Here is a 57,671-nt window from a genome sequence, read left to right on the forward strand (position 1 = left end):
ACCGTAGTAGCAACCTGGATTCTTTACAACTTTCTGGGAAAGTTTATTTTCTATGAAAAACTTCACAGAGGCGGCGTCGAAACGAACGCGGTTCTCCTGGATAAAGGCATCTTCCGGAACGGAAGGCTGTTTAAGACATCCGTTACCAGCGCTTCAAACGACCACAGGTTCGTAGTGGCCTTCGCTACCGAAGAAGGTGTTACCGGAAAATGCACCATCTCTGTATCCAAGCGAACATATGATGTGATCTCTAAGCGCGACGAGCTTTTAATTTCCTACCTGCCGGAAGACCCCGCGCAATGCACCATCCCTAACAGCTTTGAACTAAACCGCTACCTGGTTATTACCGTACTGGCCGTGGCTGTCTTCCTTCTCCTTCTGGCAGCCGGTTTCGTCTTGTATATCTACAAATCATTCAAAAAACCCTCCTCCCGGCATCTTGTCCCCCTCACAAATAACCTAGACCTTCCGGGCGACGGGCTTACCTGTCCCAAATGCGGCTCCGGGATGACCGAGGGCTACCTCCCCGCCGTGGGCGGCGTCTCCTGGAGAGACAGAGACGACCCTGTGGGCATTCCAACGATGCTTACCGGACTTCCGGGAACAACTTTTTGGTTAAAACGTCCGAAACTGCATGCGTATCACTGTGAGTCATGCCATATAATTACGTTTAGGTATGGCTCACAATAGACTGTAGTTATTATACTTAATGTCGCAATAGTAATTATCCTCCCTCTTGTGTTATTTGTGATTCCGCTATCCTTTAAAAAATACCGTAAAAAATACCGTAATTTTCTATTGTATTTCCCGCTTTATCCCTTATTCTTCATAAACGTACTTTAATTATTCAGGAGAGCCGATATATGTTCAGGAAATCGTACCTCTTTATACTGCTCCTATCTGTCACACTCGCAGGCGCTGCGAGCGTGCTTTCATGTACCAGGGGAGAAGAAAAGGAAAATAAACCGGAAAAGAGCGCTGAAGCAGCCCCCGAACCGACAGCGGGCCCGACCCGGACAAAAGAGAACAAAAAAAACGACGATGCGGAACTCAGCACTATCCTCACCCGTTATTACGACGCTATAGGGGGTCGTGAGAACTGGGAGCAGGTCGAAGCCATCAAATATACCGGCAACATGCAATCAATGGGGAAGCAGTTCAAAGCCGCCCTCGTTTACGAGCGCCCTGATAAATGCAGAATAGATTTCAGCGTCGGCAATATATATTTTATTCAGGCATACGACGGTGAAAGCGCATGGAAATTCAACCCGACAACAAAGGACAGTAAGCCTGAGTACCTCACAGGTGAAGACGCGGATGATCTGAAGGAAACCTGCGACTTCGACGGTCCACTAATCGATCACGAGAATAAAGGCTACACGATCGATTACATGGGCAGGGAAAATGTCGAAGGTAAAGACGCCTACAAGCTCAAAATTACATTCGATACCGGAAACATCGATTACTATTATCTCGCCTCCGAAACCTACCTCCCTTTCCTCGTAAAGGGAACAACAACTTTCGAGGGTAAAGAGACCGGCACGACGACCACGATCGACGAGTATATTGACACGGGCGGATTAATTCTTCCTTATTATGTCAAATTCGACATGGACGACGTTGAAGGAAGCGAGATATTCACAGTATCCACTATAGAGGTCAACCCGGAAATCGAGGAAAACGTATTTACTTTTCCCCGCCGCATCGAAGACTCTTACTAACGTAAAATCTGTGCTTATACCGATTTCTTCCTCTCTCCTTCGTTTGTTAAAAGAGGGCACTCGAGCCCGCTCGTCCTGAGTCCAATCGAAGGACGTCATCCTTTCGTAAGCAATACAACGTGGTCTTCTTAGGAAACACACTTGATCTTTTCAGAAGACACACAATGTGTGTGCTTCTTTTCATCAAGGAAAAGAAAATATTTTGCCTTCTCTGTACCATTGCTAGGACGAATTCGAGCGAGCAACAGTTCTGAGCGACCTTAGCTGAATGCAACGATGTACTTGAACTTTGGGCAAACTTTCTGAAAATAAAACATTCGGACGCCTTCTGTAAAAGGCATGGTAGTTATTGTGCTACGAGAAGCGGCACTTGAATAGTAAAGCGGCAAGGTAATCCCACTTTTCATACCTTCAGTTGTAAGAGCGGCTTCCAGCCGCGATTCCTTTAATTTTCTTCTTTAGAAAAAATAGCGTGATTCTACGAATTCTGCGAGAATCCTCTGCCAGCTCGACAATCCTTAATGGTCCCATTCCTTCCATATACGAGCAGATGCTATCTGCCGCTCATGCTGAGGCAGGTCGAAGCGCGTCATTTCAAGCCCTTTGATAAGCTCGGGATAAACTCCGCGCGGCAATACCGTCCTTGTCTTTAGTCCCTTCCTTAGAAAAAGGAAGGTTAGGATGGATTTATTTCTTCCTTTGTCATCCCCAAACGCCTTTATCGGAAATCCGATTCCTTAAAATTCCTTCCCCCTTTCGGTTGGGGAAGGCCAGGATGGGGGGCACACCTGTCTCTACAATTTCCCCTCGGAACATAATCAGCATATATCCCCGCCACCCCCGCTCCCCTCACCCGAACAATAGCGCATATCATCCGCCGTTGACATCCTACCGCCTTTATGAGAACATCTGTATTAGAGGCAATATAAATGCTGAAAACTCCCGAAGAATATGCCGAGAGTCTGAGAGCATTCTCACCTATCGTCTATATTAAAGGCAAAAAGATACAGAGCGTACCGGACGAGCCGCTTCTCCTGCCTGGGCTGAACGCAATCTCTCTCACTTATGAATACGCCCTTCTGCCCGAATACGCCGACACCATGACAGCCGTCTCTCACGTAACCGGAAGAAGGGTAAATCGGCTGCTTCACATAAATACCAGCCAGGACGATCTGCTCAAGAAGCTCGAGATGATCAGGCTTCTCTGCCGCGAGACAGGCTGCGCGCAGCGCTACCTCTGTCATGATGCTCTGAACGCGCTCTATGAGACAACACACAATGTCGATCTTGAATTCGGCACTGACTATCACCTGAAATTTCTCAATTACCTTGAATACGTCCAGGATGAGGACCTTACCACATGCGTCGCCATGACAGACGCGAAAGGCGACCGCTCTAAGCGTCCCCATGAACAGCACGACCCTGATCTTTATCTGAGGATAGTTGACCGGAACAAGAACGGGATAGTAGTAAGGGGAATAAAGGCGATTGTGACAGGTGCGCCCTACACTCACGAAATAATCGTGCTACCCACACGCAATATGACAGCTGAAGACGAGGACTATGCCGTTTCTTTCGCCGTTCCCATAGACACAGAAGGCGTGGAGATGGTCTCCCGCCAGGCGGGACGCCCCGGGGAGCCGGGAGCGCCGCTTACCTCACGCTACGGGCAAGCCACTGCGCAAATTCTATTCGATGATGTTTTTGTTCCCTGGGACAGGGTATTTCTCGCGGGCGAATGGCAGCTTGCCGGGTCTCTCACCGAGAGTTTCGCAACGCACCACAGGCTCAGCTGTATCGGCGCGCGCGCCGGACTCGGAGATATGCTTATCGGCGCCTCGGTATCTCTGGCCGAGGCTAACGGACTCGATGCTCATAAAACCGGGCACGTCAGGGACAAGATTGCCGACCTTATAAAATATGTGGAATCTTTCTACGCGTGCGGCGTTACTTCCACAGTTTTCGGGAATGAGACACGCGCCGGTAATTTCATACCCGACCCCGTCTATTCAAACATCGGCAAGCTCCTTCAGGGCACTCATATTTACGATATGTTCAGAATCGTCCACGATACTTCCGGAGGTATCCTGGTTGCGTCCCCTTACCCGGAGGACATGGAATCCCCCGATGTTGGCGAAAGATTAAACCGTTATTTACGGGGACGTGAAGACATACCCGCCGATTACAGAATTTCGGTCGCGAGGCTCCTCGAAGACATAACCGCGTCTTACCAGGGCGGGTGGTACTCGGTAATAAGCATTTCGGGAGGCGGATCCCCGGAAGCCACCAAGCTCGAAATCATGCGCAAGTACGACATAGAAGAGCGTAAATCACTCGCCGAAAAAATTTCGGGCGCATGACAACAGCACCCCAGCTGTGCAGGCCGCACATAACTTCTCTGCCTTCCCTACACCGTCACTGCAAGCAAAGTGCATCATGCGAGTACAACAATTCCACCTTTGTCTTTTTATCTTTCCCTTTAAATGAGAACGGGTGCAAATGAGTAAGCATTCGAACACTATTACCTCAAATTAAAGTAAGTTCTTTAGATTTCAGCACAAAAATTATGGAGTAAATTAAGGGGGTGTGACTAATTATCTAAGTACTCCCTCATGCTGAGCCCAGGCTTTAGTCGTCATCCTAAATTCATTTCGGGATCTGATCTTTTGTTTTTTTCCTTTCTCGATATTCACAAACGATTTCGAGCTAGTGAGGAATCGATCGCTCTCTCCTAAAAGCCAGCATGTAACTTTCTTGACTCCTATATTTCATATTATCTAATCGGCGTTGAGAAGATCGCTTGTTAATGCATAAAAAATGTTTTGGACTTCGGGAGGAATTAAAACATTTTAGCGTTCATAAGGGATTTTTAGCCACATTCTGTGCAGTCGGTCATTTTTACTTCTTTTTATCAAGAAAAGAAGAAATATTTTCTTTTTCTCTGTCTTTACAAGCAATGGTCCTGGACAACGATTGCGCACGAGTAAGATATCAATGCCACCGGCTCATTCAGGCTTCAGCGTTGCAACCGCGAAGTTAACTCCAAATCGTTTACACCAGATCACGACTGATTTATATTTTGACAGTTCCACATCAGGGCCCAAACCATAATTCTGATTTCCCACATTCCCTTTTATCGAGCCTAGTTCATATATATCGGACTCCTTAACTTCTTTACTGTCTTTAGGATCCTCAGCAGAAACAAGATAGACATGAACATCAGGGCCGTTTGAAACAGCGAAGTCTGTAAAACGAAGTACTCTGTGACCGTCTCCCATATCATAAATAGTTGCGAGACCCTCTCCCTCATGAGCTACGCCGTGAAATTCTCCCTGCGATATAATTTCGGGAGCACCCTTTTCCTCGCTACCGGTATTAGGGAAGTCTTCGTTGATTTTTGAGCTTATAAAAAGCTTCTCAGGACGGAAAAGATACCAGGCTATAATCAAAACAATCAAAACAATTAATATAATTATCGTCTTCATTCTAAATCGCCTCCGTAAGAGTTGATTAAGTCAATTGCAATATTATCACCTCTTAATCTCACTGCCAACACCCGAAAAAAAATATTAAATAACCAGAACCATTATAATCAAACAAAGCATATATACGGGCTTTTCAGATCATTTGTATTCGTCCCGCTAATTTTTACATTACAAGAAGAATAACCCGGTGATTTCGCTCTGAAAATTGGTTAGTACTCCCCTCGCATTCTGGATATACTTTCTTTTTAAAGACACGTGGCTGATTCTATGCTAATCTACATTTACGTGGAACCATGGGCGATAATAAGGAAAACACTGTAAAGAATGTCGAAGGAACGCACTGTCCGGAGCACTGCGTTATCGGGCTGGAGGAGTGCGCCGAGTGCGGAGCCTGTGATTTTTGTTCTGACGGAGTCGTGATAAAGGAGGAGGAATTACCCCTTCATTGGCAGCGTTTCATCGAAAAGAGCAAGATGCCCCCCTGAACGGACTGAAGCGAGACCACCTGTAGATCATATTTTTTATAAAAGTACTAAACTGAAGCCCCCTACCGTTGCTTCAATATCTCGAAGTTATGCTAAGAGGTTTGGAAAATTCGATCTTTTGTCGCTTTATGACCTCATCGATCTAATCCTTTGGACCAGACTTATTGACAAAACTTAAATTACCTAGCTTCCCGTCTTTAGGTCTTTCAGTATTTGCCTCTCAATACTCGCCCTAGCCTCCAGGTCCTGAACAGGAGTAACCTCCCATTCCAATACTCCCCAGGCCGGAAGTGCCCGTAGTATACGGTCAAGGTCGTCGTTCGACTCCGCTTCAGCGATAAATACGAACGAACGTTCACCTACCGGAACTCCCCCCACTATTGTTCCTTCATCCTCAAGTTCCTTTAGCTCATCGAAAGTAGGAATAACAACGTTTTCGAGAACATCCATCGCTTCCTCAGGTGAATAAAAACCCGGGCCTTCAGTTCCCATCACAAGATATTTCATTTATATCCCCTCCTGATATGGTCGACCTAATATTCAGAATATTAAATATTATTAAGTACGAATCCCTTCCTGTCCATTAATACTTTCATGTAAATACAACATTGCAATTTGCTATTGTCTATAATCGGGTCCGGAATCTGAGGAAAGTTTTTGAGACGGGTCTAACCGCAAGCTTTTTGAAAATAGCGATATTTAGGTAATGAGCAAAATAATCGGCCCGTGCAAAAAAAAGTGCTGCTTGAACCTGAAGGTCCAAGCAGCACAACTACGCCGCATATCGGGTTGCCCTTACCCATATCAAATATCAAGCGGCAAATTTTTATAAAAATATCGAACTAATCTTATCTACAATAATATCACAAATAATCCCAAATAACACCACCCTAATTCTAATCTACGAAAAGAGACAAGTACAAAATATGCATTGCTAATTATGTAAATTATTAAGTGTAGCAGAGCAGTTGCAATAAATTTCCTACATCCTATCCCGGAATCCAAGATGGCGGTAGGTGGAGAGAACGGACCCGGGATAGAAATGCAGGATTATACTATATTTACAACATAAACTTTAAGTCTTCTTCCCGAAAATCTCCCCTCAAAATAATAGATATCTTACGCCGAGGCCCCTGAAAAACTGAAATTAATTAATGGTTTCTGCATGCCGGAGGTCTCTCTATACGAGTTTACAAATCTAGCTGCTTTCAATTTCAGGTTTAGGGTGAATCATGATATCCGCAAACTTCCTCTTACTCTTTTTAACAAAAGATACGGGATTCGAGATTCAGTTACAAGCAAAATTTCAGGAGTGTTAATGATAATTTTAGAGAACATATCCACACCGGGGAGGGACATTAAACGCGTTTCATGCAGCTCCGGATAGACATCCTCTTTCTTTATGAACAACAACCGCTCGTCCACCATATATCTGTCAGGCCCTGCTTAATAATAAGGATACATGGAGGCCTAAACCGGCCTCAGCTTTTCACGAATGTTCTCCAAAGATATCCTATAATGCTCACCGTACTGCTTATAGCTATTGTCTTTGAACAGTTCGTGAGCCCTCAGCCTGATCTGCTCCTTAATGTCTTCAGAAAAAATATCCAGGTTCTGCTCTGACAGGAAGATTGCAGAATAGCAAGATATATTGTCCTTTCCCCTGATGAATATGTCGGCGAGCATACCGGCCGCCCCCTCTGTATGCGTTTCACCCAGCACGTAAACACACGCTTCCTGCCAGATATGAGTTCTGCTGCCAAAAATCTTTTTTAACGAGTGCCAGTCGAGGTCCGAAAATCTCATGAGTATATCCTCCCCTTCACGGTATTCCCGCTCGTACCAGTTTTCGCCGGGATGCATATTGCCGTTGGCGGTGTGTTCCTTTATGTGTCTGTCGAAAATTTCCATGTTATCTAATTTTTTCATTGATCGAATTCCCTTGATATTCCCATATATTGTTAATCCGTAGAAGAGATGGACAACATTATTTTACACAAAATAATTTCCCTGCCTAACATGGAGAATCTATTTTCTCCTATAACTAACCCCCGACATATATTCATATTAAATAATCCCGGACATCGTGAGTCCGGTCGAAGGGTATGATGATTTTAATCCCGCTCTCCGGGGCCGAGCCGATATAGAAGGTTAAGGTAATGACATTTTCCGAAGACCGATAATTCAATTAACTTACCAGACAATAAAAAACAATTAGAGTATGGGAAGCTTGCCGCATCGGAGGAGTGACAATCAAACGAGCAAGAGAATAAGGCTCCTTAAGACAAGGAAGATGATTATTTCTGGCAATATATGTAATCGGACTCTACGAACTAGAGGTTAAGTTTACTCTCATTCTAAAATGAACTTTTCAATACGGAAGGAGACCGGAGCAGACGATCATGTGCTCCTGTTGAACCGCTTGTTGACACAAATTATCCTGGCTCTCATTTCTCTTATTAGGCGCACTCTGCATCTGGTATACCCGTGCAGAAATTATATATACATCCCGTGGTGGTCGGCTCCTACTTGTATTTCACGCTGCAGCCGTACGGTTTTGTCTCAGGCTGGGAAACTTCATCTTCCCCCATGGACTCCGTAAGGGCGAGATCTATGTAGTTGGTCGCTTTTGGAATATCTTCTAAGTCCGTCGATTTAATACTGTCCGCCGCCCCTGCGTATATCAGCTTTCCCTGAGGATCAACAATAAACATGTGCGGCGTTGTTTTCGCTCCGTATGCCAAACCAATATCGCCCGTGGGGTCGAGCACTATATGGGTTGCAGCCGTGCCGTTCTCGGACGCGTCGTCTTTGGACTCCCCGGCAGCCCGGTAATCGCCGTGCTTATCAGAGGTCGAATTTATTGCAATCCATACTACGTCATTTGCGGTGTAGTGCTTTTGAAGTTTCTGCATCTTTTTGCTTTTATAGTGCTTCCTCACAAACGGGCATCCGTGATTGAACCATTCCAGCACTACGTACTTTCCGGAGAAATCGGACAGCTTTACGGTATTGCCCTCGATATCCGTAAATTCAAAATCCGGCGCGGGCTTTCCAATGGCAGGGCTTGCGGCGTTCGCAGCACCGTACGCCCATAAAATCAACAATCCTGTCCCCACAATAAATAAAGCAAACGATAACCCGCCTTTCGATCTCATTATAATTTACCCCTTATGATTATTGTATGAGAAAAAGTATTTAATTGTTTTTCTTTCCTTTGTTTTCCTTCTTCTTTCCTCGGAGTCCGGGAGGAATATCGTTCGTTTCTATGAGTATCCAGCCCGCGTCCAGATTCGAGCTCCTCTCCCACCTGTCGTTTCTCTCTCGGTAGTAATAATCGCTGTCCCAGTATATGTCGGGCACGTCAACTACCGCATAAACCCCCAATCCCGAATCGAAAACTATATCCACACCGTCGTCATTCTTGTCACGGTATCCGTGGGCGGGCGCCCAGGGCGGAGGGTCCGCATATACCCCCGCACCGAACCCGCTTATCAAAATTAATGAACTGAAAATTGTTAATACCGTTTTTTTCATGTCACTTCTCCATTTGTATGGGTTTGTGTTCTAACCCTCACCTAAAAGCCTAACGGATTAAAAGCCGATTTTCAGTAATTTTTTATGGCATACCATTTATTCGGCTAAAGTCAGGCAATAATTGCATTCGCTTCATCCAATTTGCCAAACCCGGATTCACCGGGAATTCTAAGAAATACAAGTCATATTGTATCAGAAATTAACCAGTTATCTTCAGCTTTTAATTTCTTATTTTAATTGATTGACACCAATATGGCATTTGTGTTATCGTACAAGTGTATATACATTATTCACATAGTCACGGTTTTTACTCAATCGGGAAGCTGTCTATCTAATGGCAAAAACGGGTTGCCCATACCTGACTCAACAAAGAGTATTGCAGTTCATGAAAGCTTGATCTTCACACTTGAGGAACAGTTGCGATGAGAAAGAGTGATTGGACGGCTTACTAACCTCATACAAATACCCTGTTAAACTGAAGACCAGTATTTATTTTGCCTCATGTTATTACCGCATAATAACACAAGTAATGAGATTCTAAGATTTCTGCACAGAATCTATGCTCATATTCAATTTCTCTGAAACTCCTGCGAAAATATTCAGCGGGCGATTCCCAGCCCACTCATGCTGAGCCCGGTCGAAGCATGCACACGTAATGTGTTTTTACGATTTCTCAGAATCTCCTCCGCCATCCTTGTCCCGTAAAATTGATTTCCTTCCCTCTGCAAGGGGGAAGGTCAGGATGGGGTGCGCATATAACGTGATTCTGCGATTTCTACTCGACATGTCTGCTGTACCGAAAATCCCCTCAAGCCGCTTCACTCCCTTATGTCAGCGGATACCATCCGCCCACTCATGCTGAGCCAGGTCGAAGCATGTTAGTTCGAATCCTTCGATAAACTCAGGATAAACGTTGTGAGAAACATTCCTTCCCAGTGGAAGGAAGAAGACCGGGATTGGGATGCGAGCGGAGCGTGAAGACACCGCTCTACCTACAGCACATGAAGACAGTTTGACACACGCAGCCGGGGCGCTTCATACACCCCCTAAGAAAACTAATAAGACTACTAATGAAAACTACGGGAAGGGTTGAAAACGGAATCCTTACAGCAGGCAAATAAAATAAGGATTGTTCAGGTATGGAGGGCGTTATAAACCGGAGGGTATCACTAAAAAAACAATATAGTTTAAAAAGACTTTATTATTAGACCCGGCGTATACTGATTTAGAAACCACCTGCAAAGATTTCCGATACTATCTTTAACCCCAGCTCAAATAGACCTGTGAGCTACCGGACCACCGACATAAATTCAGGGCTGGGGAACTTTCACTTCGAGATTGCCCGGAGCCTCCGGAGGTAATTTGGCTGAATCCACTAACGTAGTCGCGGAGGCCTGTGCGGAATGCTCCGATTCATTACCGGCGGCGTCATACGCCGTAACGGTATAAGAGTATTTAGTGGATTGCTTAAGACCGGTATCTGAATAGTATGTATCCGTGGTTGTAGTAGTCGCGGAACCATTCCGGTATATCCGGTAACCACTCACTCCGACATTATCCGTAGAAGATCCCCACGACAGATTGATTTGAGAACTGGATATTACGATCGCCGTGAGTACGGTAGGCGTCGCGGGAGGGGAATTATCGGCAAATTTGGCCGTGGTAAATGTGAAATCGTACGAGAGGTAGGTTTTACCTCTCTGATCTTTCGATATCAGCCTGAAGTGATACGTGGTTTCGGGACTCAGACCGGTTAGCAATACCTTGTGATCAAAAGCAAGGGAGGTGTCCAGTTCGCTAGTGCTTCCGTACGATTCTGTCGGTCCATATTCAACCTGGCTGTCTGCAGGCTCGCTTGTGCTCCACGATATTTCAACGGAATCATGGGTAATGGCATCTACACTGACTGAGAAAATTGAGATAGATGTTTGATTCATACACGTATCCAGCAGGTTATTCTGTTTATCCGTCATATTACTTGTGTCGGGATCACCGAAAACCGAGTTCGTATCCTGACCTGTAATCGATTTCCATCCGTTAAAGTCGTGTGTGCCGTTCGCTTTAAATACATTCGCGTTTTCGGCGTTATACCATATATTGTTATCGGAATTAATAGTATCAATGAAAATGTCCGCAGGGGATTCTTTAACGTCTATTAGCGTTTGACCCGAATTACTGCCTAAAATAACGTTGTTACTCATTGTCCAGTTTTTTGATCTCAAGTGCATTTCTTCCCCGGTCTCCCAATTACTAACGGCTCTACTCGATGTAACGCCTCTTAAAGCTATTTGAGTATCACCGTTTCCATATAGAACATTTCCTTCCAATTCGACGTTCTCGGCATTTGCTGCTAATACTCCTGGACCGTTTTTATTGTTGCAGATGGCGGTATTCCTTATTGTAAACGGACCCTGATTTGCTTCGATAAATATTCCGTCTTTGAGATTATCCGCCAGTATTGAATCTTCTATGACTACATTCTCGCAATCAAAATCACACCAGAACCCCCGCGTCATATTACCAAGAGAAATATGCTTTCTATATACCGCGTCGTGAATTCTAAGGTGTTTCATGCCGGCTACAGCAAAACCGGTAAAATTACCTCTAACCCCTCTCCAGTTGTTAAAGGAGGTTGTATTCTCTTCAAACAACAGGTTCTTGATCCTCCATGCCTCAATTCCTCTCCCGCCGTTATGATTAGCAATATTTCTACGAGCGGTAATATCCGTAGACCCGTTGAATCTGAGCCCTCCCCAGTTGTTCCAGATAAACGAACAGCCCTCTATTAAAATATTAGAAGAATTATTTATTTCCACCGCATTCCCATCAACTCCGGTATTATCGTGCTGAAAGATAAATCCTCTTATAGTCACGTTTTCTCTGTTGTTAACAATAAGTAGACCCGAGCGGACCGCAACTTCTACGGTGGAGTCATTTATATTCACATCCGCAGGCGGCCATACATAAACCTTGTTTTCATCCTCCGACACATAGAACGATTTCTCTTCAAGTTCTTCAATCGACAGCACCTGCTTGAGCAAATTACCGTCTATAAAAATCATCTCCCTCCTTCTTACTATTTTCTCCAGAGTTTCACTGGGCCAGGGATTCGGCACCGCGCCCCAGTTGTAGGTCCAGTTATGGGTATAGATATCGGTTCCTGCTTTTTTTGTCCATCCCGTCCAGACATCAGAACCCGAAACAATCACACTTCCCGCTGAATCCGCCTCGAGAACTATCTCGGCAGGGGTATTCGAATGATCGGAGATAAAAGGAAGAATTACGGATTCCCTGTAAGTGCCCGGATGCACTAGTACTGTCACCGGGGTATTACTCTTATTAATTTGATCGGCCAGATTCGCGGCTCCCGCTATTGTCTTGATGGGAAGATTGCTGGTCCCCGGGTTATCATCCGAAGCGGACGGGTTCTCGTTATCCACGTGTATTACGGTTTGGGACAATGCTTCACCGCAAACCGCCGCGGAAATAAAAAGTACAATTAAAATAGTCCTGAACGTAAATGTAAAATTATCAAACATCACAATCCTCCTGTTATAACCTCGGCCTGACCTCCAAATTATCGAAAAGCTTTGTCCCTTTTCCCGTACTCCACACACCTACCGCACCGGAAGTAATTCTTGATCTGCTGTCATCATAAGCGTCTATCTGAAATTCTTCGGGCTCACGCTCCCCCTCCTTCCAGACCTTGCCCCTTATATTAGTTTCCGTACCCGTATCCTCGACCTCTATCCGAAATTCATACCAATTGTTAACCTCAAGCAAGACTCCTGAATCTGTATCCCCCTTAATCCTGGTCCCGCGGGAGGCCAGGTGCAATTGGGGCCTTCGACCATAACTACCCAGACGGTAATAAGCATCACTTCCCTCGGGATACCTGCTAAAGAAAGTAACGCCCGCCCCGGCTTTTTTGTTTGTGATAAACATTCTCCCTGTATAGATATAGTTAGTCCATTCTGTAGCGTCTTCTCCTGTGTAGTGGGAATGAATATTTCTCGATCCTGAACTCGTGCCAAACGCGACCGTGTCTCTGACTTTTTTCGTCTTGAACAGGGACGCATCTTCGTTAAAACTATTCCTGCTGCCGGTATCCATCCAGTTTTCGGGATCGCCCTCTCCCTCGTACTCCTCAAAATCTTCCGAAAACAAAAGAGAGTGCGATTTTGCATCCACAACAATTTCAATAATTTCAGTATCGCTCAGTTGGCCGTCGTCCACAACCAGGAGAACTTCATACATGCCTGGCTCGGAAAATCCGTGACTCACCCCAGATCCTGTCGCTGTCGAACCGTCACCGAAATCCCAGGTGTAGTTAAGCGGATGACCGTCAGGGTCGAAACTCCCTCCTGCGTCGAAAAATAAGGTTCTCCCGGGTAGAGTAGAGCTACCGGGGTCAACCCTGATTACGGCCACAGGAACGGAATTCACGGTAAGATCAACCGCAATCTGAGATGTAATTGAATCTGACAATCCGGCGTCACTCACGGTCAATGTAACATCGTATGTTCCCGGATCGCTGTAGGTGTGATTAACTGTTTCCCCCGTTTCGGTAAAGCCGTCGCCAAAATCCCAGGCATAGCTCAAAGGCTCGCCATCCGGGTCGAAACTCCCTCCCGCGTCGAAAAACACACGCTCCCCGACTACAGCGGATTCAGGCGGGTCCATATCAAAAGCCGCGACAGGGGGATTATTTAAAGGCCGTGCCTGCACACCCGTATCAACAGATGAAACCGCAAGGTCGTCGAAAAGTTTTGTCCCTCTCCCCATAGTCCAAACCCCTATAGTGCCTGAGTTTATCCTTGTAACACTGTCGTCATAGGCCTCTATCTGAAACCTGTCAGGCTCTTTCTCTCCTTCCCGCCAGACCTTAGCCCTTATACTTGTCCGTGTCACCGTATCTTCTACCTCTATCCGGAACCTGTACCATCTGTTGGCAAAAGGTTTAACCCCTGAATCCGTATCCCCTTTTACAGAGGTCCCGTGCGCCGATATATGAAATTCAGGCCTCTGGGCATATCTTCTCAGGCGGTAGTAAATATCCCGTTTCTCGGGGTACCTGCTAAAGAATGTAACCCCTATTCCTCCGCCTCTATTAGTTATGTACATCCTTCCGGTGTATGTGTAATTCGTCCAGTTAAGGGCATCTTCGCCCGCGTAGTGGGAATGAATATTTGTATCTCTGGACTCCGTTCCGAAAGCAATTTCATTTCCAAGCGCTTTCGTTGTAAAAAGCCCGGGATCTTCTACAAAACTGTTATTCCTCCTGGTATCCTTCCAACTCGCGGGGTCTTTACCTGTCCCGTATCCCTCGAAATCATCAAAGATTAAAATTTCTTCCTGCCCCACGAATATGGTATTGGAATCGCCTCCCGTCCGGGGATGGATAGCGCAAACAGCCGCGCCCGATGAGCCGCCGTATGCATTAAAAGCCGTCACTCTGTAACAGTATTCGATATTGCGGGATATAGACGAATCATTGTAAGAAGTTGAATTCGGACCCAATCGCGCAATCCTCTGAAAGGGGCCGTTCTCGCTCAAGCTGCGCTCGATATCGAATCCGTCCTCGTTGTTTGAGTTGTCCTTCCAGGAAAGGATAAGTTCCGCAGCGTTTAAAAAATACGGACTGATAAAATTAAAGGAAAAAGCAATCAGGATTATTATTACAGCATTACATACCCTGCCTGATAAGAACATTCAGTTCCTCCTCAAGTCTTTAAATTGCAGACGTGAAGAGGTTCTGTCTATGCTGGCAACTCTGCTGCCGTATCCTTCATGGCACTCGAGTTACAAAGTGAGTACGAGGACTTAGGCCAGTAGCTTTGCGTCCCGTTATTTCTAACGGTTTGCCCTTTTCAGCCTGCAAACTAATTTATGTTATTTCAATAATACCCCATATTAATTATAGTCCTACTTTTTTTTTCGTAAACTATTTTATAAGGTACAAAAAATTGTCCCCGTGTTTAAGTATTCATTAAGAAACAGGGAATAAATTTTAATTAGAATGAATTAAAGGAATCAAGCCCAAGAAGTATTTTATTGCTAATTATCCAAGCCTGTTTTCTTTATACCACTCGATTGTTTTGGCCAGTCCTTCGCTGAAGGATGTACGGGATTCAAAACCGAACTCCTCTTTCGCTTTTGATACATCCAGTTTTCTTTTCGGCTGACCGTCGGGACGTGTGGCATCCCACTCAACCTCTCCCTCATAACCCACCATCTCTTTTATCATATATACGAGATCCCTAATTCTGATTTCCTCTCCGGAACCCAGATTCACGGGTTCACCTTTGTCATACCCCGCAGTAGCCATGACAATTCCACGCGCCGCGTCTTTTACGTAGAGGAATTCCCTTGACGGGCTGCCCGTCCCCCAGGCAAGAACCTTCTCCAGCCCCCTTTGCCTTGCGTCGAAGAACTTCAAAATAAGCGCCGGAATTACATGAGCGTCCTCCGGATCAAAATGATCGCCCGGGCCGTAGAGATTTACAGGTACCAGATATATGGCGTTAAAACCGTATTGCTTCCTGTAAGACTGTGCCTGAACCAGGAGGGCTTTTTTAGCCACTCCGTAAGGTGCGTTTGTCTCCTCGGGGTACCCGTCCCATAGATTCTCCTCTTTAAAAGGAACCGGCGTGAATTTCGGATAAGCGCAGACGGTACCGACAGCCACGAACTTATCCACCCCCTCTTGTCTGGAAGCTTCCATCAACTGTATGCCCATAATGGCATTATCATAAAAAAGCTCGCCGGGGAACTTCAAGTTAAAGCCTATGCCCCCTACCTTAGCCGCGAGATGTATCACCACGTCCGTATCTTTTACGGCGGCCAGGCAGTTCTCCCACTTTCTCAAATCAAGGTCTCCGCTGCGGGGTATCACTATATTCTCCCGCGGAACTCCTCTAGAAACAAGTTCATCCACGACGCAGGAACCGAGAAACCCACTGCCCCCTGTTAAAAGTATGCGTTTTGAGCTTAATTCTTTCATCATAATTAACCTTTATCACAATAATAAATAAATGAAGCTGAGTTCTCCCTATTCAATAAGATTCTCAATCCCTTTTCCACCATCTATTGGGGAATTTTTCTTTTAGTATTCTGTCGCCCTCTCCTACGGGTTCGAGACCCATTTCCCTCATATCAGCGTCAATCATTATTTTAACGAGGTCGCTGAATCCGATTTTTACGTCCCACCCCAGAACATCTCTCGCCTTGCCGGGATCCGATTTCAGGCTTTCTACCTCGGTCGGCCTGAAATAGTTCGGATCGGTTTTAACATATTTCTCCCAGTCAAGCCCGACGTAGGAGAAAGCCTCCTCTACGAACTCCTGTACCGAATGAGTTTCGCCAGTCCCGATTACAAAATCCTGAGGAGTATCCTGCTGAAGCATCTTCCACATGATTTCTACATACTCGGGGGCGTACCCCCAGTCACGCGTAGGCTCCAGATTTCCGAGAAAGAGGTACTGCTGCCGCTCCCTCAGTATGTTGGCTATGGCCCTTGTTATTTTTCTTGTTACGAATGTTTCTCCCCTTCTGGGAGACTCGTGGTTAAAGAGTATTCCGGTTACGGCGAATATATCATAACCGTCCCTGTAGTTCACTGCCGTCCAGTGAGCCATGAGCTTCCCGCACGCGTAAGGGCTTCTGGGCTGGAACACCGTAGATTCGTTCTGCGGCGGGGGTGAGGCACCGAACATCTCACTGCTCGACGCCTGGTAAAAACGGCATTTGATGCCGCTCCTTCTTATGGATTCGAGTATTCTTACGGTACCGAGCCCGGTAATGTTATTACTGTACTCCGGCATATCGAAACTCACTCTGACATGGCTTTGCGCCGCCAGGTGATATATCTCGTCAGGCTCAATCTTGTATATCATGTTCGTCATCTGGCTCGAATCGCTTAAATCTCCATAGTGAAGGTACAGTCGAGCTTCAGGTTCGTGCGGATCGACATAAATGTGGTCAATCCTTTCGGTATTAAAACTGCTTGATCTTCTTATCAGACCATGAGTTTCATATCCTTTGGACATCAGGAATTCAGCGAGGTACGAACCGTCCTGTCCCGTAATTCCAGTTATAAGTGCCTTTTTCATTCGCGACTCCGTTAGATCATGAATTTGAGGATTGATCCCAAATATTAAAACTAAAGGGGATCTATATGTAAATTGCAACTTCCAATAAGGGATTCAAATATTATACAGCCAATAGTTTACCGGATAAGCCCAGTTCATCCCGCACATATTTTTTAATTTCATTTAAGTAGATCGGGTTCATCACAACTATATAATCCGGTTTGTAATCTTTCAGTAATTTCGGGTTTACTATTTCCTGTCCCGTGCCGGCAATATATTTTCCCTGTTTTCGGGGATTAATATCCACCACATAACGAATCTGATCTTTAATATTCAATATGTTCAAGAAAGTAACCCCCTTAGAGCCTGCGCCCCATAAAACAACTTTCTTTTTATCTCGTATAGAATTCGTTAAAAAGTTTTTTGATTCGGCTATTTTGTTTTGAAATCTCTGTGTAAAATCACCTGTGTAATTGAGAAGCTCTCCGACGCAGTTATCGTCGAGTCTGAAATTTCCATTCTGATGCGCGGATTTAGAAGCCTCGATACAAAGAAACTGTTTCTCGTAAGTTTCGTATATCGCGTGAACGGAGAAACCGCATCCGGAAAAAAGCCGGCTTAGCGAATAGGAGCTGAAATAAGAGTAATGCTCGTATATGATATCCCAGATTGAAAAATCACGGAGAGTCCACAACAAACTTGGAACCTCGAAAAATAATTTTGTATTTTGATTATTGTCAACCGTCCGATTAATATGATCCAGAAAATTTCTGGGATCATAAATGTGCTCAAGTACATGCCTGCAAATAATAAAGTCTACTTGTGATTCGGATAATTGATCGGAATAAAATTCTTTAATGATCCTGACAGCATGGTTATTTCCCTCGGAGTCAAGCTCTCCCCTGTAACCCGGATCAAAACCGATTCCCTCATTCCCGCCCCTCTTGCAAACCAGTTTCAGGAAGTCTCCCTGCCCGCAGCCTATTTCAGCGATTTTCTTGTCATTAAGAGAATGACGCTCAATTAACTGTTCTGCCAGCCAATCGGTATACTCTCTGAACCTTTCGGAAAAATGCAAAGAATTCTCGTAACTTCCCGAATATCGCATAAGAGCGGGATTGAAAGCCGCATTAAACACATGGCCGCACTTCCTGCATAATGCCAAATCAATATCACCCCTGACAACATTTAAGGCCTCACCGTACTGGCAGCAAATCAGGTTACAGTGAACGGGCACCTCGCTGATTGAAAGGAATACGGAGTGATTCGACGACTCACATATAGGACAATTAATAGCCATGTTATTTTTTACCTGTATAAATTTGTTTTTCGGACTGCCCCTGCCACCGGACGTTAAATCCGTTTTCATATCCCACCGGATCACGGGGTCAGTTTAAATATGCCAAATCCGCAGTTGAAAAGTATTACCGTTTCAGGGTGTGCGGATTATAAAACACACTCACAATCTAAACAGTAAGCCCTTTCATTATCAATCATTATTTAATCATTGAAAACGCGAATTTTTATCCGGGAAAGACTTCTATATATCGTTGACCGTTATAATTTCGGGGCTTAATTTCATACTTGCGAGCTGCTCTCTTATTTCCGTCAAATAAATCGGATTCATAACAATCACAACATCGGGCCTGTAGTCCCGCAAAAACCCGGGAGAGACGATTTCCTGCCCGGTTCCCGCCATATAGCTCCCCTGCCTGTAGGGATTTATGTCCACTACATATTCCAGCTCACTATATGGAATCTTTAGTGTCGTGAGGAACGAAACACCTTTTGAGCTCGATCCCCACAGAACCGCTTTAAGATTTTTCTCCCTGATCTCATTTAGACGGCCCTTCCATGCATCCAGCTTTTGCCCGTAATTTTTTGAGAAGCAGTCTATTTTGTTCCTGAGATTTTCAATATCATTTTCAGGTGCGGGCCGATCGGCGTTTCCGTTTCCATTAATGCAGGCCTCAATCATCAGGTACTGATCGTCATAATCAGTCCATACGTCAGTTACTTCAAACCCGCGGCTACGGAAGAGACGTGCCAGCGGTCCGGGGGCAAAATACGAGCAATGCTCATAGTAAATATCCCAAAACGCAAGCTCATCCAGAATGCGTGTGAATTCGGGTATCTGAAAAAAGACTATGGTCTCACTTCCTTTCCCCAACGAATTCCTGACATCTTTTATAAAATTTGAAGTATCCTGTATATGCTCGAGGGTCATCTTGCAGCATAGAAAGTCAGTATCCTCCATTCGATATTTCTCTCCATAAAAATCACTTACAAAAGTTACGCATCCGTCACATGAATCCGGATGGTCTCTGTCCAGGGGTCCTTCATTGCTTGTGGAAATAATAGTTACGTTAGAGGGAGGTTCCGTGATGTTATAGCTTCTAGAGCCCTCGTAAGCCGGGTCGAAACCGATGCCGTGGTTACCTCCGAGCTGTGCCAGGAGACTGATAAATTCGCCCTGCCCGCAGCCTATTTCTACAATATTTTTTTTATGAAGCCCGTACCGCCCTATCAGAAGCTCCGCCAGTCGCCTGGAGAAAGTGTTAAAAGTAGGGGAAAAAGCCTGAGAGGACTCGTACTTCGACGAATATTCATGACGCTGTGAGTCAAACGCGTAATTCGAGACAAACCCGCATGAGCTGCAAAATCCGAGCGCAATATCCCCAGTTGGATAGTTTATTGCCTCGTCCCTTGTTTCAAGCAACAAAACGCTGTGAACCGGCACGCCTTTGACCCTGTAAAATACAGAGATCGATTCTCCGTAGCAACCTGGACATTTATATTCTCCAGCGGCACTTTGTTCGATTAATCCTGGCACTTCGGAACTCAAGTATATTCCTCCACTCATAATTCAAGACCGCAGAAATAAGAATGCCTAAGTATAAATTGTTCATTAACGCAAGTAACGGGTATTGAGACTTATCATGCAGATAATAAGCCAGCCGATATAATCGGTATCACTCAAATCCTGTTACGATCTCTCTATAAAAATAATTATATGGAATTGTGACGTTTCCTTTATCTTAAAGAAATTCAGTCTCTAAGATCTATTTACTAAAACAACGTATATATAAAAGGAGCCACGGCAGAGCCCTGTGCGAAAATGATAAGGAATCCGAAAAGGAGAAGTATAAGAAGCATCGGAGTGATCCACCACCACTTGTTCTGAAGAAAAAACTGAAGGAGCTCCCCGGCTATGCCCATTCTATTGGTTATACCTTTTAGGAATGACATACGACACATTCCTCCGGTACACACATAAAATTATAAAGGCTGGAATCCTGGAACTTTATATTATTCCGCCGGTTATGACAATTTCTCCTCTGCTTATCCACCTCTTTAAAATGTTCACTTATTGCTGCAAATCTTGACATAATATTTGAGACCTTATTCACCTAAATATTTTTATGTTTGAAAAAATAGCTCGGTGATATAATTTTTGACTAATATCGTTCATGAATCTACTCTTGCGTGAGACTGATGTCCGTCTCCTTATTGCACAAGCGGGGTTTTAGAAGTTCATATAACGCTGTTGCTGCTTGGAGATGACCTTTCTCATTCCAGTGTCCGTCGTTTTTCCAACGATAATTTGCCGGGTCTTCAGGGAAATACGGCAATATATTTAGGTACATTATTTTCAGTTTATCCGATATTCTTATCAAATCATCAATATATTCTTCATCACTTTTATCTGTTTTGGATGTAACAAGTAATTCGATACCGTCTTTTTTCATGCTTTTTAAAATAAGTTCCAGAACCTGGAAGTCTTCATGTCTAACTTCTTTCTCCATACGATTCTCTGGAGAAATTTTGAAGTATGTATAGATATTTCTTAAGGGATAATACAAAGCAAAATTGTTTTTGATAAACGTCCTTATCGACAGCTGCGTTTCATTAATGTATCCCTGCGTAATATCATAGCCATCATCTGTATATTTAATATAGGCGTAATAAGAAATCTCAAATTTTTTCGAAGGTCTGTTCACCAAAATAAGTTCTTCGTTACTGAATGCGAATGCTGGTTTTCCCCATAAAGTATTCGATATTTTAATACTTCTATTATCTACGAAGTCATCACTGCTAAACATATAAATAACGTACTTTGGTTTGACAATATTTAACAGTCTCTCTAAGAGCCACAATGATTGGTCCGTTCCATAGCCATTTACCCCAGCGTTATAAACTCGATAATTGCAACCATTTTCGAAAAATAGCCTTTCCAGAACAGCTGAATATGTTTCGTTGTTGTCAACTTCAAAACCGCCAGTTACAGAGCCACCAACCATTAATATCGCTTCACCCTCAGCATTAAAGTCATTATCGTTCACTCTAATTCCATTTTCATCGAATTTAACAAATCCGTTGAATCCTTCTTTTGGATCTGAGAGATATCCTTCAAAATTGGGAATATTAGTCCAGCCCAGTTCTTCGTCATAACGATTAAGCTTTATACGGCTAGAATTATTGTTCTTAACAATCGAAAATCGTCCATAATGATAAAATCTCAAGACAATTTCAGCAAAAAACAATGTAAAGATTAGCGTAATAATTATAAAGATTAAGGAAACCAGAACAGTCCTGGACAATGTATTCCTATTTTTCTGCATATTAATTAACTCCGGCCATTTTCATTCTAATAATTTCAATTAAAAGTCATTACTATCGAAGCCGAAAGTTCAGTCAATATTTACAAAGATTTCCGCTAAACATAGAAAAAGAGTGCAGAGCGAGAAAAAAGGAACTTCCCTTACGTAATATCGGTCAAAAGCTTTTTTCCCTTCTAACAAATTTCTATTGCAAAACTTGTTTACCAGAACAGAGTATAAATAAAGGAAACCACTGCAGAACGTAAGCTAAGCACCTATTGCTTGCATAAGTGGGGTTTTAGAAGTTCGTATAATCCTGTTGCCGCTGTAAATGACCTTATTCGTTCCAGTGCTTATCTTTCTTCCAATTCATCCTGTCCTCCAGAAGTTAGTGGAAACTGTCCTCTATAGCTACATCATAAGCCATTATAATGGAATAAGCGCTAGAATATCTGGTAATTAAACGCTCCCCTCTGAGGCCCTGAAGAAAGAACAATCAGAAGCACGGTGAGGACGACGAAAACTGCGAAGGCAGCTATAAGGTAGTTTTTGTATTTGGAGAAGAATTTACCCAGCACTAATTTGTCTCCTTTTTAGAAATAAATTCAACTAAGGATTCGGCAATAATACCATGGGCGAGCTTATTGGGGTGAGCGTCGTCGTAGCTAACCCAGAGTTCCATTTGATCCCCATAGTCTGAGAATAGCTTTGCCAGACTCATGTACTCTATTCCGCTCTGCTGTAGAAAAAGAGATACTTTATCATATACTTCTCTGAATATAAGGTTATCCGTATCATGGAGCTCGGGCAGGAGCACCACCTGGAACGCGATGCCGTTCTCAAGGCAATAGTCCCTGAGCTCAATCATGGCCTTTTTCGAATTTATCCACCCCTCCTGATCGTCCATGTAAAGGGCAGTATAATAATCCTTAAAGCTCTTTGAGGCGAAAATGTTGTTCATAAGAGAGTTGATCCTGGACCAGTAAAAGGATATAAGGTGCGAGTGGCCGAGGAACCAGAGACCCGATTTCTCGGATGTGGCTTCGGCGTCGTTAATGAAGTAAAAGAGCACCACCTTGTCGGGATTGTATTCAACCCCCTTTTCGAAAAACAGGTTTACTTCCTGCTCCGTGTTATAGTTCCCGGTGCCGAAGTTTATGATCTCGGTTGGCGCGGCTCTACCGATCTCCTCTTCAAGTACGTACTGGAACGTGCCTTCCTGCTCGACCCCCCAGCCGAACGTTAACGAGTCTCCGAGGAATATTATCCTGTAAGCATCCCTCCTCTCTTTTAGATATTCCCTGTCCCTGAGCCCGTCTGAATTTATTGACACGTTTACACCCATGAGCTCAATTTCGCTCCCGGGTTTGTGTACGTGCCCTATCTTTGGATTCTCCGAGTCCTCCTTTACGTTCATTGCGTAGCGGGTCATCTCTATATCATAAACTGTGTTGTAGTGGAGATAGACCCTGATGAGCCCTTCGCATATAGCGAACAGGACTACCAATATAATTAAAATGGCGAGTAAAGTTTTAAGTATCTTAGCGGATTTCATGCATATTCCACTCTTCACAATTCAAGATCACAACAAGAAAAAACCCTTGACATAACTTCCTGTTATCATTAATTATATCTGTAGAAGTGGACTCTATTGCATTAGTAGTATTCATATATTCTTAGTCACAAAATTTTCATTTTGATTTTTCTCGTCATCCACTACCTTTACCCGGACGAACGTTTTAAATAATCTTTCCGCTAAATATAAAAACGCGTTTACTATATGTCAATAACTTTTATTGACTGAACAAATCTGAGATTATTGGTATAATCTGAAGAATTTATTGTAGCGACTTATTCTCATAAATAATTACTTTCCGGTGCGTCCAGCCTATTGAGATAACATCGAGGTCCCCGTCGCCGTCAATATCGGCAAGCTGAGCGCCGTCGTGATGCTCATCGCCCATATGTATAATATGACTGCTCCATTTGGTCCCGCCGCCGTCCTTATTCTCAAAAAAGTAGAGCTTGGCTCTTGAAGGCTCGTCTATATTGTGCTCACCGGCCACCACGTCCGTATCCCCGTCTTTATCAACATCTCCCACATCGAGACTCATGGGCCCGGTTATAATCCCGATCAGGTGCTCCTCCCATTCAGGAGCTGAAGCATCGCCTTTTTGCTCATACCACGCGAGCTTTCCGGGTTTGCTGACCGCCTCGTACCCGACCACGGCGTCGAGCCTCCCATCCTGATTAATATCCACAAGAAGATTGCGGTCAGGGGGAGCGTCATCTGTTTCGATTATCGTCATCTCCTCCCATGACGAACCGTCATTCCGGAGCCATTTGGTACCCAGAAGCAAGTCCTGATCGTCATCCCGGTCTATATCTCCTGCACTCAAAGCCTCATTCTGTGAAAAACCGGGTACAGTCGAGATTCTCCACCGGCTATCGGCAGGATTATCAGGAACAGTCAAAAGCTGAATATCCTTTCCATCCTCGTGCCACGACAGGGCAATCTGGAGGCTTTCACCTTGAAAACGGTCAACGGCTGCGCCCTGAAGAAAATCACCATCCCCGGGGGGTATGTTTGTATGTATCTTAAAATTCCCAGAACCGTCGTTTTCAGCCCATAGCATATCGGAATTAGGACTGGAGCCTTCGCCTTCCGTCCCCAGTATGTCCATATCCCCGTCACCGTCAAAGTCATAAACCGAAGCCATATTATTGAACCTATCGCCGATCGGAATACGCTTCCACTTCCCATTAATCCTGCCGGGATTCCTGTACCAGAAACCTCCCGTGACAAGATCTTTCCTTCCGTCATTATTCAGATCAGCGGATGTGATAAATACGCCTATTGAAGGCTTGCCCGCGTCCACCACACGGCGTTTCCAGTCCCAGCTATTCAGCAAGACGTCTATACGCGGGGTGTCCCAATTGTAAGGTTTGACCAAAATATCGAGATCGCCGTCACCGTCCAGATCACTCACCCTGGACTCATGGCTGCCGAATCCGACGGAAATAGCCCGCTTTTTAAAATCTCCTTTACCGTTACCGTAGAAAATCCACATTCTAGCGTCTTCATTATTGCCGTCAGGCCTCATTTCCGCAGCGAAAATATCCAAATTGCCGTCGCCGTTCATATCCTCGATCTCAAGCGAGTGACCGTGATAGACGTCAAACTTCAGAAGATCATGACCTTTCCACCCGCCATTCTTCCACTCGTACCACTTCAACGGTCCCACGCCGTCTCCTATGACAAAAACCACTTCCGGCGGCCCTCCCTTAATTAATTGTCCCGCCTCTACCCGTGAAAACACCTGATTCTTATCTATAGTTTGAGGATCAAAATTATCTCCCCCCAGGTGCTTAAACCAGTGTCCACCTCCGACAATATCCTGTTTTCCGTCAAGGTCAATATCTGCTGAGAAAAGGCCCTCCGACTCGGACTCGCTTGTGAAAATTGCAGTATACGGCCAGGGTTCGGTATTTTCAGGCTCTGGGGGAACTTCAGCCAAAAAAAGCTTGTTGTCTCCCTGATTCCAGAAGACGAGTTCCACCTCCCCGTCGCCGTCGAAGTCTCCGAACACCTGGTCGTGATGTTTGTTTGCGCCGGAATTTTTTATTACATGCCTTTTCCATGAAAGCTCCGGATCAAAATCCGGATATGGGTTCTCCCACCACCACATTTTGTTATCCGACGCGTCCGCCCCGAAAACAATATCAGGATCTCCGTCCCGGTCGATGTCGTGAAATGCCCCTCCCGCCTCCACGGGAAGAGTGTCTTTCTCAATCATATATTTCTTCCACCCGACTGCTTCGCGTTTATACCAATAAACGGAAGACCCGTTTTCTCGGCTCCCTATTACAAAGTCATTCAGTCCGTCTTTATCCACATCCAGGACTAAACTGGCTGTCTGCTGAGTGGACGGACCGGGCTCGGGAAGGTCCCCGTGTTTGCTTGATAGATTAAGCCATCTGCTTATCTCGCCTTCCGGCTCCCCGCAATGCGCCCCGAATAAAGCTAAAATTGTAATTGTCAGGATAAGTTTAACAATTTTATTTAATTTCAATATTTCCTGCTCAATATTTCTGGAATTTTTATACGGTTTCTGGTTTTATAGAGGCGAGACAATATACCGGCTCTATGCTACAAAAAAAGAACACAAATTAGCGGGCGCATCTGAAACCGGTGTTTCCAAACCTTTCATTGGGAATATCCTTGGCCCGATGATATACCCTTACACGTGAAGGCGCATTTTTCCATGAACCGCCGCGGACACAGAGGGAATCCTCGCGGCTGTAGTCATTGCTCATAGCTTCCTCGCCCGTCGAAATAATACGGGAGATGAAATTTTTAATACGACCCTTAATACTGCGTTTTATCTCAAAATCACATATATCTCCCGTCCATTCCCAAACATTTCCCGCCAAGTCCAAAACACCGTAAGGGGAGGCCCCTTGTGGAAAAGAGCCCACGGGCGAGGTTGTGTAAAAACCGTCATTGTAACCTTTAACGGTATCCAGTTTGGGGTTATTACGTTTCGCCTCTTCATCCCCTAGATTTGCTAGAGCTTTCTTTCCGTTAAAATCATTATTTCCCCACGGATAAATTCTTCCGTCGGTTCCTCTTGCCGCCTTTTCCCACTCCGCCTCAGTCGGCAATCGCTTTCCGGCCCAATGACAATATGCTTCAGCCTGAGACAAATCCACGCAATTGATCGGATGACTCTCTTTTCCTTTCTTTCCCCAGTTACATTGAAATGACAGCTCCGGTCTTTCCGAACCTCTAAACTCGGGCAGATTGAGATTGTCGCTTTTGCAGCGACCGGCTTTGACGCACTCGCCGTACTGCGCTACTGTTACCTCCGTCTTGTCAATCGCGTAAGAATCTACATGGACAAGCCTAAGAGGATTCTCGTAATCCTGACAGTAAGAATATTCGTCCTTGTTACAACCCATCCGGAACTCACCCGCGGGAATCAAGACCATTTCCGTTCCCGTATCGTCTGTTATTACCGGAGGCGATAGTACGGTATCCATAACTTTATGAACATCGGTATTATCGATGTACGAGCCGCGCACAGGGTCTGACTTTGTCGCAAAAGTTGCGAACAGTTCGGAATTCAATCCTTTGGCATACAGTGGTACGAGGTTATTTGTGTGTGCCGAATTCCGGCACGTATTCCAGACCCAGAAAACGGTCTCGCCCGAGTCTATAGTATTGTTCTCATTTCCGTCTTCCCAGCTGGCGCGGCAGTCGCTGTTATCAACCTCTTTCTCAAGAGATATGGTTCTGTCGCTCACCTCACCAAGCAGCTGATCAGGAAACACGCCGGGCCCTGCGGTCAGGTAGCCTGATTCGTGGTCTCCCGTAACGATTACAAGAGTGTTTTCCCAGTCGCTTCCGTTAGAAGGGTTTTCAACCCAGTCAACCACGGCCTGAACCGCTTCATCGAAATCAATCTGTTCCCCTATCATAAGGTTCATGTCGTTATCGTGCCCCGCGTAATCGACAGCCCCGCCCTCTATAAGTAATACGAAACCGTGGGGGTTGCGGGCGAGAACTGTTAGAGCAGACGTGGTCATTTCAGCAAGCGTCGGATTGTCAAGATTACGTCCTGATCCATCGGCTAAACGGTAGCTGTGTCCGAACAAACCCACGAGTTTGGTTATATTTTCGTTTTCAGCCGTCCGGATTAAACGCGCTCCGTTATCTTTTCCGTCGACGCTCTCAATCAGTGTGTGTTTATCCGGCTCAGAGCTTTCATTCCGGAGCCTGCCGCGAATGTAATCGTTCAGGTAGCTCTCACCCGAGTGGCCAAGACCGTCAGCGCCTATTAAAACGTCTATAGGGTCTGACGGGCCGCGGTCTCCGGTATATAAATCCTTGAATACCTTCCGCGACCTCGGCACCCTTTTAAAAACCTTTTGACCAAGATACCTGGCCCTCTCATTCCAGTCCCATTCGTCGTACGTTGCATGTGGATCCCCGAACAAACCCTCCTCGGCAATCGCGTATGAATTAAATCTGTAATCATTATGCGCGTACCAGGCCCCGGGAGTTGCGTGTGATATTTGCACAGTGCTTACCGCTCCCACGGCCATATTGAACATTCTGGCTTTTTCCGCGATTGAATACAGGCGTTCACCGTCGAGCGATACGCCTAACATCGACGACTTAGTTTTTGTGCCGGTATACATTGCGGTTGCCGACGCTGCGCTGTCGGTCGGCCCTCTTTTGACATAATCGAAATCCGACCATGCGAGCTCGGGGTCGTAGCCGCCGCCCGCGGGATAGGTTGACATCCAGTATGGGTCCCAGAATTGATATGCCGGAGCGCGTCCGGTGTATTTACCAGTCGCCTCTATGTGTTTTATCCCCCAGCCGTCGCTGATCATTAAAATTACGTACTTGGCCCCCGAAGGCTGGAGAAATTCTTCTCCTTCGGAGAGGCTTCCAGTTAATAATAAGCAAATCACCGCCGCGGCAAAGATATAACGGCGGCAAGTCAGCCCTTCCGGACGTTTGAATTTTACAGGTTTATTAAGTTTCATAACCGGCTCACATTTTCGTATTTATAACGGAGAGACATCGAAATTATAGATTCTCACACCGCAATTATACGCGATTACTCCGACAGCACCCCCGGAAAGGATTTCAGGAGGTTTATCAGCGACCAGCTGCGGCGAGGGCTTCTTCTTTCGTTCTTCCCAGACAGTAAGCTCATACCTTTCAGGGTGAACAAGCATCCTGAACAGATAATTTCTTCCGGGAACGATTTGTGAAAAAGGGTTTAAGGCTGCCAGGGAGTCAGGTTTTATCAGTTTCAGCACTCCTCGGTAGGTTTTAAGCATTTTTCCTTTGAGATAATAGTAATGCGAAAGAGGTCTTTCCTTTAATATGTAATCTCCTTGCTTGGTACCGTTATTATCGAAGTGCACATTCTGACCGAGACGAATTCTGAGTCCCCGTGAAAGTGAATAATAGTAACCAAGCCCCGTGGACCACTGAGCCGGCAGGCAACTGCCGTCGCCCTGCAGATGTGAATTCCACTTAAAGAGCAATCCTACGTTGTGTGTAATATGAGTCCAGGAAGTAACACAAAGCCTCGCCGTAATTTCATAACCTGAAGTCCAGTCGCGGCGTCCGAAAAGAATTATTCTGTCCAGTCCAGCGTCTTTTTTCAGAATCTCAATACAGGGCTCCGAGCGTTCGTCCCTTCCGCAAAACCACCTGCCGTCAACTATCTGCCCGACCTCATGAGGATAACTCGCGTCGGACAAATCGAGTCTGTAACGAGGGATTGTCTCACTGCTCAAACGACTTGGAAAATTGAGGTGATACTCCTTTTCCTCCGAACCCAGGTCTAGTCTGAATCCCATACGGTTTTCCGGAAGAAGGTCCTCAAGCACCACGGTATCAATGTTAAAATCACCTGCCTTCATTAGCCTCTCGGAATTATTTTTCAGGTACTTAAAAAATACCGCTCTCTCGGGGCTGCCGTTGATAGAATACGTTATTTTTTTAATCTTCTCAGGGTGCTTTATCCTGCCCAGAATGTTAAATATATTTTGGGCTCCGGTTACCGCCGTACTGTCAGGGGCTAAATTCCAGAGCTCGAATTCATCGTTTTCATACATGATGTGTTATTAAATCCCTTTGGAATTTGCAGTAGTTGTACTGCGGTTAAACGCTATAAACCCCGGCTCAGTCTATTATAAGCCTCTACTGCTCTCAAGGCTGAATCTTCGATGTAGCCTTTGATGTCTATTTTCGTTTTGTCGGCTGAACCGGCAACCTGATTCGCCAAAAAGGCGCAATCTATCAGGCCGCGCTCCAGCTGACAGACCTCATACAGTCTTTGATGTTCTCCGGCAGAAAGGCTGCGATCGTTTTTTGAGAAAATTTCAAGCGCGGCTTCCTCAACCTCCGGTCTCGCCCTTTTAAGAAGAGAGGCCAGATCCTGATGCGGAAGCCCGATCCCCGCCCATTCCCAGTCGATAAACTTTATTGTGCCGTCATTTTGTTTATGTACGAGTATATTCGCGAGGTTAGAGTCACCGTGTATTATGGTGTTTAAACCGGAATATTCATATTTTTCGTCGTACAAGGAAGAAATCCCCTCCCAATTATCACAAAGGGTGGAAACAGCACTCGTTTTTGTCGCGCCAGTATACCGTTCAAGTCCCTCTATAATATAGGTTTTAAGCCTTGAAGATAAATCTCTATCATAAATAATAAATAAATTTTCACTCAAACTGTAATTGCATTCTCCGATTTTATCGTACAATTCGGCTAACTCTGAAGCTATGTACAGGATGTCTTTTTTATTACGGGCAGGTCTGTAATGCTTGTTCAAATCCTCCATTAAATACTTGTAATGCAGCCCGGAGATTACCTCACGGCACATGTAAATTTTAGGCAGATATTTTGTAATCCCTCCCTCTGCCCTGCTGTATATTCTATATTCAGGGGGTCCCGGATTTATCGGAAAACTATTCAGCGCGGGGATTATGTCCTGCCGGTAAAGGGCGTTTTTATAGATTATACTCCATTTATCTCCCGCCTCCGTTTGAAGCAGCAATCTAAAAGCGCCGGATTTTTTCCATCCCGAAAGAGCGCAGTAAGAGACAGATTGTAAGGGATTGCCAACGCCGGATTTACATAACTCGTCAAGCTCATCAAACCCAAGCCCCTCAGGGGTTCCTTTAATCAAATTCGCCCCCGAGATATAGCTCAATATTTTGGCCGACCCTCTTCTGAATAATCTACGAAATTCCGGTACATGCATATTACGTTTTCTTCCGTTAAGCGATAGACGGATAGGGGATAGGAATAATGAACTTCCCCCCTCTTTGCCTGTATGCTTCCTGCTGTCCCAGTATCTCTTCCGCAAAGTTCCAGGCCAGAAGCAATACGAAATCCGGCATCGCTTCCAGTAATTTTTGAGTAGGCAATATGGGCAAGTGGTTCCCGCCCATGTATCTGCCGTGTTTGAATGAATTCAGATCCACGATAAAATCCAGATAATTACCGTCTATGCCACAGTAACTGAGAAGCGTAGTCGCTTTGGCTGCCGCGCCGTAAGCGGCCAGGCTCGAACTCTTCGCTTTCAGCTCAGCCAGCATTTGGGAGAGTGACTCTTTGACCTCGCTTACACGGTCGGCAAAGCGTGAATAGTAGGCCAACCTGTCCATCCCCGCCACCCTCTCTTCACTCAAAAGTTGTGTAATACTTTCATCCGGCGACTGCCGCTTTTCCACAAAGAGCCTGAGAGACCCTCCATGTATTGAAAGCCTTCTGGCACTGTTAAGATAAAGCCCCCGGTTACTGAATAATTTGTCGAGCGCTGTCACGGAAAAGTAACAAAGATGCTGATGATAGATTGTATCGAACTCACATTTCTGAATCAGGTCCTCTATATACGGAACTTCGATCACAGCCACACCGTCATCTTTCAAGATTGTTCCCATCGCTTCCACAAATCCGTTCAGGTCGGCCACATGAGCGAGCACGTTGTTTGCGATCACGACATCTGCAAACATATTTTTTTTGGAAAAGGTATTTGCGAGATTTTTATCAAAAAATGTACAAAGCGTCGGGATACCCGCCTTTTCAGCTGAGCCTGCCGGGCCTTCCGCTGGATCAATTCCAATAACCGGGATTTCATTTTCCACAAAATTTCTGAGCATATAACCGTCATTGCTCGCGACCTCAATCACCAGGCTCTTCGAATCAAGGCTCCTGGATGAAATGAGCTCTAACGCGTTCTCCCTCGAATGACGCAGGAGCGAGTCCGACGTGGAGGAGAAATAAGGGTAATCCTGACAAAACAGAATTTCGGGTGAAACCGTCTCAGTAATCTGAACAAGTGAACAGTGTGGACAAAAAACAAGATCCAGAGGCACCTTCAGTTCCGGGTCTTCCAGTTGATCACCTGTAAGAAGACGATCGGCAAGAGGCGTCTCGCCGAAGGAGATCACAAGATCGAGTTCCTTATGACCGCATGAGCGGCATTGTTGAATTTCTTCGTACACCATCACTCTTACTCCGCCGCCACAGCTGTTTTTAGCGCCGAATTTTCCTCCCACCGTAAATCGGAATTCAATTTACCGCTAGATATGAGCTCTTTTATATGGTCAATCCGCCTGTATCTCCTACCCTCGAAATCCTCAAGCTTAAGACCGATTTCTTTATAGGCTTCGTACAATTGCCTGGCGCCCCGGCGGGCGTTCCACATTGGTTTGTATTGAGGTAGGGTACGCTGCAACTTCCCGCAATCCACCCTGTAGCACCGCTTGTCGGGACCCGCACCTTCCGCGAATTCAATCCGCGAGCCCGGAACGGTCTCCTTCACAATGTCCGCCAGTTCCCGTATCTGATAATTTTCCTCGGTAATCCCTACATTAAAGGATTCGTTGTGAACTAAATCGAGCTGCGCGTTTAATACGGCCAAAAAGGCGAGCGATATATCCTCGATATGGACGATCGGACGCCACGGAGTCCCGTCGCTCTTCAGATGAACCTGCCCTGTGGTAAAAGCCCAAGCGACAAGATTATTCAACACAAGATCGAAACGAAGGCGCGGCGATAAACCGTAAGCGGTCGCGTTTCTCAGGAATGTCGGGCTGAAGCCCGAGTCCGCAAGGAGGGAAACGTCCCTTTCTACGAATACTTTGGAACAGCCGTACGGAGTAACCGGATTAAATTCAGCTTGCTCGTCTATCATATTGTCACCCGAGGCCCCGTAATTACTACAGGACGATGAAAAGACGAAACGCCTGACTCCGGCTGTTTTCGCTAATCGCGCCAGATTAAGAGACGCCATATAATTTATCTCATACGTCAACCGGGGATTCAAATCTCCGAGCGGATCATTTGACAGACCGGCCAGGTGAACTACAGCGTCGTATCCTTCAAGATCGGAAAGCTCAATATCCCTTACGTCTTTTCTGATAGATGGAACATCAGAATTGAAATCGCCGAAGTTGCATCTCTCATACAGATCGCTGTCCAGGCCGACGACCTCATGTCCGTCCTGTAAAAGCATCGGCACCAAAACGGCGCCTATATATCCTCTGTGTCCTGTGACTAATACCCGCATATAATTACCTCCATATTTTCCACGGCGGATTTCCGCTCTGCCACATCTTTTCAAGCAGATGTTTCTCCCGCAAAGTATCCATACACTGCCAAAAGGAAGTGTGCTTGTACGCCATTAACTGACCGTCCCGCGAGAGCCGCTCAAGCGGTTCCTGCTCCCATACGGTCTCATCCCCGTCTATGTAATCGAAGACCTCGGGCTCAAGCACAAAAAACGCCCCGTTAATCCATCCTTCCCCGGCTTGCGGTTTTTCTGAAAAGACCAGAACCCGGCTTCCGTTCAGCTCGAGGTGGCCGTAACGGGCGGGGGGCCGCACGGCCGTCATAGTGGCGAGCTTTCCGTGCGAACGGTGAAATTCCAGAAGATCGTGCAGATTCACATCGGATACTCCGTCACCCCAGGTCAGCATGAATGTTTCATTGCCTATGAAAGGCGCGAGACGCTTGATCCTGCCGCCCGTCTGAGTGGGCACACCCGTATCCACAAGCTCTACTGTCCAGTCGGGCTTGTAGCCCCCGTTTGCTTCAATCTCCCCTGTTCTGAGCTTGACCTTGAGGTTGCTGTTGAGAGAACAGTAATCGACCATATATTTCTTTATCACTTCACCCTTGTATCCGAGGGCGATAACGAATTCGTCATATCCGTAATGCGCGTAATGCATCATTATGTGCCAGAGTATAGGATGTCCGCCAATCTCCACCATAGGTTTTGGCTTGACCTCGGTCTCTTCGGCCAGACGCGATCCGTGGCCTCCGGCGAGAATAGCCACCTTCATAGCCTGTCCCTCCTTGAATCTTGCTCTCTAAAATTTATTACCGCCTTATCGGCGCTAAGACTGCGGGTTGCGGGACATTAAATCATCTTTCTTATCCATGACCGCTTTTTTTCTCTTTCTTGAGAGTTTCTTTTTAACCCCGTAAGCAAACTTCCAGGATCTCGGCTCTACCGCTATAGCGAGGTCCATCAACATTAACACCGCGTTGAAACTCAATGTGAGCCACCTTGCAAGACACATGTAACATGCTGCCCGCTCTCCCGGCATTAACCGGGCATTATTAACAATCCTGAGAAGCTCGTAATAGAGTTTCCAGTGCGGAAACACTTTACTGCCGGCATTTCTCGTGTCCCACCAGCTTGCGCGTGTGTGCACAGTGCCTGTCCTGGTCGACCTTTCGGGATGGTCCCTCGAATAGAACAGGTACTCCGGAATTTCATAAAATCGCCCTTCCAAGCTCAGCTCCGCCATAAACGTCCTGTCCGATCCGGGAAAACTGGCAAGAAGCGCAGTAGAATCCAGAGCACTCTTTCTGAATAGTCCGAAAATCTCGATTCCCCAGTGACTGGTTAGTATGAGGTCTCGGAATCTGAGCTCCGGTCTGGCGGAAGAAATATTTTTCATACTTACTTCGTATTTACCCACTTTATCTCCGCGGTGATCCACCAGAATAGTTTTTGGGAAGCAAAGTATCAGAGACTCGTCCTGTTCCAGCACCTGAAGACATCTCTCCAGATACTCCGGGGCGAGCGTATCGTCATGTGCCGCCCACTTGAAAAAATCACCTTTCGCGAGTTCCACGGTACGGTTAAAGTTCCTCGCGGCGCCAACATTTGAATCATTACGGTAATATCGAATCCGACTGTCTTTTCCCGCGTAGTCACGGCATATCTCCTCCGTGCGGTCTCCTGATGCATTGTCGGAAATAACAAGCTCGAAATCGGAATAAGTTTGATCCAGGATCGAGCGTATAGCAGGCTCTATGTAATTTTCTCCGTTAAAAACGGGCATACCCAGACTAATTTTTGGATGAATCTGACTCATTTCCCTAATAGTGAATTTATTCTCACGGACAATCAACCGACATGTTTAATCGGCGTTGAATCCCGTGGGCCTCGGCCGATTAAACCGTCAAGACGCGCCTGACGCGGATTTCTTTAGCGGCATATCGTTCAATTTCTTTTTTTTCCATTTCCCTTGCGCTTGTTTTCCTTTTGTAAGGACAAGACTCTTTCCTTTACCCGAACGGAGAAACTCATCGAAATACTCGATTGTTTTTCTGAGCCCCGTTTCGAGATCGACCTCGGGAGCCCAATCGAGCTTTTTATTCGCCAGCTTAATATCCGGTTTTCTCCTCACCGGGTCGTCGGTAGGAAGGGGTTTAAATACGAGCTTTGAGCGGGAACCGGTGAGATCGATAATAGTTTTTGCGAGTTCGATTATGGTTTTTTCAACCGGGTTTCCGAGATTCACTGGTCCCGTAAACCTGCCGGGCAGGTTCATCAAACCGATTATACCGTTTACTAGATCATCGACGTAACAGAAGGATCTCGTCTGAAGCCCGTCCCCGTAGATTGTTATTGGGTCCCCGATGAGTGCCTGCACGATGAAATTGCTAACGACCCTGCCGTCCCTGGGATGCATTCTGGGGCCGTATGTATTGAAAATCCTTGCCACTCTTATGTCTATCCTGTGCTGGCGGTTGTAATCGAAAAAGAGGGTTTCGGCGCATCTTTTTCCCTCATCGTAACACGACCTGGGGCCTACTGGGTTTACATTTCCCCAGTATTGTTCATTCTGCGGATGCACTGCCGGGTCGCCGTAGACCTCACTTGTCGAGGCCTGAAAAATCTTTACTTTCAGTCTCTTGGCAAGACCGAGCATATTTATGGCTCCCTGGACATTGACCTTTGTCGTTTGAACGGGGTCGAACTGATAGTGCACTGGAGACGCCGGACAGGCGAGGTTATATATTTCGTCCACTTCCATATACAGGGGAAAACATATATCATGCCGAACAACTTCGAAAAACGGATTTCCCAGCATATGCATAATGTTATATTTCGTTCCTGTAAAAAAATTATCGACGCATATTACTTCGTTCCCCTCTCCCAATAACCTTTCGCATAAGTGGGAGCCGATGAAGCCGCTCCCGCCTGTAACCAGTATTCTTTTTTGCATATTTGTTTCCTCCTCAAGTGCAGCCAATCGAGGTGACGTAGATTTTAAAATTTTAATATTTTTATTTTCTCGAGAGTTACCAAGCCTATAAAAAGCGGTCCGTAGAGAAGGTATCTGCGCCACAGGCGCCGGGGCTCACTCACTAAACGCCACAGCCATTCAAAACCGTTTTCCCTGAACAGCGAAGGGGCCTGGGATTTCACCCCAGCAAGGAAATCAAAAGCCGCCCCCACGCCGACCATAACCGGCACACGAAGCTCGTTTCTGTGGTCGTGCATCCATTTTTCCTGCTTCGGCGCTCCCAATCCGACCCAGATAACGTCCGGCTCATGAGCGTTTATCATCTCGACTATTTCCCTGTCCTCATCCTCCGTCAACTGCCGGAAAGGAGGCGAATAACCGCCAACGAACTGTGCCCCCGGACAGCTTCCCGATAGATTTTCCATAAGTCTCTCCGGTATGCCCGGCTTGCCTCCGTAAATGAAGTGCCTGTGCTTCCGCCCCGTCTCCTTAAAAAAGGTTGCCATCAATTCCGGACCGTAAACACGGCGCTTGAGCGGATACCCGCCCAACCTAGCCAACCAGACCAGAGGCATCCCGTCAGGGACGACAAAATCGGCCGCATTGAGAACCTTCTTATATTCCGGGTCGAACCAGGACTCGGTTACGACATGCGTATTCGTCACCGCTATATAATGTCCGAAGCTCCTCTCCTCTATCCATTCGTCCATCTGACGAATCACATCATTTATCTGGACAGCCGCTACATTGACGCCCAGTATCTTGCAGCTTTCCCACTTACTTACGCTCATCGAATAGTTTCCTCATATACACTTTTTTCTACTCCGGCCACACGAATGATTGTTTTTAAAATATTTTCTTTAGTAACTCATAAGATCCACGAGAACCGGGATTCGCAATTCCCTGATTCTTTCTGCGAATATACATGCGAATTTTCAGCTTTGAAAAGCCCGGCCCGGTGATAAGTTCAGATTTGTAATTTTGCCGGAAAATCCCGGCCCGGTGCCCTTAATCACCGGATCATTTCTTACTCAGCGCCCTTTCATATATATCGAGCAGCATTTTGTAATTTTTCTCAGCCGTATAACGCGTTTCATATTCCTTCCGGGCCGTTCTTCCCATTTGGGTCATTTTGTCGGGATTGCTCCATGCCCAGTTCACTTTAGCGGATAAATCTTCAGCGTCTCCGGGAGTGAAATGAAGCCCCGTATGACCGTCTTTGACATTCTCGGCCAGGGTGCCGATTCTCGAAGCTATAACCGGCACGCCGCAGGCAAACGCCTCTATGGCCACCAGTCCGAACGTTTCATAATAACCTTCCGATGGCCAGATCAAAAAACGTGCATTTTTCATAAATTCAAATACTTTTCGTTTACCTAATTGACCTATTATCTCAATCGGTATTGAAGGATTTTTGCTTAGATAATTTTTAATATCTCCACCTAGATCTCCACGCCCAACAATTTTTAAGGGAATATTCTTTGTATGTTTCCATGCATTAAGCAAAGTATAAATGCCTTTCACCTCATCAAAGCGTCCCACGAAAAGAGCGTAATCTCCGGGGCCGTGAGCACGACAACCAGGGTCAGGGTCCAAAAAATGCGGCTTGATGGCTATCTTGTCACCAGGGAGACCGCCTTCTATAAACTTTCTTTTGTAAAATTCTGTGAAGACTATGTACGTGTCTACTTTTTTTTCCCAAGTTTTAAGCCAGCGGTGAAGTGTCAGCATACTTGCAACGATTGCCGTTTGGACCCTTGAATTATGGTAACAGGCATGCAAAATTCCAGGCCATGGAGGGTTCTTGCCTAAACAATCATCACATGGTGCGCCGCTACGGTAAAAACTGGCGGCAGGGCAAAGAAGCCTTGGGTTATGGAGTGATTGAATTACAGGCACATTAGCCTCTTTACAGGCATAGTAAGCTGATGGAGAAATGAGTAAAAATGTATTGTGGAAATGCGCTATATCCGGTTTGGTTCTTTCGATAAGCTCGGAGATTTTCCGTTTCGAATTCTTAGACCATAATGTACTGGCTGCGGAGTAAATAGGGTTCATATTATCGATTCGCTTATTTTTATCCGTATATTCGACAACATCATTCCCACATTGCCGGAGGAGTTTTGCTTCGGCCGCAAATACATTGTCCTCACCACCTGGTTGCTTATAGTAGTTGTGAACGATAAGTACTTTCATGATTTCCTGACTAAATAATGAAGCTCACCATCTATGTGAAAAGTCTTCAGTGTATATTGCAAGATACTGCGAAGCGGATTTTCACTATATTGTATAAACCACTTAAGCCTTTCATATTTTTTGTATCCCGAAAGACCCAATACTGTTTCAAGGCAAGAGGGCGTAAAAAGCAATAGATGACCAGCTCTTACAGCTTCCCGCCATTTCTCGCCGTAAATTTTTGCGCTGAGGGAACTGGCATTAGGGGTTGCGACATAAATGAATCCATTCTCCACAAGTAAATCTTTAAATTTCTGTATTTCCACCCATGGAGTTCTAAGATGCTCTATAACATCCCTTGTATAAATTCCATCAAAAGTTAAGTTTTCGGGAATCTCGTCTAATGTACGAAAAACCTGGAAACCCTGGTTCTTAAGATTGTCATACCCGAACGGCTCCACACCGTACATATCCGCTCCCAATTCGGATAGCGCTGTCATGGTATCGCCCCTTCCGGCTCCGAAATCAAGAAGCCTGAGCCCGCTAAAGTCCTTCAGCTCCAGCGTGTCCGCTAGTTTCCTCACGTATGTGCGCGCGAGCGCGAGCGACGTTCCGCCCGTCTCGCTTCTATTCTCGGACGGAGAAGTCCAGCTCTTCTCATACAGATCGACGACACTGTTTTCGTCAGGAAGCGGATAACGGAATATTAAACTGCAGGACGAACATCTCCAGAAATTTAAGCTTTTCCAATGCGTCGTTGTACTACCCTTGCAATAAGGGCACCCTATTTTTACATCCAGAGCATTACCATTCGATGTATTTACCATACCCATGTTTTCCAATGTTTTACCTCCTTTAAAGCACTGATATTTTTAATGATTAATTTGCAAACGTTTGTGAATAGTGTGGCATACAGATAACCTGTCAAGTCTTAACAAAGGCTCTTGCAGGTATTTGTTTTTTGTACCTTGTCCACCTGTAGTGCCTGTATAAATATTCCGTGTACCCCATTACCAGAAAGAACAACAAAGGCGGATGCCAGAAGATATTCGTCGTAAACATGGAGCGCACGGATATAAGAGCCAGGATTCCGATAGCTTCCACGGCCAGGCAGTGGAGCAGCGTACCGTTCTTACTGGATAATGTAATATTAAGCAGATTGATCCAGGTCCTTACAAAAGCCGCCGCTACGAAAAGCAAACCGATAAACCCGACGCTGATAAGGATCTCAAGCCATGTATTCAAGATGGAAGACCACTCACCAGTGCTCATGTTCTTGCCAAGCTCGGTAAGAACCGCGAATCTGCCTCCTGCGTAAGCACCGAAACCAGTCAAGGGGTTAAGCTTAAAGAGTTCCCACCCTAAAATCCAGCCATAAGTTCTGCCGGATAGCGAAGAAAATTCCTCACGACTCTGTCCCCGCAGGAAAAACTCCCAGAATGTGTCCATTATCCCCGTAAAACTAAGCAGCATAAACATCAGCGCAACCGTAAGAGCAAAAGGACCTATTCTCTTGGCTGCAAATAGCATCATTACTACGGCAAGAAGAAAACCCGTTATGGGCGACCTGCTCTGGGCGAATATCATCGTCACCATAGCTATGAGGAAAATTACGAAATAGAACCTTTTATCTTTCATGAACAGAAAGCGGTTAAATGCCACGATACCCAATATTGCGCCCAATTCTCCCACCTTGTTTGTTTCCATAGCGGGCATTACTCCGGCAATTTGAACCCCCAGGACCCCTATATCCCTGCGAAGTCCGAGATCTGGCCATACTAGAACACCGATCCAGGCGCTTGCGGCGAGCAGCCCCATCAATAACCAGTTCCAGTCGAAAAGGACCTTGAAATCCTGTATTGATCTTGCGGAGAATATTATAGCGGCGATGAGCGCTAGATCGATCAGGTATTCAAGGGATTTATACAGCGTCCACATGGGATAAATTGACCACAGAAAAGAAAATATGGCGATTAATGCATAGCCCGCGAGCAGCCCCACAGAACCCTTAAAAAGGGAAGACAGCCAGTCCGTTTTTTTCATAGCCAGCCTGACTATCAGCACATAACCCACAAACCCCATTACTCCTATCCTGTAAAGAGCCCACAGATCTATCGGATTGTTCTGAACCGTGTTGGTATCCCTGATACGAAATACAAGCCCGCTCATGAAAACCAGAAACCAGAGATAATGCCACCATTTAAGCTGTACCAACAATTCCTTTAATCTGAAGCTTGAAATAAGAATCGACCTTATTATGAGAACAGACGTGGGAATCCCCAAAACTGCCGCGAGTACGAGGTAGCTGTCAAACCTGTCGGATATAATTAATACAAAGAGGCTCAACAGTACAGATATGCCCACAACTATAATTACAGGCTTGATTTCAGATGATTTAATCACGGAATTCATTCTAAATTACCAATTCCTGATATATTTTATTTATCCACTCCCCTTTCTTATCCCACTCAAAATGTTCCGTAACCCTCTTCCGGGCCGCCTCGCCCATTCTTTCTCCCAGGCTAGAATCATTAGCAAGACTCAACATTGCGTTTGCGAGATCATCTACGGATTGCTCAGGCGTATCGGCCAGCAGCTTAAATCCCGTCTCCTCCGTTACCTGCATCGCGGGCCCCCCGAGATCGAGACACAGAACCGGTTTCCCCATCGCCATGGCTTCAAGACATACCCACCCGCCCGAATCATGGAGACTCGGATGAACCATCCCATCACACTCGGACAATTTCTTCAATACATCTTCCCGCGGCAATTCACTAAAAAATTTCACCTTGTCCGCAATACCCAGAGTCTTTGCCAGTAATTCAAGATTTTCTCTTTCGGGACCTTGGCCGATTATCCAGTATTCGCTTGACGGAAACTCACTCAAGAGCCTGGAGAAGGCTTTTAGTCCCAGATGGAAACCTTTCCAGTGCAGCAGCCTGCCGATACTAATAATTTTAAAATTCCTGGATTCCGCCGGCTTCGTTACAGGCAGTTTTTCAATTTCTTCAATACTGATACCTGACTCCGGATATATCTGCACCTCTTTTGCGCCGAGCAGGGACAGGCGCTCGCCCGTTTCCCGTACTTTTGCCAGTACCAGTTTCGCTCTCCTGATACTTAAAAGCACGAAAGGGTCCTTCTCCCCGACCCACCTCGCCGCGTCCCTGAGGCGTTCATAGATTCTCCCCTTCAAACTGTAACTCCTGTAAAACTCCCTAGGGGTTCTTTCAGCTCCTCCCAGGGGACCGAATATAAAAGCCGCGGGGAGCAGGGAAAGAAAACTCGGAAGCCAGTAAACTCCAAAGGTGAGATGATGAACTATGTCGAAATTAGTCTCTTTGTGCATTCGCCTTGCCAGGAAATAAACCGCTATTTGCCATAAATAGTAATATAAATGAACCCCGCGCTGGCCTTTTTTCCAGAACCTGAACCACCCGGGAAAGTCATAGTAAACCCAGTGGATATTGGATGGAATCCCTGATTTCCCCCGCTCAATGGATTCGCGGTTGCTTGTGCGGGTAATCACCCAGACTTCATGGAACCGGCCAATCTGTTTTACCCAGTTCCAGCCTACCCCGGGCTCAGAACCCTTTGCCGACTCGCATGCGTAAGCGGAAACGAGCACCTTGAGTCTTTTTTGCATTAGAATTTTCCCGCCCGGTCATTAAGCAGAAGGAAAACAATCTTCGAGAGCTGATTCAGCTTCTGAAGATTTCCCATTTCCCCTGAAGCTTCCAGAGAAAGCTTCTCAAAAACGTATAACAGGAAAAGAGCCTTTACCGTGTCCTCATCAATATCGAGCTTTTCCCAATACCACCTTGTCACACTGTGATGAGTGTCACTGAAAATTACTTTATAAAGCTCATCAGCCCTTTTCTTTTCCAGAAGAACATTCGTTTGAAAAATAAAGTGAAACAAATCCCAGCCCGCCGGCGTATCCTCGCGGGAATATTCCCAGTCGTAGAGAAAAAGCCTGCCGTCTCTGACAAACGCGTTCCAGGGAGCAAAGTCTCCGTGAGATATATGAAAAGGAAGCTGCGTCGCGCCAAGCGCCCTTTCGATTGCGGGTATCGCCTTCTCCTCCAGAATACTTCTGTAGTATTCGCTCTCGATATTCTTCACTCTTCCTGTAAAACCGGCCCAGAAAGGACTCTCCAGTACAGGCATCCTGTTTAGATTGAAATCCGCCAATTCGTCTACGGCATTCACATATTCGGCGTTGAGCGTCCTGGGAGCTGACAGGAGATTGCCTTCGGGTGAGGACAGAATCGTCACGTATCTCCCGCGCCAGACGCCGGAGTGCAAGACCCGAGGTATGTCGAAAGAATTAAAAGATGCAAGTGAAAGATTTTTTATCGTATCCGCCTCGTTTTTTACAAGCGAATTTGTCGCCTCGTTCCAGCCGGCTTTTGCGTAACCTGCTATCAGCCCCGTCCGGCTGTTTATTTGTATGACGGGTTTTCTATTCGGTCCCGGCGTTCCGAGAGAGATGGCGAACTCAGGGTCTTCCAGCTTCGTATGCTTTTTTAAATATTCGAATAATATCGGATCGCCCGCGTCTTTCGTGCTCAAGTCTCCGGATGAGACAATTCTCACGGATTTCATAAAGAGATTGCCTAGACCGCAGGTGCGGGATGTACCGATAAGCGCCTTGAGCGCTTTTGCCTTTTGGGTCTGCGCGTTGTAGAGCATAAGGCCGTTTAATGCCGCAATACGGCTCTGCGGGAGTAAATATCCCCTGCCGTCTCTAACCGGCAAATAATTAAACTCGCAGTACGTTTTCAAGTCCGCGCTCTCGTCTTTGCTTGCGGTGTCTTTAAGGGCGAAACGATATTTCCGGGGATCAGCCGAAAGGACGGACGTTAGCCACTCGAAGGTTTTATTTCTTTCATTGTTAGCGAAATACAATGCTCTTCGTTTCTGATACCGCTCATGCAGATAGCTCGTTATTATGTCAGAAGCATCGCAGGTGAGCTTTTCCGGGCTCCGGCTTGAATCGAGAATATAAGCATTCGAAAGTTTTGCCGCCATGTCCACGTACGCGCTACGCTGGCGTGTAAGCTCCCCTTTTTCAACCTCCTGTTTCCTCTTGAGAAGCTCGTCTTCCGAAGCGTCAAGTACAAAAAAGAGGTCCGGTCTCGGAACGAGATAGCGCCCGAGTCCGGCAATCCACGGCGAACCGCCGTACCTGTAACGCAACGGGTCAACCATCAAGTCATCGTAATATCTGTCAAAAATAACCATAGTGGATTTTGCTAACTTGGGATAGAGCTTGAGCACATACCCTAAACCGTAATCAGCCACATAATAGGCGATCTTGAGAGTTGAGAGCAAAAAAGAGCGGGAAGGCTTGCCGTGAGGATCGGTTACGGGGGCGTTCCCGGGTTTTTTCCCCAGGAGATCCGGCTTTAGATGAAAATTCGCCGTGCGTCTGAACGCGCCCGAGAGGTCTTTCTCCAGTTTTTCTATCAATGTGCTTTTTCCCGCGCCGTCCGGACCAAGCACCGCTACGAAAAGTCCGGTAGGACTGAGCCACCGCCCCATAATGCGTTTAGCCTCGTTAAACCAATACTTGAGAGGATTAAGCGGGTCCTTTTTTACGGTCCGCAGCATTAGCGATCTTTTTAATTTCGGTAAATTCGATTCCTGTGCGTTCCAGTTATCTTCGGATATCCAGGTGATTAATTCCGGCCCAAACTCACTGCCAAAAAGCTCCGTTGCGATCTCGACTGAGCGTTTCTCCCCTATTTCATCGATCAAATATCTCAGCCTTCTTTTTTGATGCTCCGGCGTCTCGCCTTTTAGCGTTTTCTTGACAAGCAAATAAGCTAACTCCGTCTGCGGGGCGGCCACCCAGAAGCCTTTCCATTTTTTCCTCTCGCTGTTTAATGTCTCCGCGGAAAAATAAGTCAAACCGTTCCGCCTGTAATCCGTAGCGGCGTCAACCTGCAGAAACTCCGTTCCATTGCCGTTCTTATGAGCCAGTACAAAATAAAAACAGGAAGACTCATGTTGTAGCATCTGTACGAGCTTTCCAGACTTAAAACCAAACAGCGATTCTTCGAGAATATCCAAATGCTGCGGGTTGATTGCAATATCCAAATCGGAGTCGTGATGATCCGGAAGCGATTGCCATCCGTGAAGAATGACATATTCGGTATTGCTCAAAATTCTTTCGACATCCTCATATATGTTCATTGTGTTAACAGGTCAAATCTGCTCCTGGGTATATTCGCCGAACTCCATAGAAGCCCTGTCCCTGTAGCCCAATACGAACTCTATAACATATTTCATATAATTAGCTGCTGCTTCAGGTGTATGGAGCGACGCGATTTTTTTTGACTTCTCCCCCATGCGCTGAATAAGATCAGGATCATCGATGAATTTTCTCAAGATGTTTGACAGTACTTCCGGCTTATCATGAGCCGGATTAAATCTATAACCATTTTCTCCGTCTTTGACCATCTCCACCGATCCGGCCAGTTCAGAACACACGACCGGATTTGCAAAAGCCATAGCTTCAAGCACTACTGTGCCCCATAAGTCTTCCAATGTAGGAAATACAAATACATCGGCAAAAGCCAAATAGCTTCCCAGACTCGCGTATTCAACCCACCCAATCCAAATGACACGTTCATCTAACCCTTCTTTTTTTACCATATCTCGGAGCTCTTTTCGCATTGGGCCATCCCCGACAATAACCAATGTGTAATTATCGCACCCCTCTCTTTTTAAAATACCAAGGGCTTCTATGAGGTAGTTAAGACCCTTACGCTGGATCAGCAATCCAGCGTATAGAAATACAGGCCGCTTAATATCTCCGAGCATACTCTTGACGCTTATTTCTTTCTGAGACAGGTACTTAATATCCGATACCATATATGGACGGACGAACACAAGCTCTTTCTTCGCTTTTAGTATTTGAACAAGATACGTCTTCCCGGAATCTGAATTTGTCATTAGAGAATCGGATAGCAGAGTCATTAATTTGCGTCCAAAGAGGCGCAACCTCGACTTTCTGGCATCTACAGTAGGAGCGCTGCCGTCATAGGCTATAATTATTCGCCACCCCATAAACGGTTTAAGAAGTAAAGCAATGATTGTCCAGACAGAAAACGCATGAGTAAAAATGACTTTAGGAGAAAATTTTAATAGATGAAATATAATGTAGGGAGAAAGAATTATAATCCCCTTATCGTAATGAGATTTCTTCTTCCTCCGATATCTGAAAAACCTTGTCTTTCCAACAATTTTGAGTTTAAATTTCAAGTTACGTATGGATTGGTCCAAAGGCCCGAGACCGGTATATACAGTAGTTTCGGGAAACAGGTTAGAGAGTTTCTCGAGCACAGGAAGCCAGCAAAATCCCCTTTCCATTGATGGGATCAGCCATGCCACTTTCATCTCAGACAACAACTCCCTTTCCTTTTTCAAACCGAGATTCCTCCTTTCCTTTTAAACAGGTTTATGCACTCCGCGACTACATGTCCCTCGGACAAGAAGCCCTCATGGCTCATTACGTTTCTTATTATCTCGTCCCGTTTATTTTCGCTCAAATCAAAGAATGTCTTCACCGCTCTGGTTTCTTAAGGACGGATACTCGCGAACGGGAATCCGCGAAAAGCCGCGGCTGTTACAGATATTACTCTGTCTGAAAAACCACCGGCTAAGCTGCGGGTTAAATCCTCGTAATGACCTCCTTTATGAGCCAAGGATTTTACTAATGCCAAGTCCATACACTTGCTCAGACGAAAAATAATTAAAGAAATGGTGTTCCGGAATTGAAACCCGGGACCTATTCTCCGGCGGCGGCTTTTATCTCGAGATTTCTGACAACTAGCCCTAATGTCGTCCTTTCACATAGAGTGCATTTCCATACACCCGCCCGGGTTTCATTGTTGCTGTCATCAAGAAACTCGTTCATGACCTCGAATACAAGAAAGCCGTCACATTTCTCGCATTTATCATTCGTTCTGATTATTTTCTTCATTTTCATTGTAATGTCCGCTTTCCTTCATTCCTGATTTAACAGATTTGTTGAAGTATTGTTCGCGCCCGTGTCGGATATTACGCGCTTTTCCGTCCCGGATCAGGTTCTGGACTTTACAGTACTCGTAGGCATCTTCTCATCGGCTTCGTGATGAAAAGGGGTGAGCTTCCAGTGTGATAGAAACATGAAAGTAGAAGCCAATATAAGAGTCTGGCTTATAATCAGAGTACTGGCCATGCCGGCGATATTGAATCTGGGAATAAGTAATAGGGCGATCACAACATGTAAAGAGGCTGTGAATACGCGAATGAGAGTATAAAATCTGTCCTTGCTGAAAGGTAGCATGATCTGTATGCTCAACACATCTGAAAGGGCCGCAAGAAACGGCAACAGGGACAGAATCTGCAGGACGATTATCGAAGGTTCGTAGCCGGGTCCTAAAACTATTCTCACAATCAATGGCGCGCCTAAAAATACGGTTATAGCTGCTACAAAGCCCAGGCCGCCCATGACGAATATCAATCTTTTTCCCCAGAAAAGAACCGAGTTTTTGGACGATGAAGCCATCCGGCTAAACCTTGGATAAACTGCCTGAGCCATCGGTCTGAAGAGGCCTAGAAGGGAAAGCGCGATTTTCTCTGCCGCGCTGTAATACCCCACTGCGGTATAATTTGTCAACATACCTAAAATGAAGCTATTTCCCGAATAGTAAATGCTTTGAGCGATGTTAGACAAAAACAATGTCCATCCGTTTGATAGAACTTCAAAAATCTGCGAGAGGCTTGGAACTTTTATACGAATCTTAAGTCTTACGATTGCAAACACAACACCCGCGATTCCGGCAAATATCCACTGAAATGAAAGAAGCCCTGCGTAAATCAAATAATCATCGGGGTTTCGAATAAGAATAAAGACCCCAGCGGTAGTTACCGAACGCATCGACAAATTAATTACCGATATAGCCTTCATCCTCTCCAGTCCGAGGAAAAGCCAGTTTGGAAAGAGCAAATTACCGATTGCTATGCCGAATAAAATTAGCAACAGGAGGGAATTCTGGCTCATTTTCGGCACAAACAAGATCGTCAAAAGAAGAACAACCAGTCCAAAAGAGCACAGGATGGTTTTCGCGGACCAGACACTGCACGCGATACCACTCACTACCTCATTGCTTCTCCGCTTTACCGAAATTTCTCTTGTCGCCGTAAGATCGAAGCCGTAGTTAACAATTAATACGAAAAATGTTATCAGGCTTTGCCCGAAAGCTACCAGTCCGAATTTCTCCGGCCCTAAAACACGAACAAGATACGGAACAGTTATGAGCGGCAGAACATAATAGGAAATCTGCAGCAAGTAGAGTGATATAATGTTTTTGCCAACAGTGCTGTTTATTCCGAAGCGGATATTTTTTAAGAGATTATGCATTGGAGTCGCAGGTTACTTAAATACTTCTGTGATGTGATGCCGATACTACGTGAATTGCTCTGGAATCAATATCCGTTTATATACCGGAGCCTTTCAGCACAGTGGGAACGGTTTTCAAGAGAATTTTTATATCCAGCCATATGCTCCAGTTTTCAATGTAAAACAGGTCAAGCTCCATATTAAGTTCGAAAGAAGGATCGTTTCTAGCCTCCACCGCCCAGAGGCTCGTTATTCCGGGTTTCACATCGAGTCTCCGATAACCCTCGAGATCATAGAGTTTAAAGTCATCGAGAGGGTGAGGTCTCGGCCCGACGAGACTCATGTCCCCGTTTATAAGGTTGAACATCTGCGGAAACTCGTCCAGGCTGTATTTTCTCAGAAACTTTCCTACCTTAGTAATACGCGGATCATCCTTTATCTTGAAAAAAGGACCGCTTCTCTCATTGAGTTCCCGGAGCTCGTCCTTGAGATCGTCTGCGTTCGCCGACATCGTGCGGAACTTGTAGCAATTAAAGAATTTCCCCTTCTTGCCCACTCGCTTGGAGCAATAAATAACGGGCCCGTCCGGAGAGTCTATTTTAATTATAATGGCAACAGCTATAAGAACCGGAAGCGTAACGACAAACATAGCTAGACCGCATGCGAGATCCATCACCCTTTTAATAAAAAGACCCAGCTCCGGTATAGGCTTCCTGTATATTTCCATTATGGGCAGATCGCCGAAGAATCCGATAGACAGAGGACGACTCTGCGGGACAATACCGTCAAGGAGATCCGGTATGACCTTTATATCGGCTTTATGGCTCAATGCCTCTTTGGCAACGGTTTTTACCAGTTCTCTCTCGGAAGGTATAGTGACATACACCTCGTCAATAAACTGACTCTGTAAAATCTGGGGCACATCGCTTATCCGGCCCAGAATACCCTCACCCCGTTTAAAATCATCGACAAAACCCTTTACCTCTAACCCGAGATGATTATTATTTTGAAGTATATTAGCAAGCTTTTGTCCCACTCTTCCGGCGCCGACAATTAGAACCCTTCTCAACCCGTCGCCATTTTTTATATTTCTTTCAACCCTTTTATGTCCGACGTATCTCCATCCCGCCAGCATAAAAATATTGAGCGCCCAGCTAAAAAGCACGACGAACCTGGATACCTGCTGCTTGGACAGATACATGACCACCATCATTATGAGCGTGGCTATGGATACACTTTTGAACACCAGCAGCGCTTCATCCACCCATAACCTGTCCAAACGCATGTGATATAGCTCGTAGTTTTTGAAAAGAAGCACAATAAGCGCAATGTAGAGCACAAGGAAACCGACGTAATTAGGAAAGAATTCGTAACTCGTGAATGAAACCCAGCTATTCGTTACAAGACTTTCTACATAGAGCGCAGAGGCAAACCGTATATAGAAAACCAGAGAAGTGCTGATGAGAATAAAAAATATATCGATTAACAAATTGGCGGTATTCGACCATTGCCAATTTTCCTCGGCGCGATTATAAAACACTACTTTCGAATAACGCTCTTGTGTTTTTAAGTTAAGCAGGTTCATGATTACTCCTGACTCTGAGATCCACTCGGATTCGTAATCGTGTTTTTCCTTGTGCTCAAGGGATTATAAAACGAAGAATTCGCGAAACTCGGAAATAGACAGTGACTTCCCGGCAGCGTTTCAAACCCTGCCGTATCTGTCTTCGAGTCTCACTACGTCATCTACTTCGGGCGTAGACACCTCGAATATATCGCAATCTTCTTTCGCTATCATGCGATGCTTGGTAAAGGGCGTAATTCTTACCGATTCGCCGGGAAGCAAGGTCACTTCCTCTTTCTCTTTACCCGATTCTTCTATTTCGAGCGTCATCCGGCCGCTGTAAAGGAGTATAGTCTCGTCCTTTACTTCATGGTACTGATAGCTCAGAGACTCACCCTTTCTGACATGTAGTATCTTCCCTACGTATTTATCTGTAAGGGCCCACCATATCTCGTGGCCCCACGGTTTCGGAATCTTTTTGATCTCGTTTGTATTCACTGTTCACACTCCTTCGCTGCTGGTCTCTCCGGTTTATAGTGAAGCGCTGATTTACAAAGTACGTCCGGGAAAAATGATTTTCAATCGTTCAATATCGATCTGAATGCTACAGTAATTTGTATAGGTCTATAATCTTATGACCTTCTCTGATTTAAGGTTATTTTCTTTGACCTTTTCTTTTCATTTTCGTCCGTCATGTAATAGTAGTCATAGGAGCCCGCGTACGTGCTTCCAATATCAATTCTGTTTATGACGACACCGATAATTCTCGCTCCGACTTTCCTGAGCTCTTCCAGGCTGTTCCTGAAACCATCTCTGTGGGCAATCCCCACGCTCGCGACGAGTAGCACACTATCCACCTGTCTCGAAAGAAGACGGGTATCCGCCAGCTCCATGACCGGGATACCGTCCAGTATTACGTTATCGTAGTCTTTGACCAAACGCTCAATTAATTTTTTCATCGGCTTGGAATCGATAAGATCTGCAGGATTAGGCATTATGGGGCCTGCCGGTATTACATCCAGGCCATCGATTTCCGTATGGTAAACAATATTCTCGATATTTTCAGCACCGGTCAGATATGTGCTGAGTCCATTCCCGTTCTTAATGTTCTCCATGAAAATTTTATGAAGACTGGGCCTCCTCAAATCCGCGTCGACCAGGATTACCTTTAATCCCGACTGAACCATGGTAAGCGCCAGGTTGCAGGATATTGTGGTCTTCCCCTCGAGCGGCTGAGTGCTTGTTACGAGAAGCGACTTGGGAGCGCTCTCATTTCGCGCTGTATATAAAACGGAAGTTTTAAGCACCCTGAAGGCTTCAGATATTTTGGAGAGCGGGTTCGTGTAAACAATCTTGTCAAGAACTCCTACCTCGCTGCCGCTTGCTGCGGGTATCTTGCCCATAAACGGAATCGGGAATCTCTTTCTGATGTCTTCCTCGTCACGGATAGTTCTGTCGAAGTGCTCAAACCCGAATGCCAGCATTACGCCCGTCATTAAACCCATGATAGCCGCGATTAAAACATTAAACAGGATTTTCGGCTTATATGGATGGAGCGGGGGGAAAGCATAATCGATGACCTGCACGTTTGAAGCCCTTATCCCCGATGTTACCTCGGTTTCCTTGAGCCTCTGAAGAAGGTTCTGGTAAATAGTTTTATTCGAATTCACCTCTCCGTCCAGAACCTGGTACTGGGTTGCAAGCTCATTTAATTCCCCGGCCCGGGCTTTCTGCACATCCGCCCTCTGCCTGAGTATGTCTTCTTTTTTCTTGGCAGCCTGATAGCCTTTTTTAATACTCTGAGCGATTTCATTTAACTGGCTCTCTATTTCGTATTGAATCCTTACGACCTGCGCCCCGATCTCTTTCATCTCAGGGTAATTCGCGCCGTACCTCGCATCGAGATTATCGTACTGGGATTTAAGTCTCACGTATTCAGTTTTGAGCTGACGAATCGAAGGATCATTTATAACCTGCGGCAACAGCTCATAGTTCCCGGCTTTCGCCTCTTCGTAGATTGCTTCCTGCGCAAGTCTATCTGTTTCCGCTTTCGCCAGAGCGTCGTTTAAATCGCCGAGCTGTTTATAGGTGAGGTTGAGATCCTTGTCCAGAGAGACTATGTCCCATTTCTTGGCGAATTCGCTGAGTTCGTCCTGGGTTTTTTCAAGCTTCTCCTTTACCGTTTTCAGCTGATTGGTCAGCGAAGCAACCGCTGACTTCGTCACCCCGAGTTTCTTTTCCAATACCCATTCGATGTATTGATCCGCCAGAGTATTTACGGCCTCAGCGGAAAGCTTGGGATCGGCGCTCTCAAAACTAACGTCAACGAGCCTCGATTCCCTGTCGGGGGTAACCTTAACCCTGCCTAAAAAAGCGTTAACCAGCTTCTCCTGCTCGGTAAGCTCCTTTTGCTGTTCAATGGGGTATTCGTCTTTCCCGCCGGGCAGAATTTTCTTTATAGGAGCTGTTATTGAACTTTTTACGATTGCCAGAAGTCCGGGCTTTTTGTTAACGTCGAATTCCGGGTGAGATTTCAGATCTAATTTGTTGATTACCTCTCTTGCCAGAGACCTGCTTCTTAATAACTTGTACTGGGTCTCGTAGAACTCGTCCTGTGCCTGTGTTTTTAGTTCCATTACTTCCTGAAAACCCGTTATCTTTGGGTCTTCCGGCGCGATTTCGACTGTTGCCGCGGCTTTATATATTTTCTGCATCATGAGTGAGGCAATCCCCACTATGAAGACCGATATGAAGAGACACGCCAATACGACCTTTTTTCTCCGTTTGATAACGTTTATGTAGTCATTCAGGCTAGACGACTCTTCCAGGTACAAATCATAGTCCGATTCCTGTAGAGCGGGATGTATATCTTTTCTCCGCTCATCAACATCAACGACTTCGACTTTTGTAATCTGTCTCCCAGGTCTATTTAATTTGTCATCCATAATTTATAATCTCCCTCGCCCTCTGATCATCTGTCAGGCGGATTGTAACCTACTCCACCTATTCCGAACACGTTAAAATTGAGCCCGTAGAAAAAGCTCTTTATACCGCTGGCTCCTACAATTACGGCGTCTTTTTCGTTTAACAGCGGGTCCGATTCCTCGCCGTTCCGGATTCTCTCCAGATCGACATCCACAACCTCTTTTCTGCCGTTTCCAAGGTAGCGAATGAGCTTTACGTCCCCTTTATCCGCAACACTCATTACTCCGCCCGCCATTACTACAGCCTCGCTAAGCGTCGTCTTCCCTTCATTGATAGGATACGCGCCGGGGTTGACCACAGCGCCCTCAACAAAGACGTTTGCCGCTTCAGGGACATACACCAGGTCCCCGGGTTTAATTTCTAGATTAGCTTCGGGATTCTGACTGGAAAGAAGCTCGTCCAGATCCACAAGATAAGAATTCTTACTTCCGTCTTTTTCATTCCTCGTCACATAAACCAGTGTTCCAGCCTTATCGTTCAAGCCCTGCGCGGATGCCAGAGCATCAAGCAGCGTCCTACTGCCGATCAGCTCGTAGACCCCAGGACTGTTTACATACCCCAGCACGGAAACAACCTTGCTCTTGTGCTCTGTCACGAATATACCCACATGAGGATCATCTATATACTCGCCGTCTCTGAGCATGTTTTCTATCTTTACCTCCGCATCCCTTGCGGTGAGTCCTTCTACATAGACACTGTTCAGAAGTGGTATGGTGATTTCTCCCCTGGAGCTCACACGAGTGGTGGTGGTCAATCTGTCAGACTCAAATACCCTTATCTCGAGAAGGTCTGCGGGTCCTATCAGATATCCTGCGGGCGTGGCCGTGTTCGCAGGAATAGATTGTGAAATAAGCCGGGAATTAATATTTTCGACTTCTTGAGGAGCCTGGTAGTCCTGCCGGGACGTCTGAGGCGTGTTTACTGTCCGGCCGCCCCCCCCGCATCCGGCAATCGCGGCCGCCAGGAAAAGAATAAAGAATGATATTTTATTATTCATAATAACCTCCTGAATAAATTAAAAGGAAAGTCATTACACATATACTTATTGTTATCCGATTGAGTAATCCTTATCCCTATGATTGACACAGCTTCGCCACCTCGCTTACATAAAACAAGCTATAAAATCACACTTGTTCCCACCCGGAGTTATAGCTTTTCATACAAGCTCTATATCAGCCGGATCCACTTTTACGGCAACAGAACGCTTAATGATATCTATCGATACAATGAGCCTGTTCTGTCCCTTCCTTTCGACGATCTTTCCGCTTACACCACTGAGCGGCCCGTTAACTACCACAACCTCTTTCCCTTTTACCAAATATTTATACGGATCGTATTCGACATTCGTGTCCACGAGACACCTTATCGAATCTATCTGATGAGCGGACACTCTCTCATAGCTTCCGTTCGAGCTAAGGATTCTTACGACACCTCTAGTATTCAAAATATTCAGTACGCTCTGCGCGTCCTTCTCGAATATCCGTACGAATATATATCCGGGGAAAAGCGGAAGCTGTAGCTTTTTTCTTCTGTCTTTCCATTGAGTCATAACTTCCCTCAAAGGCAAAAATGTCTCGATCTTCTTGCTCGACAGCAGGGAGTCGACGGTCTTTTCGTGTCTCACGATTGTGTAAACCGCATACCACGATCTAGCGGCCGACGCGCCCGAAACTTCGCCCGGATATACCATATCCTCATTTTGAGACGCTAGATTTCTTGTATCCGCCATTGTGCTCATCTAATCCCTCGTGTCCTTTTGAGCCCCGTTTGTTTCAATCCGTGTCTGAACTCATAACTAATCATGGCTCTTTCACCATATTTCTTATTATTTCAGTTATCTCATCAAATTCAGTGGACTTGTCAAGAAAAAAATCCGCCCCTTCTTCCATGCATTTTTTTCTGTATTGAGAGTAGGGAAAGTTAGTCAGCATGATTACCTTGGGAGCGTTCCGCTCTCTTTTAATCTGTTTCAGAACTTCTATCCCGTTTTCTCCTCTCATACGTATGTCCAGTATTAATACTTCGTGTCTGTCCGTCTGATAACGTGAAATTGCCATCTCCGCATTTTCAGCCTCCGCGACGGTTTCCACTCCCTTTATTGTAGAAAGTAAATTTACTAACCTGTCACGAATTATCCTCGAATCGTCAACCACTAATACCTTCATTTGCTCCCGTTTCCCAGACACGTGAAAAAAGCATAATAGAACTGCGTTCATTTGAAAATCAGACGACGTCTACAATTTTTATAGGGGAATCGGTAATTATTTTGTAAGGGTTTGTCCTACAAACAGGCCAATTCTTAATCAGCAATTATCATTTTAGAAGATATGGCCGTTTTTATAGTATTGTGGAATAATGCAAAGAAGAGGCCCCGCCCCGAGAGGCTAGGGAAGGAAAAAGAGCAGGATTGTATTGTTGGGTGAATACAACACTGGGGTTTAAAATTGGAGGACGGACTTTCAGCCCGCCCCGGTCATAAAGGTCATAAAGGTCATAAAAAGATATCAGGTAATCAAATTGTTCTTTATGCTATAACTTGTCAATTCTGCGTTTGTCTTCATATTCATTTTTTTCATGATACGCGCCCGGTATGTGCTTACGGTTTTTTCGCTTAAATACAATTTATTTGAGATTTCCTTCACTGTTTTTCCCGAGGCTATCATGCACATAACCTGAAATTCACGGTTGGACAGAGCTTCATCAGGAGAACCGTTAGATTCGCTAACCAGCCCGAAAGCCAGTTTTTCAGCGAGAGAAGAGCTTACATATCTGCCTCCCGAAACAACCTTCCTCACAGCTTTTACCAGCTCCTCCGGCGCGCTGTCCTTGTTAATGTATCCACAAGCGCCTTCCTTTAGAACCCTTACGGCGTATAAATCCTCCGAATGCATGCTTATGACCAGCACGCTGATTTCCGGACACTCGTTTTTCAATTGACGCAGTACTTCGAGCCCGTTCCGGTCAGGCAGCGATATGTCGAGCAGCACAATGTCGAAATCCGTACTATGAACGAGCTCCAGGGCTTCACGGGCCGTTCTGGCCTCGTTGTGTACGGAGATATCGGGCTCCTTCTGCAGAATCATTTTCAAACCCAGTCTAACCACCGGATGATCGTCTGCAATCAGAACTCTAATCATTTGTGCACCTCCCTTTGGGAACACCAACCAATACCGCGGTTCCCTTTTTAGGTTTTCCTGTAATGTTTATAGTACCTCCGAAAATCAAGGCGCGTTCCTTCATACCGAGCAATCCCAGAGACTGCGGAGCGGTAATAGATTCCTCTAAGATCCCGACTCCGTTATCTTCAACCTTAAGCAGGTACTTGTCGCTTTGCTCTTTCAGACTCACGTTTACAATCGTAGCCTCGGAATGTTGCGCGACGTTTGTCAGTATCTCCTGAAACATGCGGAACAGCGCCGTAGAAACTTCCCGGTTAAGCGGTATATGCTGGACTTCAGAGTTAAACCGGCACTCTATACCGGTCAGCTTCTCAAAATCCTGCGCCTGCCATTCGATCGCGGCAACGGTTCCCAGATCATCGAGGACTCCGGGCCTCAGTTCCATCGCTATTCGGCGAACCGACTGAATATTAGAATCCACCAGAGCCGACATCCTCTTGATTCTTTCATTTATTTCCCCTAATTGGGATTCGTAATCGTTTTCGTCCAACTGCTTGCTTAGCAGGCCGAGGTCTATCTTTAACCCTGTAAGAGACTGACCCAATTCATCGTGAACCTCGCGCGATATTTTGGTCCTCTCTTCTTCGCGTACGGATTCCAGGTGTTTCGTCAGCGCGCGCAATTGTTTATAAGAGTTCTTAAGCTCGTATTCTTTAATTCTTCTCTCTTTTATTTCCTTACGCAGTGATTCGTTGGCGTTTGTCAATTCATTGGTTCTTTTGCCGATCTCCTTTTCCAAATTCATATTTATTTCTTTTAACTTGTCTTCGGCAACCTTCCGCTCTGTTATATCTTCGACTGTCCCCTCATAAAAAAGGATTTTCCCGTCATTGGTTTTTATCACCGTAATATTTTCCAGGACATATATCTCCGTCGCGTCCCGTTTATTCCATACGGATTCCATGCCCTTGATCTCCCCGTCCCTATCCAGAATGTTCTTGACCTTCCTCCAGGCAGTATCGGATCTGAAATGCTGGTTTTCAATCTCATGTACGGCAAATTCCTCCATAGACGAATAACCCAGCATAGCGATGAACGCCGGATTTGCATCAAGTATCTGTCCGTAGGGAGTAATTCTGTATACACCTGTAGGCACATTCTCAAACAGGGTCCTGAATCTCTCTTCACTCTTTCTCAGCTTTTCCGCCTTTCGAGCGTTGTTAATAGCGGTTTCTATTTGCCTTGAGATTAGCTCAAGCAGCACCAGCTCGTCTTCATAAAATATATCTTTCTGGGTTGAACTGATATTTATCACACCCAGTACGCTATTTCTGGAATGAATGGGCATTGATAAATAGCTCTTGACTCCGATTTCCCTTCCGACTCTTCCGACAACAGAATCCCGGTCGACATCTGCACAGTATATGAGCTTTTCATCGATTATGGTTTTCCAGGTATAGTCTTTCGGGTAGGGAATCACTTTTATTCTATCTACAAACGTATCCGGGTACCCCCTGTAGGATTTAATAACAGCATTCTCACCGTCGATTATGTGTATTGAAACATTCTCCGCCCCAGCCACATTTCTATGAATCGCATCCACGGCATTATCGAATACTTCCTGTAAATCGATCGAACTGTGCACATCCTGAGTAATGGTTCTTATTATGTTTTCATATCTACTTTTCTTGCTCAGCTTTCTCAGGCTGAACTTAAGCGATTCCTGCACCTTGATGAGATCCGTAAGATCCCGGGACCGGACCGTTATACCGATTCCGCCGTCCGGATTAAGAACAGGGGTTACCACGCTTTCAAGCCAGCAATAATCTCCGTTCTTCTGCTTGAATCTGTAGGTGATCGGGTCATTTGCGGACAGGGTTCTGAATGTTTTAGAAAATTTTTCCAGAAACGGGGCAACCTTCTCTTTTTTTATGAGGTTAAAAACATTGTCCATTTCAAATTCGTTATATTCTATATCCAGTATGTTTGAAAAAACCTCAAGAGATTTACCAAACTCGGTATTTATATATTCGCTTTCGTCCGGATGAACATGCTGCAAGAAGTTCTTACCCCGCAACTCATCCGCCTCGTAGTCGAGAACATTCCTAATTTTGGGGTCAAAGTATACAAATTCGTATCTGGCATTTATTTCGAACACCAGATTAAGCTTCTTCAGATTGCGCTTATTCGGATTGTGAATACGATCCGATGCTCGCTCGCCTTCAGGAGTTATTTTCATAGCTTCGGTGCTTATATTCATTTTGTATATTCAATACGACCGTCTGATATATTCTATATATTAATGAATGCAACCTACGTGCCAGAATACGAACGCGGGGTACTTATTAAATCTTTGTGCTATGTTGCGGATTAAATAAGAACACTGAGATTGTTTTAATTTATATGATTGTATAAAACGGTACAGTAAGA

General features: G+C 45.6%; 46 protein-coding genes and 1 riboswitch (1 of these 47 running past the window's edge). Of the genes, 4 read left to right on the forward strand and 42 right to left on the reverse strand.

The annotated features are described in order from the left end of the window. The 3 genes from RIG61_07500 to RIG61_07510 form a co-directional block, all read left to right on the forward strand. Nucleotides 1–690, forward strand: partial view of a PF20097 family protein gene (locus tag RIG61_07500; GenBank protein ID MEQ9619006.1) — the 3' portion only. 51 nt of this gene lie to the left of the window's left edge; the window shows 690 of its 741 coding nt (coding positions 52–741); its start codon lies off the left edge, out of view; it ends in the stop codon at nt 688–690. A 173-nt stretch (nt 691–863) separates the two neighbouring features. Next, nucleotides 864–1,721, forward strand: coding sequence for a hypothetical protein (locus RIG61_07505; protein ID MEQ9619007.1), 858 nt, complete (start codon nt 864–866; stop codon nt 1,719–1,721). Between the two features lie 929 nt (nt 1,722–2,650). After that, nucleotides 2,651–4,081 (forward strand): 4-hydroxyphenylacetate 3-hydroxylase N-terminal domain-containing protein, encoded by a 1,431-nt coding sequence (locus tag RIG61_07510; protein ID MEQ9619008.1) that lies wholly within the window; start codon nt 2,651–2,653, stop codon nt 4,079–4,081. A 645-nt stretch (nt 4,082–4,726) separates the two neighbouring features. Here the strand turns inward: RIG61_07510 and RIG61_07515 are convergent. Next, complete coding sequence (locus RIG61_07515; protein ID MEQ9619009.1) at nt 4,727–5,206, reverse strand: DM13 domain-containing protein; 480 nt, start codon at nt 5,204–5,206, stop codon at nt 4,727–4,729. A gap of 293 nt (nt 5,207–5,499) precedes the next feature. On the opposite strand from RIG61_07515, the gene RIG61_07520 reads away from it, so the two are divergent. Beyond that, nucleotides 5,500–5,691 carry a hypothetical protein gene (locus tag RIG61_07520; GenBank protein MEQ9619010.1) on the forward strand — a complete coding sequence of 64 codons (192 nt, stop codon included), beginning with the start codon at nt 5,500–5,502 and terminating at the stop codon, nt 5,689–5,691. A gap of 183 nt (nt 5,692–5,874) precedes the next feature. Here the strand turns inward: RIG61_07520 and RIG61_07525 are convergent, their stop codons facing one another. From RIG61_07525 to RIG61_07725, 41 genes are all read right to left on the reverse strand, one after another. Then, nucleotides 5,875–6,198, reverse strand: coding sequence for a muconolactone Delta-isomerase family protein (locus RIG61_07525; protein MEQ9619011.1), 324 nt, complete (start codon nt 6,196–6,198; stop codon nt 5,875–5,877). Nucleotides 6,199–7,161: 963 nt separating this feature from the next. Beyond that, nucleotides 7,162–7,620, reverse strand: a complete 459-nt coding sequence (locus tag RIG61_07530) for a hypothetical protein (GenBank protein MEQ9619012.1) — start codon at nt 7,618–7,620, stop codon at nt 7,162–7,164. 596 nt (nt 7,621–8,216) lie between these two features. Beyond that, nucleotides 8,217–8,849 (reverse strand): redoxin domain-containing protein, encoded by a 633-nt coding sequence (locus RIG61_07535; protein ID MEQ9619013.1) that lies wholly within the window; start codon nt 8,847–8,849, stop codon nt 8,217–8,219. 40 nt (nt 8,850–8,889) lie between these two features. Further along, nucleotides 8,890–9,228 carry a hypothetical protein gene (locus RIG61_07540; GenBank protein MEQ9619014.1) on the reverse strand — a complete coding sequence of 113 codons (339 nt, stop codon included), beginning with the start codon at nt 9,226–9,228 and terminating at the stop codon, nt 8,890–8,892. A 1,310-nt stretch (nt 9,229–10,538) separates the two neighbouring features. Beyond that, nucleotides 10,539–12,767 (reverse strand): right-handed parallel beta-helix repeat-containing protein, encoded by a 2,229-nt coding sequence (locus RIG61_07545; protein MEQ9619015.1) that lies wholly within the window; start codon nt 12,765–12,767, stop codon nt 10,539–10,541. 13 nt (nt 12,768–12,780) lie between these two features. Then, entirely contained in the window at nt 12,781–14,940 is a 2,160-nt protein-coding gene (locus RIG61_07550) for a PKD domain-containing protein (GenBank protein MEQ9619016.1), read from the reverse strand. 51 nt (nt 14,941–14,991) lie between these two features. Further along, a riboswitch (cyclic di-GMP riboswitch) is annotated at nt 14,992–15,104 on the reverse strand. Nucleotides 15,105–15,289: 185 nt separating this feature from the next. Further along, nucleotides 15,290–16,231, reverse strand: coding sequence for a GDP-L-fucose synthase (locus RIG61_07555; protein MEQ9619017.1), 942 nt, complete (start codon nt 16,229–16,231; stop codon nt 15,290–15,292). Nucleotides 16,232–16,295: 64 nt separating this feature from the next. Next, nucleotides 16,296–17,339, reverse strand: coding sequence for a GDP-mannose 4,6-dehydratase (gmd, locus tag RIG61_07560; GenBank protein MEQ9619018.1), 1,044 nt, complete (start codon nt 17,337–17,339; stop codon nt 16,296–16,298). Nucleotides 17,340–17,439: 100 nt separating this feature from the next. Beyond that, complete coding sequence (locus RIG61_07565) at nt 17,440–18,687, reverse strand: class I SAM-dependent methyltransferase (protein ID MEQ9619019.1); 1,248 nt, start codon at nt 18,685–18,687, stop codon at nt 17,440–17,442. A 171-nt stretch (nt 18,688–18,858) separates the two neighbouring features. Further along, nucleotides 18,859–20,163 (reverse strand): class I SAM-dependent methyltransferase, encoded by a 1,305-nt coding sequence (locus tag RIG61_07570; protein MEQ9619020.1) that lies wholly within the window; start codon nt 20,161–20,163, stop codon nt 18,859–18,861. Nucleotides 20,164–20,387: 224 nt separating this feature from the next. Beyond that, the gene (locus RIG61_07575) at nt 20,388–20,567 is read right to left on the reverse strand and encodes a DUF5989 family protein (protein ID MEQ9619021.1); all 180 of its coding nucleotides are present in this window, start codon (nt 20,565–20,567) and stop codon (nt 20,388–20,390) included. A 227-nt stretch (nt 20,568–20,794) separates the two neighbouring features. After that, the gene (locus RIG61_07580) at nt 20,795–21,940 is read right to left on the reverse strand and encodes a hypothetical protein (GenBank protein MEQ9619022.1); all 1,146 of its coding nucleotides are present in this window, start codon (nt 21,938–21,940) and stop codon (nt 20,795–20,797) included. 422 nt (nt 21,941–22,362) lie between these two features. Next, nucleotides 22,363–22,497 carry a hypothetical protein gene (locus RIG61_07585; GenBank protein MEQ9619023.1) on the reverse strand — a complete coding sequence of 45 codons (135 nt, stop codon included), beginning with the start codon at nt 22,495–22,497 and terminating at the stop codon, nt 22,363–22,365. Further along, nucleotides 22,497–23,474: a GDSL-type esterase/lipase family protein gene (locus RIG61_07590; GenBank protein MEQ9619024.1), complete on the reverse strand. Its 978-nt coding sequence runs from the start codon at nt 23,472–23,474 to the stop codon at nt 22,497–22,499. Before RIG61_07590 ends, RIG61_07585 begins: the two co-directional genes overlap by 1 nt. Before the next feature lie 283 nt (nt 23,475–23,757). Further along, complete coding sequence (locus tag RIG61_07595) at nt 23,758–25,992, reverse strand: VCBS repeat-containing protein (protein MEQ9619025.1); 2,235 nt, start codon at nt 25,990–25,992, stop codon at nt 23,758–23,760. Nucleotides 25,993–26,089: 97 nt separating this feature from the next. Continuing rightward, nucleotides 26,090–28,477 (reverse strand): SUMF1/EgtB/PvdO family nonheme iron enzyme, encoded by a 2,388-nt coding sequence (locus tag RIG61_07600; GenBank protein MEQ9619026.1) that lies wholly within the window; start codon nt 28,475–28,477, stop codon nt 26,090–26,092. 21 nt (nt 28,478–28,498) lie between these two features. Then, nucleotides 28,499–29,563, reverse strand: coding sequence for a hypothetical protein (locus tag RIG61_07605; protein MEQ9619027.1), 1,065 nt, complete (start codon nt 29,561–29,563; stop codon nt 28,499–28,501). A 53-nt stretch (nt 29,564–29,616) separates the two neighbouring features. Then, nucleotides 29,617–30,639: an aminoglycoside phosphotransferase family protein gene (locus RIG61_07610; GenBank protein ID MEQ9619028.1), complete on the reverse strand. Its 1,023-nt coding sequence runs from the start codon at nt 30,637–30,639 to the stop codon at nt 29,617–29,619. 91 nt (nt 30,640–30,730) lie between these two features. After that, nucleotides 30,731–31,963, reverse strand: a complete 1,233-nt coding sequence (locus RIG61_07615) for a class I SAM-dependent methyltransferase (GenBank protein MEQ9619029.1) — start codon at nt 31,961–31,963, stop codon at nt 30,731–30,733. 5 nt (nt 31,964–31,968) lie between these two features. Next, the gene (locus RIG61_07620) at nt 31,969–33,027 is read right to left on the reverse strand and encodes an SDR family oxidoreductase (GenBank protein ID MEQ9619030.1); all 1,059 of its coding nucleotides are present in this window, start codon (nt 33,025–33,027) and stop codon (nt 31,969–31,971) included. Nucleotides 33,028–33,031: 4 nt separating this feature from the next. Next, entirely contained in the window at nt 33,032–33,802 is a 771-nt protein-coding gene (gene rfbF, locus RIG61_07625) for a glucose-1-phosphate cytidylyltransferase (GenBank protein MEQ9619031.1), read from the reverse strand. Nucleotides 33,803–33,856: 54 nt separating this feature from the next. Further along, complete coding sequence (locus RIG61_07630; GenBank protein MEQ9619032.1) at nt 33,857–34,846, reverse strand: glycosyltransferase family 2 protein; 990 nt, start codon at nt 34,844–34,846, stop codon at nt 33,857–33,859. 87 nt (nt 34,847–34,933) lie between these two features. Next, entirely contained in the window at nt 34,934–35,983 is a 1,050-nt protein-coding gene (locus tag RIG61_07635) for an SDR family oxidoreductase (GenBank protein ID MEQ9619033.1), read from the reverse strand. A gap of 44 nt (nt 35,984–36,027) precedes the next feature. Continuing rightward, on the reverse strand, nt 36,028–36,795 hold the full coding sequence (locus RIG61_07640) for a WecB/TagA/CpsF family glycosyltransferase (protein ID MEQ9619034.1): 768 nt from the start codon (nt 36,793–36,795) through the stop codon (nt 36,028–36,030). Between the two features lie 229 nt (nt 36,796–37,024). Further along, nucleotides 37,025–38,200: a glycosyltransferase family 4 protein gene (locus tag RIG61_07645; GenBank protein MEQ9619035.1), complete on the reverse strand. Its 1,176-nt coding sequence runs from the start codon at nt 38,198–38,200 to the stop codon at nt 37,025–37,027. Next, nucleotides 38,197–39,012 carry a class I SAM-dependent methyltransferase gene (locus tag RIG61_07650; protein ID MEQ9619036.1) on the reverse strand — a complete coding sequence of 272 codons (816 nt, stop codon included), beginning with the start codon at nt 39,010–39,012 and terminating at the stop codon, nt 38,197–38,199. Before RIG61_07650 ends, RIG61_07645 begins: the two co-directional genes overlap by 4 nt. 91 nt (nt 39,013–39,103) lie before the next feature. After that, nucleotides 39,104–40,591, reverse strand: coding sequence for an O-antigen ligase family protein (locus tag RIG61_07655; GenBank protein MEQ9619037.1), 1,488 nt, complete (start codon nt 40,589–40,591; stop codon nt 39,104–39,106). A gap of 1 nt (nt 40,592) precedes the next feature. Continuing rightward, the gene (locus RIG61_07660) at nt 40,593–41,825 is read right to left on the reverse strand and encodes a glycosyltransferase (protein MEQ9619038.1); all 1,233 of its coding nucleotides are present in this window, start codon (nt 41,823–41,825) and stop codon (nt 40,593–40,595) included. Further along, complete coding sequence (locus RIG61_07665) at nt 41,825–44,350, reverse strand: phosphotransferase (GenBank protein MEQ9619039.1); 2,526 nt, start codon at nt 44,348–44,350, stop codon at nt 41,825–41,827. The genes RIG61_07660 and RIG61_07665 overlap by 1 nt, the downstream gene beginning before the upstream one ends. Nucleotides 44,351–44,392: 42 nt before the next feature. After that, nucleotides 44,393–45,616, reverse strand: coding sequence for a glycosyltransferase family 4 protein (locus RIG61_07670; protein MEQ9619040.1), 1,224 nt, complete (start codon nt 45,614–45,616; stop codon nt 44,393–44,395). Further along, nucleotides 45,613–45,738: a hypothetical protein gene (locus tag RIG61_07675; protein ID MEQ9619041.1), complete on the reverse strand. Its 126-nt coding sequence runs from the start codon at nt 45,736–45,738 to the stop codon at nt 45,613–45,615. The genes RIG61_07670 and RIG61_07675 overlap by 4 nt, the downstream gene beginning before the upstream one ends. A gap of 239 nt (nt 45,739–45,977) precedes the next feature. Next, on the reverse strand, nt 45,978–46,178 hold the full coding sequence (locus RIG61_07680; protein MEQ9619042.1) for a hypothetical protein: 201 nt from the start codon (nt 46,176–46,178) through the stop codon (nt 45,978–45,980). 93 nt (nt 46,179–46,271) lie between these two features. Continuing rightward, entirely contained in the window at nt 46,272–47,594 is a 1,323-nt protein-coding gene (locus RIG61_07685) for a flippase (GenBank protein ID MEQ9619043.1), read from the reverse strand. Nucleotides 47,595–47,670: 76 nt separating this feature from the next. Then, on the reverse strand, nt 47,671–49,158 hold the full coding sequence (locus tag RIG61_07690) for a sugar transferase (protein ID MEQ9619044.1): 1,488 nt from the start codon (nt 49,156–49,158) through the stop codon (nt 47,671–47,673). Nucleotides 49,159–49,278: 120 nt separating this feature from the next. After that, nucleotides 49,279–49,635, reverse strand: coding sequence for a cupin domain-containing protein (locus tag RIG61_07695; protein ID MEQ9619045.1), 357 nt, complete (start codon nt 49,633–49,635; stop codon nt 49,279–49,281). A 134-nt stretch (nt 49,636–49,769) separates the two neighbouring features. Beyond that, nucleotides 49,770–52,082, reverse strand: coding sequence for a polysaccharide biosynthesis tyrosine autokinase (locus RIG61_07700; protein MEQ9619046.1), 2,313 nt, complete (start codon nt 52,080–52,082; stop codon nt 49,770–49,772). 26 nt (nt 52,083–52,108) lie between these two features. Next, a complete protein-coding gene (locus RIG61_07705; GenBank protein MEQ9619047.1) occupies nt 52,109–53,119 on the reverse strand; it encodes a polysaccharide biosynthesis/export family protein in 1,011 nt (336 codons plus the stop codon). Nucleotides 53,120–53,278: 159 nt separating this feature from the next. Further along, the gene (locus RIG61_07710) at nt 53,279–53,860 is read right to left on the reverse strand and encodes a UpxY family transcription antiterminator (protein ID MEQ9619048.1); all 582 of its coding nucleotides are present in this window, start codon (nt 53,858–53,860) and stop codon (nt 53,279–53,281) included. A gap of 61 nt (nt 53,861–53,921) precedes the next feature. Continuing rightward, nucleotides 53,922–54,287, reverse strand: coding sequence for a response regulator transcription factor (locus tag RIG61_07715; GenBank protein ID MEQ9619049.1), 366 nt, complete (start codon nt 54,285–54,287; stop codon nt 53,922–53,924). Between the two features lie 339 nt (nt 54,288–54,626). Then, complete coding sequence (locus tag RIG61_07720) at nt 54,627–55,259, reverse strand: response regulator transcription factor (protein MEQ9619050.1); 633 nt, start codon at nt 55,257–55,259, stop codon at nt 54,627–54,629. Continuing rightward, nucleotides 55,252–57,501, reverse strand: a complete 2,250-nt coding sequence (locus RIG61_07725; protein ID MEQ9619051.1) for a PAS domain S-box protein — start codon at nt 57,499–57,501, stop codon at nt 55,252–55,254. Before RIG61_07725 ends, RIG61_07720 begins: the two co-directional genes overlap by 8 nt. Nucleotides 57,502–57,671 lie beyond the last annotated feature (170 nt).

This window comes from Deltaproteobacteria bacterium (assembly GCA_040223695.1).
GTDB lineage: Bacteria > Desulfobacterota_D > UBA1144 > Nemesobacterales > UBA2774 > JAVKFU01.

Bases quoted from the DNA above. Each gene is read 5' to 3' on its own strand.
- RIG61_07505 (MEQ9619007.1), top strand. From the start codon at position 864: ATGTTCAGGAAATCGTACCTCTTTATACTGCTCCTATCTGTCACACTC.
- RIG61_07510 (MEQ9619008.1), top strand. From the start codon at position 2,651: ATGCTGAAAACTCCCGAAGAATATGCCGAGAGTCTGAGAGCATTCTCA.
- RIG61_07515 (MEQ9619009.1), bottom strand. From the start codon at position 5,206: ATGAAGACGATAATTATATTAATTGTTTTGATTGTTTTGATTATAGCC.
- RIG61_07520 (MEQ9619010.1), top strand. From the start codon at position 5,500: ATGGGCGATAATAAGGAAAACACTGTAAAGAATGTCGAAGGAACGCAC.
- RIG61_07525 (MEQ9619011.1), bottom strand. From the start codon at position 6,198: ATGAAATATCTTGTGATGGGAACTGAAGGCCCGGGTTTTTATTCACCT.
- RIG61_07530 (MEQ9619012.1), bottom strand. From the start codon at position 7,620: ATGAAAAAATTAGATAACATGGAAATTTTCGACAGACACATAAAGGAA.
- RIG61_07535 (MEQ9619013.1), bottom strand. From the start codon at position 8,849: ATGAGATCGAAAGGCGGGTTATCGTTTGCTTTATTTATTGTGGGGACA.
- RIG61_07540 (MEQ9619014.1), bottom strand. From the start codon at position 9,228: ATGAAAAAAACGGTATTAACAATTTTCAGTTCATTAATTTTGATAAGC.
- RIG61_07545 (MEQ9619015.1), bottom strand. From the start codon at position 12,767: ATGTTTGATAATTTTACATTTACGTTCAGGACTATTTTAATTGTACTT.
- RIG61_07550 (MEQ9619016.1), bottom strand. From the start codon at position 14,940: ATGTTCTTATCAGGCAGGGTATGTAATGCTGTAATAATAATCCTGATT.
- RIG61_07555 (MEQ9619017.1), bottom strand. From the start codon at position 16,231: ATGAAAGAATTAAGCTCAAAACGCATACTTTTAACAGGGGGCAGTGGG.
- gmd (MEQ9619018.1), bottom strand. From the start codon at position 17,339: ATGAAAAAGGCACTTATAACTGGAATTACGGGACAGGACGGTTCGTAC.
- RIG61_07565 (MEQ9619019.1), bottom strand. From the start codon at position 18,687: ATGAAAACGGATTTAACGTCCGGTGGCAGGGGCAGTCCGAAAAACAAA.
- RIG61_07575 (MEQ9619021.1), bottom strand. From the start codon at position 20,567: ATGTCATTCCTAAAAGGTATAACCAATAGAATGGGCATAGCCGGGGAG.
- RIG61_07580 (MEQ9619022.1), bottom strand. From the start codon at position 21,940: ATGCAGAAAAATAGGAATACATTGTCCAGGACTGTTCTGGTTTCCTTA.
- RIG61_07590 (MEQ9619024.1), bottom strand. From the start codon at position 23,474: ATGAAATCCGCTAAGATACTTAAAACTTTACTCGCCATTTTAATTATA.
- RIG61_07600 (MEQ9619026.1), bottom strand. From the start codon at position 28,477: ATGAAACTTAATAAACCTGTAAAATTCAAACGTCCGGAAGGGCTGACT.
- RIG61_07605 (MEQ9619027.1), bottom strand. From the start codon at position 29,563: ATGTATGAAAACGATGAATTCGAGCTCTGGAATTTAGCCCCTGACAGT.
- RIG61_07615 (MEQ9619029.1), bottom strand. From the start codon at position 31,963: ATGGTGTACGAAGAAATTCAACAATGCCGCTCATGCGGTCATAAGGAA.
- RIG61_07620 (MEQ9619030.1), bottom strand. From the start codon at position 33,027: ATGCGGGTATTAGTCACAGGACACAGAGGATATATAGGCGCCGTTTTG.
- rfbF (MEQ9619031.1), bottom strand. From the start codon at position 33,802: ATGAAGGTGGCTATTCTCGCCGGAGGCCACGGATCGCGTCTGGCCGAA.
- RIG61_07630 (MEQ9619032.1), bottom strand. From the start codon at position 34,846: ATGAGTCAGATTCATCCAAAAATTAGTCTGGGTATGCCCGTTTTTAAC.
- RIG61_07635 (MEQ9619033.1), bottom strand. From the start codon at position 35,983: ATGCAAAAAAGAATACTGGTTACAGGCGGGAGCGGCTTCATCGGCTCC.
- RIG61_07640 (MEQ9619034.1), bottom strand. From the start codon at position 36,795: ATGAGCGTAAGTAAGTGGGAAAGCTGCAAGATACTGGGCGTCAATGTA.
- RIG61_07645 (MEQ9619035.1), bottom strand. From the start codon at position 38,200: ATGAAAGTACTTATCGTTCACAACTACTATAAGCAACCAGGTGGTGAG.
- RIG61_07650 (MEQ9619036.1), bottom strand. From the start codon at position 39,012: ATGGGTATGGTAAATACATCGAATGGTAATGCTCTGGATGTAAAAATA.
- RIG61_07655 (MEQ9619037.1), bottom strand. From the start codon at position 40,591: ATGAATTCCGTGATTAAATCATCTGAAATCAAGCCTGTAATTATAGTT.
- RIG61_07660 (MEQ9619038.1), bottom strand. From the start codon at position 41,825: ATGCAAAAAAGACTCAAGGTGCTCGTTTCCGCTTACGCATGCGAGTCG.
- RIG61_07680 (MEQ9619042.1), bottom strand. From the start codon at position 46,178: ATGAAAATGAAGAAAATAATCAGAACGAATGATAAATGCGAGAAATGT.
- RIG61_07685 (MEQ9619043.1), bottom strand. From the start codon at position 47,594: ATGCATAATCTCTTAAAAAATATCCGCTTCGGAATAAACAGCACTGTT.
- RIG61_07690 (MEQ9619044.1), bottom strand. From the start codon at position 49,158: ATGAACCTGCTTAACTTAAAAACACAAGAGCGTTATTCGAAAGTAGTG.
- RIG61_07700 (MEQ9619046.1), bottom strand. From the start codon at position 52,082: ATGGATGACAAATTAAATAGACCTGGGAGACAGATTACAAAAGTCGAA.
- RIG61_07705 (MEQ9619047.1), bottom strand. From the start codon at position 53,119: ATGAATAATAAAATATCATTCTTTATTCTTTTCCTGGCGGCCGCGATT.
- RIG61_07710 (MEQ9619048.1), bottom strand. From the start codon at position 53,860: ATGAGCACAATGGCGGATACAAGAAATCTAGCGTCTCAAAATGAGGAT.
- RIG61_07715 (MEQ9619049.1), bottom strand. From the start codon at position 54,287: ATGAAGGTATTAGTGGTTGACGATTCGAGGATAATTCGTGACAGGTTA.
- RIG61_07720 (MEQ9619050.1), bottom strand. From the start codon at position 55,259: ATGATTAGAGTTCTGATTGCAGACGATCATCCGGTGGTTAGACTGGGT.
- RIG61_07725 (MEQ9619051.1), bottom strand. From the start codon at position 57,501: ATGAATATAAGCACCGAAGCTATGAAAATAACTCCTGAAGGCGAGCGA.